The sequence below is a fragment of the Neolewinella agarilytica genome (assembly GCF_900110645.1).
GTDB classification, from domain to species: Bacteria; Bacteroidota; Bacteroidia; order Chitinophagales; family Saprospiraceae; genus Neolewinella; species Neolewinella agarilytica.
In genome coordinates this window covers 1-57,671 of sequence record NZ_FOFB01000014.1, presented here as the reverse complement: position 1 = coordinate 57,671, position 57,671 = coordinate 1, and the positions used below count along the sequence as shown (strand labels likewise).

Sequence of the window (57,671 nt, the reverse complement as noted above, 5' to 3'; positions counted from 1 at the left end):
AATATTCCGCCGGCCACCATAATCTTAGTCTCACTCATATCCCCTTGAAAGTGAAGACTTCCGTCATCAAGTATTTTGAGCAGCTCAGGAATTATTCCACCCTGCCCATTAAAGTCTTTTTTGTTCTTCACGGCTTGGTCGACATTCCAGAAACGGTTAGCCACCGTAAAGCCGTTTGCGATGGAGCCGACAGGGAAGGTTATCGTCGTACTCCCACCACCTTCGTACTCCTCGTAAGTAAGCGTCATTCCATTGGGGAATAGATACATATGTCGACTCCCCATCATTTTCCCGGTGTCATCCTCAAACAAAATTGTGTCTGGCAACCCGATAACTGAAGTCATCCAGGTTTCAAAGTCTTCTGAACGACTTCCTTTATCTTCAGGTGGACAGTAAAATAGGTAACCGTTAAAAACGTATCCCGTTTTACCACCATATTCCACACGTTCATATTCCCCCTCCATTAAATAGGGTTCGCCGATGGACGTCCCGTTCTCCGTCTCGTAACGGACACCGTCCATTGCTTTTACCTTCAGGTACTCCCCACACTCTCCCGTCATTTTCACTTCCGCTCCAAAAGGAATAACCATCATTTTTTCTCCTTCAGCATTCCCTTCTGCCCGCATCGTCAGCCCGGACTCCGCCCAGACGTATTGGGTGGAGAGGTCAATGCGCTTTTGGGCGGATAATATGGCTGTGAAAAGGAAGCAGATGAGCAGGAATCGCATAGTTGATGTATTTGATATTCCAAAGGTCAGGTGAGCAGAGTCGTCAATTGGTCTGATCCCGTAAGTGCAAAGAGAATTCAAGAATTCGTCCTGCTTATTCCAGTAATTGTGCTAATAGCTCTCCGGCAATAAGTTGACGAAAATCCTCCTCGTAATCACAGTTACCTAACACGACAATACCGATTTCTTCCTCCGGCAATAGTAACAGGTAGGAGCGGAAGCCGCGATCTCCACCGAAATGGCCGATACCGGTTCTGCCCTTCACCTTGAACCGTTGGAAGCCGAGACCGATCCAATCGGCTAACGCAGTCGACGGGCGGGTCATTTCCATCAGGGAGGCTTCTTTGGGTAAACGCCGGAGGAAACCAGCCATCCAGTAAGTCATCTCTTCCGCAGAGGCATTGAGCGTGCTGCTCGGCGCGTGCTCCCGGTTGTATGGATAGACCTTTTGTGGCACGACGGCTCCCAGTAGGTTTTTAGTGTAAGGCCGGGCTGTATTTTCGGAATCAAGTCTGAAATAACGGAAATCGCTAACGCTCATCCCGGCGGGTCGGAGAATGTCTTGCGCTACGTAGTCTTCAAAGCTTTGCCCACTCACTTTTGCTACGACCAGTCCCAGCAGGTCGTAGCCAAGGTTGGAGTACTGGATTTTTGTTCCCGGGCTTGATCCAGTTTCCAGGGAGGTGGATTTGAAGTAATTTTCTAAGGCCATGTCATCGCTTTTGCCCGAAGACCAGTCATATCCCTTTACGTCGGGTAATCCTGAGGTATGATTAAGCAGCTGGCGAAGCGTAATATTCCCGGCATCCTCATTAGCATAAGTCAGGTCCGGCAGTGTTTCAATCAGCGTCTGCTCGAGGTGAAGTTTCCCCGCATCCCGTAAACGCATAATGGCCAGCGCCGTAAAGACTTTGCTTATGGAAGCCGTATGAAAGGTGGTCGAAGCTGTAACCCGTTTTTTGTCTTTCAGCGATGCCCAGCCATATCCCCTGGCATAGTACGGCATTCCATCTTTTACGATTCCGATAGCCATCCCTGGCAGATCCAGTTCTTTCATATTCTTTATAACGACTTCGTCCAGGCCTTGCATCGAGACATCCGTAAATACAGGAACGGACTCCACAACTGGCAGATGTGGCGTTCCACAGCTGGCCAGAGAAAAGAGGGGCAAAATCATCATTAATAAAGTTCTTTGATGAGCTCTTGGCATAACTACGAATTTGGGAAAAGACCAGTCGGATGAGGACTAAGCGAAAAACTATGGTTTCAATGGCGTCTACAAATTCGGTAAGACTGGGCAATGCACAAAAAATATCGGACGAGCGAAGGGTAAATTCGACGGACAACCAGATCGGATTGCCATCAACTAAGCTATCACCCGCTTGTTCCCTAGCAAAACTACCACCATATGGCCGCCAAAAAAGATGCCCGCTTCGCTACCCAATGTATTCACGGTGGTCTGAGCCCCGACCCCTTGACCGGAGCAGTTATGACGCCTATCTACCAAACCTCCACCTACGCTCAGGAGGAGCCCGGCAAAAACAAGGGCTACGAATACGCCCGTACGGCTAACCCTACCCGGGATGCACTACAGCGCAACCTGGCGGCCATCGAGCAAGGTAAGCACGGTATTTGCTTCAGTTCCGGCCTCGCGGCGATGGACAATGTGCTACGGTTACTTCAGCCCGGAGACGAAGTACTTGCCTCCGACGATCTCTACGGCGGGAGCTACCGGCTGCTCACGGCCGTCTTCGGCCCCTTCGGCATCAAGAGTCGATTCATCGATATGCGCGACCCCGCTAAGGTAGAACAGGAAATCTCCGCCGAAACCAGGATGCTATGGATCGAGACGCCCACTAACCCAATGCTAAACATCGTAGACATTGAGGCCCTGACCAACATAGCTAGCGCTCATAATATTCTAAGTGTCGTAGACAACACCTTCGCCAGCCCCTACCTCCAGCAACCACTGACGATGGGGGCCGATCTGGTGCTTCATTCCGCCACCAAATACCTCGGTGGCCATTCCGACATCGTGATGGGCGCCATCATCACCTCCGACGATGCGCTCGCCAAGCGGCTTTACTACCTGCAAAATGCTGCCGGAGCCATCCCCGGTCCGCAGGATTGCTTTCTCGTGCTCCGGGGCATCAAGACCCTTCACCTACGCGTACAGCGGGCCTGTGAAAATGCCCGCCACATCGTTCGGGTACTACAGGACAATGACCTGGTCGCCAACGTCTACTATCCTGGAATAGAAAGCCACCCACGCCACGAAGTGGCAAAAAAGCAAATGAAGGATTTCGGAGCCATGATTTCTTTCGACCTGAAGGAAGACACCCTCGAAGCCGCCGCCCGGGTGATGAGAAACACGCATTACTTCACCCTGGCCGAGTCCCTCGGCGGCGTAGAGTCCCTTATCGGCCATCCGGCCAGTATGACGCACGCCAGCGTTCCCCGCGAACAACGCCTGAGCGTTGGGCTGACGGACAGCCTCATCCGGCTTTCAGTCGGGGTAGAAGATGCTGAGGACCTGGTGAAAGACTTGGAGAAAGCTATGTCCAATTAGCCCGCCAAGAAGCCGTCGGCTCCTACTCCTCATTCTCCTCCACTTCCGCGCTGATCATCGCCGCCTGATTCGGCGCTACCCGATTCTGTGGCAGGCAATTTCGGTAGTTTTCCTGTATCCAGTGGATGAGGTGTTCCCGGGTGCGGCAGCGCAGATCGAAAGTGGTACCGGCGTCTTTGGCGGAGACCAGCACACGGATGGTCATAGCCCGGTCGCTGTTCTCCGTTACCATCACGGACTTAACGCGCTCGTCCCATATATCCTGAAGCGGAAGCCAACGGTCTACCTCTTCTCGCAGAGCATCCACGGGGAAAGTGTAGTCTACGTATAGCAGGACGGTTCCCGTTAATTCAGAGTTGGTCCTTGTCCAGTTTTGAAAAGTATTATCAATAAAATACTGAAGTGGAACGATCTGCCGTCGCTGGTCCCACAGCCGCATAGTCACATAGGTGAGGGTAATCTCTTCCACCCAGCCATACTCTCCGTTAACGATCAGGGCGTCATCCAGCCGGATCGGCTGGGTGAAAGCGATCTGAAAACCGGCCAGGAGGTTAGCGATGGACTTCTGCGCAGCCAGACCGATGATGATTCCCCCCACCCCGGCAGAAGTAATTAAGCCGGTGCCGAAAGTTCGCATGCTGTCGAATTGCATCAGGATCATCGCCAGAATAACAATGAAAATGATGATGGCTGCAATCCGCTGTATATACTGTAGTTGGGTAAGAATTTTCCGTTCCCGCAGGTTATTCTTGTCATCAGCGTTGTAAAGAAACCGGATGGTATCCGCAGCTACGTTAGTAGACTTTACCAATAAAACACCAAGGAAGATGTACAGCAGCGTGCGAACAATCTGACGAAAAGTGGTGAGGTAAAAGACAGGATCTTCTTCGCTGTCGGTTAGAAAATTCGCCCAAAAGGAAAGCGTCAGGAAAAACGTCAGTAACCAGAAGACACTACTTCGGGTACGTTTCACGAATGCTTCGAGGGTAAAACTTTTGGTTCGTTTTGCAGTAGCGCTCAAAATGGGAAAAACAATCATGACTACCAGAGTCGCCAGCAGCAGGGAAACCCCGAACAGGATGGCCATTTGTACGAAAAGCGGAGTAGACTCTATCAGGGAGCTTAATTCATTCATAGCTGGAAGTTGTGGATAATCTTTAAGGCTACCCCTAAGTCAAAAGGGCGTAGAGAGATTCGGGGCCGGGTACTGGTCCGATTCAAGAACAGGGAAGGACCTTTGCAGGCTCGGCTATCCATAGCAGAAAACGGAAGTATCCGGCTCATGTTCGCCCTGCACTGCCTTCATCCTGTTACTATGCACCTGCGTCAGCGCCTCTTTAGCTGAACGAAGGGCTTAACTAATCTGCTTCGGTTTCTGATTCCTGCTTAAGGTGGATAACCTCAATTCGTGTATTGGACACTTCCAACATCCGGAGGCGGAAGCCCTTTAATACGAGGCTTTCATCCTGCTCCGGCACTCGTTCGGCTTCGGTAACGACAAAACCAGACAGGGTGTGATATTCTCCTTCGGGCAGGCCCAGGTCATACTTTTCGTTAAGGTAGTCGATCTCCAGACGGCCGCTGAATTTGAAGCAATCATCTTCCAGCACTTCTTCCACGTATTCGTCCTCGTCGTATTCGTCTTCGATCTCTCCGAAAATTTCTTCCAGCAGATCTTCCATCGTTACCACACCGGCGATGCCGCCGAACTCATCCACCACACAGGCAATACTGAGTTGCTCTTTAACGGATCGGTCCAGTAAGTCTGTCACCCGCGCCACTTCAGGAATGAACGTGAGCTCCAGCACGATGTCCTTGATTTCCGTGGGCAGGTCGAGTAATTGTTGATGATGAACGTAGCCCAGCACCTCATCCATATCTCCGTCGACAACTAACAGACGACTCAGGTGAGTTTCCAGAAAGCGGGCTTCCAAATCATCGATACTGGCACTGACGTCTACGCTTTCGATCTCCGTGCGCGGCACCATACAATCTTTTACTTTTACCTCACCCAGGTTCAGGGCGTTGCCGAAGAGTTTGGTGTCAATACCACTAACTTCTTCATCCGACGAGGACTGGCTTTCATTGACAAAGTTTTCCAGATCAAGCCGGGTAAGTACCGTATCAAGCTCTTCACTGGGCCGCTTAAAAAAGAAGCGTAACAGCATATCACTGGTGCTGGTCATGATCCGGCTGGGCAGATACAACAGCCACTGTAAAGCGCGCAACGGAACGGCCATGAAGTATAGCGCATCGTCTGCGTACAAACGAAAAAGAGTCTTCGGTAAATACTCCCCGAATACCAGTATAATTGGTAGTATCAAAAAGGAATTGACCAGCAAAAGCCAAAGGCTATCGTCTCCCAACCCCAGGCGTGGGGCTACCATCAGGGTCAGAGGAACCGTAATGAGGGAGGTAAAAGCCACCAGGGCGATATTGTTACCCACCAGCATGGTGCTGAGAAAATCCGCCGGCTTATCAAACCAACCTGCCAGGATTTTACTCCGGCGGGTTCCCCGCTTTTTCTTTAGCTCCACCCGTAACTTATTAGCAGAAACGTAAGCGATTTCTGAACCACTGAAGAGAGCGGACAACAACAAAAAGAAGATGATGGCGACGGTTAGCACGTAGTAAAGTTACTGTTCCGGTCGGTTAATGGGGATACGGCCGTCAACTTGCAGCACTTTCGCATTGCTGAAACTCTGGTCTGCTTCAAGTCCGTAGCCCGTAATGACGTAGTCCGGCTGCGTCAATACCACAAATTTATTCGTGTAGATCCGTTCTGTTTTTTCTTCCCAGTTGAGCTCTTCTGTCTCGAGCCGCTGCAGATCAACGGACTGCCAAACGACGCTGTCCCGAACCGTAATCTCATTATTCCGGCGACGGTACACTCCCCAGTTAGCAATCAGGGTGCTGCTGGTGTCCTGCAACTCATCCAGAAAAGTAACGTGCAGTCCATCGGGGAATTCCTGCCGTTGATCCGCTACTTCCAGATAACTCAGCATCCGGGGCGCGGTAACGATGACGCGAATTTTGGCAGAGTCGCTGTACAGGATCTGCACCCCTTCGGCTACTTCTATTTTATCGCTCAGTTGCTCCCGCAATTTTGCCACCTCCGCCGGATCATTGATGCAGGAAGAGAGCAATAAGGCCAATAGGCCAACTATCGGCAGCAGCCAAAAAGAAAAGATAGCGCGACCTGAGGGTTCGGTCATTAGGACAGGCATTAAGTGAGCAGAACATCCCGCATAAGATGGATAAGGATTCCGGAAGAATCGTGGCCCGACGGATAAACAATCTGCAGTAGCAGGGAGCACCCTGGGGCACACCCTGAAGCAACAGTTATCACCTTCGGCGAACTGTCATCATTTACGGAAGCGTTCTCCTGTTAGGAGAGCGTCTAAGCCCGCAGGCCACTGACGAAAGTCGTCAGCAGGTCACTGTAAAGCTGGGGTTCTTCGGGTACACCGTTGTTGTTGTACTTGTAGAGGTACACGACCAGAAAAACGAAAAGGAGGAAGGCGATGAAGGCGCCGAGGATGGCGTAGCCTTTGATGCCGGCTGATTTGATTTCAGACATAATTGGGCAAATTTCTTTTGCGGTGCAAAGGTAAGGCGTGGTGGGTTAATAACCATCCTGATTGAGAGGTAGATGTAGGGCAATCGGCTATTCACTGACGGCCTCTCCCTCTGTGTTCTTTGTGCCTCTGTGCTCTTTGTGTCATTAGCGCCTAGCGCATCTTTCATGATCAAGCGTATTACGCTGTTAAAGGCTTCTCCAAAAACAAAATCAGCGACCAGGCACATCGCCTGATCGCTGATTATTAAAAGTCAAAAACTTGACTTCTGTTCTTACTGTCGGCAGTCTACCTCAGCGCGATCATCTTCAATATCTGCGCCTACCCGAAGTGCGGGCAGCAGACTGTTAGCAGCCTGAAGGCGGATCGTAGTGTTGATCTGCTGGCGGGCACCGGGCAGGTTACCACTCGTAGAGCTGGTAGGCTCGGTGATGCCCTGAATGACGTAAACACCGGTGTTACCAACAACGGGCTTGCTTACGGCACCCGTAGCTACTGCAGCAGCAGCGGCAATAACCTTTGGCTCATTACCAATGCCTGCGGAGAGGCTGGAAAGCGTTGGGTTACTGGTAACCGTATCCACCTTCAGGTCATACTGGCTGGCGAGGTCAGAAAGGCTCTTGCCTCCAATCATACCGGAGATCTTTTCGCCTTTCTTAAGGTCACGTACGATGGGTTCGAGATTTTCCTTAACGGCAGCAACGGTAGCTACTCCGGCAGGAAGAACATCTTCCAGACCAACGAGAACGTAGTTGTTTTCGTAGAAAAGTTGTGGGTCGGTGAAGGTGTAAACGATACCGCTTACGTCTCCTTCGTCAGCGCTGAACGCCCAGCACATCATGTCCTTTACTTCCTGGCCACTACCCAAACCCGGGAGGTTGTAAGCACTCAGGGGCATAGGCGTTGTTTGAGACACTTCCATACCGGCAGCTTCAGCCGCCGCCTTCAGTTCCGTCAGGTTACCCTTACCGTTCAGGAATACCTGAGCTTCGGCCAGTACGGCGTCTTCAGTATCGCTGGAAGGGATGATGGGCTCAACGATGTAAGCTACTTTAGCACGGGTGGAAGTGGTGCGGCTACGACCCAGAATTTCTACGAGGTGAACACCGTAGCTGGTACGGATCTTGTAGAGCTGGCCAACGCTTCCGGTGCGGAAGAGGACGTTATCAAAAGGACGAACGAACTGGCCGGGAGTTACTTTTTCGTACTCGCCGCCGTTGGAGGCAGATCCGGGATCCTGGCTGAAGGTTTCAGCCAGAGAAGCAAACTTGCCGCGGTTACGCTGTACGACGTTCATCAGACTGTCAATAACGCGGTTAGCCTCCTTGAACTGATCAGGGGTCGTGGCATTACGGAGGATGTGGCGGGTGCTGGCACTGTCAGCGATCACTTTACGGTCGATAAGTTTCGCCAGCTTCATGGCGTTGCCCTCTACGTAGGGTCCGTAGACGGAGCCAATGGCTACGTCGTTCATGATGGCATCAGCGATTACCGGGCTGAGGTTGTCAGCCGTCAGGTAGTTCGGTGCGTAAGAGCCACGGTTGGCGAGGGCGAAGAGGCTGTCTCCACTCTCGGTGGTTTCTTTGTTCCAGTCAGTGGCAACTTCCCCGAGCAGTGTCCGGATCTTAGCGGAATCCGCTGCCGTTGCTTCTACCTTGAAGGATACGTAAGACAGTTGGCGGCTTTCCACGCGGTTAACGAACACGCTGCGGTTCTCATCGATGTAAGCCTGCATATCGGCATCGCTTACTTCTACGTCGCTGTTATCCACCTCGTCGAATGGAATTTTCACGACGGCCACCTTGCGGCTGGCAATCTGGTTGTTGGCAAACTCCTGTGCCTGCCAGCTTGGGGCGTACATAGCCTTAGAAACCAATGCTCCCATCTTTTCCTGAAGGCGGGTCGCCACGATTTCACGGCGCTGGTACTTCCAGATAGTCTCGATGTTGGGGTTCAGTTCCCCATTGGCTACGGCGTCCTTAAGGGTACCGTTATCAATATGGCCCTGAATCTGGCTCAGAAGCGTACGGTTAAGCTGCCCGGTGTTAGGGTCGGTCAGGTTACGGGTAATGATGGGGCTGGGCGTTGGACCAAACTCCAGGTCATTCAGCTCAAACTCGGAGACAGAAAGGCCGAGGTTTTCGGCTTCTTCTTTCACCAGGCCTTCGTTGACGTAGAACTGCCACAATTGGTCGCGGTTCTGGTAAGCGTCGCCGCCGGAGAAAGCACCACTGAGGGTACGCTCGAAGTCAGCGCGGTCAATTTCCTGATGACCTACGCGGCCCATAGCCTGCTCAACGGGGCCGAGGGGGCCGTTAGCGCCACTGGACATCTCCTGAAAGACGAACAGACAGATAGCGCCACCAATGACGAAGAGGATGAGGGCTGTATTATCTCTAATTTTTCCAATCAGTGCCATACTGCAAACTTGCTTTAGCGATTCGCCCGAAAGTGCGGGCCTTTGTTCGTGGTAATTATAGTTTCCCAACCAAAAAAATGGCCGGACCAAATGCTTTTAGGTCCCGGCCAGTGCTCGTTGGACGTGCGAAGATACTACTTTTTAAAATAGTTGGCAGAAGCCAGGCGGACAAGCAAAGATTTTTACGAGAAATGAAGCCACAATGGGCGCCGGAGCGCGGGTGCAGGAGAAAGCTTGTGAGAGCAAGGAACAGGCTTCGCTACTTTTGTCGACTTTCCATCCAGCGTCGTCGTTTGCCAACAAGCTTTTTCCGGGGGACAGCCTTATATTAACTGCACAAACACCAACCCAACGATGCTTACCCTGCAAGGTAAAAGGACGAACAACATCCTCTCCGGGATTGACTTCAAGCTTAGCTTAACGGGGCTGACACATGACAGCCACTATGTAATCGGAGATCAACTTACCGGCCAGCTCAACGTTGTGGCGAATCGTGAACTGCTCAATACAAACATCATCCTTGTTTTATCGTACGTTCTGGCCAGTGAGCTGAAACAGGAAGAAACTGTAGCTTACACCTATTATCTTACGCAAGGAATAAGACTACAAAAAAACCTTCCGACCGACTACGATGTACCCATCCCGTTCCATCTTGGCCGGGCTAATTTTTCTGGACAAAAGCTAAACGCTTTCTGGCAGCTCAAAGTATGGTTAAGCCATGACGTCCCGGCCACTGAGCGGACGCTTTTAAACAAGGTCTTTGGTTCTGAGACACAAAAGATCACCTCTACCTTCCTCATCCCCGTTCGCTATGGCAAGGGCAACTACCGCGTCCAGGCTCGGGAACTACCTATTCCTTTTTTTAACAACCTGATGATCGGCGGTACAACCTTTGTTACTGCGGGCTTAATTTTCTTCTTGTCTCTTCAGCTAGGCTTAGAGCAATCATTTCAGCCTTACTTTTTCACTTTCATTCTTGCACTGCTAGTCATTACTTTCTACCACGTGATTCGTTTGGCCAGTTTTAAAATGACACCGATGGAGATCAATCCATTGCGGGATGGCAAGCTCCGTATTCAATACCTGAACCGCGGAGAAGGTCATCTTGAGGGTGCAGAAATCGGACTCCGTCTCAAAGAAAAACGGCAGGCAAAGAATGGCAATGGTCAACTTGATCTTGGAGAAGGCTTACTGTTTGAGAAAAAAACACCCCTTAAAGGCTCCTCCCGCCCACTGGGCCACCTCAATGAGATAATTATCCCTTTTACGGACAGGATCGATGAATTCCCTACCAGCTACCTTCTTGGCAGTCCCAAGCACCCTCATGGATATGAGTGGGAAGTTTTCCTAAAGACCCCCATCCCGATTCTGGGTGGCACCAAAGAAATCCGCTGGCCCATTCAGGTCGACTGGGAGCCTCTCCGCACCACCCCACCCTCCCCCCAAGAACTCGAAGAAGAAAAACTGAAACTCCGGGAGCTGGCGGAGAACCGGCAGATAAAACAGCTTACAAGACGATAGTCTGGCAGCAACTGTTTTACTCCCTTTCCCCCCTTAATCCCTTTCCCCCCTTACTCCTCCCCCTCCATGCTCAGGCTCACCCAGAATCATTCTTCGTTCACCGCCATTCTCGAATTGGAAGGCTTATCAGCGGATAAGACCTACGTCATTGGTGATCGATTAAAGGGTAAGCTAACCTTTACCCCCAAGCGCAACCTGACCATTTTAAGCATGAGGGGCGAGCTATCCTACGTCGTGAAGGGAAATGCACAAACCGATAAGATACTCGCGCACCGGGAAAAGCTACTTCCTTACCGGGAACTGAAAGCGGGAGAAACCTGCGAAATTGATCTCCTTATCCCCTTCCACTTTGGCCGGCCGAACTTTAAGGGGGGAAGGTTGGACAACTTCTGGAGCTTTACCGTACTCATCATTCGCGAAATCCCCAAAGATGAGCGCACTATCCTGCAACTCATACCGGGTATGGACAAAAAAATGATGGAGGCTAACTTCATCATCCCCGTTGCTGCCGGCAAGGGTAGCTTTAAGGTGAAGGCCCAGCCCCTCCCGATTCAACTTATCAGTGGGGAAGTTATCGGTATCGGTAGTTTTCTGACCCTGGGTCTAATGGTAGCCCTTGGCTTTATAATGCCTGAACCCGGCGTAAGTAATGGACTATTCTTTGTCCTGGCCCTGATGGGCTTACTGGGCATCATCCTCTATCATTTCCTCCACCTCAGCAATTTCAAGATGACGCCCATGGAGATTAAGCCCCTGCGGGATGGGAAGATCCGAATCCGCTACCTGAACCGGGGCAAAAACCACTTAAACAGGGCCTACATCGGGATCCGGCTGAAGGAACATTACATCGTAGAGGATAGCAATAACAACTATTCGCGTAAGTCTTCCGTCCTGCACGAAAACCGGTACAAACTCGGCGAGATCGCCCGCCCCCTGGATCACCTGAATGAAGCAACCATTCCCTGGCCGGAACTCCCCAACGGTACCTTCCCCACAAGCTACGGTTATCAGGATCAGGGCTACGAATGGGAGGTCTTCCTGGCGGCCTCCGGGCTGGTTATTGGTGGCCTCAACGAAATTAGCTGGCCCATCCGGGTAGACTGGGAGCGGATGCGGCTTACGGTACCCACCACCCAGGAGTTAGCAGAAGAAAAGCTCGAGCTTAAAGAACTGGCGGATAACAAGGTAGTGCGGTAGTCGGTAGAATTGTAGATGGTAAAGGCAGAACGGGTAAACTATCTCTACAATTCTACCGTCTACCGTCTACAGTTCCACCGTCTACCAAACTCCCAAAGACCATGTCCGAAGCCCGACTCGCCCTGCGCCCTCAACTTGACCTTGCCCCTGCGTCCGCGCCCGAAGAATCGTTTCAGAATGAGACCCTTCGCCCCATTATGAAAATGCAGCACGATCTGCTGTTGGCCGCCTTCCGGCTCTATCTGCAAAAACGGAAGGTCCGGCTGGAGCAAGTGCCCGCCAAACAGCGTTTCGATAAAATCAAGCAAATTATTACCCGGGACAATCGTCTTCGCGGCCTGCTACTGGGTATCGCCATCGGGCAGTTCACCCATGAAGAGATGACCTACTTCGTGGAAAACGAAAGCAGCGTCAATCGGCGCATGACGAATTTATTGGTAGAACGATTGGCTTCTGCAGTATGATAGTAGCAGATCAATGGCAGTAGCTACCTACTATCATACTACCCCCTACTGCCATTACTAATTCACTGTCCCAGGCAAAGAATCTCAATCGGGTCCGTCCGTATCTCATTGCTGAGATTTCCCGCCCGGTCTTTAATCTGGATCGCGTAGGAGAAAGTGTCAACGGGGAAGCTTTCGTCCGCAATGCACAAGCGGTTATTGAAGATACAGCAGATGCCGGTGGTATTAACCACCGTGATGAAGATGTCTCCGCTGATGCCGTTACCCGTTCCTTCCGTCGGAATGAGCGGAATGCTGAAGGGCGTCTGGATCCCCAGCCGGCTATCCGTCAGGAAAATATCGATGCTATCGCTGTCGATCTGGCTCAGGTCGCCATCGCCGTCGGTAAAGGAGAACTGAATCCGAATACTATCCAGCGGGCCATTCGTAAACTGGTAGATCTGGCTTTTATTCATCCCCTCGTAGGTAATCACCGGTTCACTCGGAAAATCCGGTGGATTGACGCAAGCGGCCAGGCAGAGCAAAGGCAGTAAGTAAAGCAGCGTACGCATATTGGTATTTTGGTTCTTGGTTCTTTGGTATTTTGGGCTACTGCATGTTGGAGGCGGTGGAGGCGACCAGACATCGCAGGGTATCCATTTTCGCACTTGAGTTGTTCATCGGAGAAGATAGTAGTCAAACAAAAGGATAATCCCTTCCTATGGGATGTTATACTACTCTAAAAATACACAATTCAGGTGACTAGAGCACAGCTACTGGAACAGATTAGAACGGTAACGACAGAAACATTCGATGATCTGGCGCTGGACATTTTCCGTTATCAGGCAATGCACAACAATATTTACGCCAGATACCTGGAATTGTTGCGTGTGGAAGTAAGCTCGGTCACCCAAACGACGGACATTCCTTACTTACCCATTGCTCTGTTCAAGCAATATCGGCTAAAAAGTGGTCACTGGCCTGAGGTGAGAACCTTCACCAGCAGCGGCACTACCGGCGCTGTCACGAGCCACCATCCGCTCCGCCAGGAAGACTGGTACCGGGAGAATGCCCGCCGTGCATTTGAGCGGCAGTATGGCCCGCTGGCCGGCCGGCCGGTGCTGGCGCTCCTTCCCGCCTATCTGGAGCGGACGGGCTCCAGCCTCGTCTTCATGGCAGAAGATTTTATTCAACGGTCCGGCCACCCCGACTCGGGTTTCTTTCTGGATGACCTGCCAATGCTTTCGGAGAAACTCCGTCGGCTGAAGGGCGGTCCTGCCCCGCCGCTACTCATCGGCGTCAGTTTTGCGCTGCTGGATCTGGCCGAACAACATTCGCAGGATTTAGGGCAGACCATCGTGATGGAAACCGGCGGCATGAAGGGGCGACGGAAAGAAATGACCCGACAGGAATTACACGCTACGCTTTCTGCAGCCTTCGGCCTGGAGCAGATCCACTCGGAGTATGGCATGACGGAATTACTCAGCCAGGCTTACGCGCCGCGGGAGGGGGTTTTCCTGCCGGCGCCTACACTACGGGCGAGTACACGAGAGATTACGGACCCACTCTCTCCTACTCCGGTAGGGCGCAACGGGGCGCTCAATTTAATCGACCTGGCAAATGTGGATACGATCTCTTTCATCGCTACGGATGACCTGGGGCGGGTTCAGGCAAATGGCTCCTTTGAGGTGCTGGGGCGGATGGATGCGAGTGATGTGAGAGGGTGTAATTTGTTGGTGGTGTAGGTCGCTTCGCGACTAGTTTCACGCAGATGGACGCAGAGAATGGGGAGGACGCAGAGGCTACCCTACGGAGCGTATGTTTATCCTAAAAATCCAACTCTCCCGGCCTCATTCTACAATTCTCTCATTCTACCATTCTAATCTCCGCTTGTGTTTATCTTTTTGGCCCAGCGATAAATTGATCGATTAGTGGGCGAAGCGGGTGCCCACTGAACATCCAACGGCCGCTATCGAGGTGGGTCCCGTTCGGGATATGGTGGAGATTGGCGGCAGCACCCCGATTCAGCAGTTCCTGGTGAAAGGTATTGGAGTGGCGCACGTCAACCGTTGCGTCAGCGGTGCCGTGGAGGAGTTGCCAGCGGCAGTCGGGGTTAGGGAGTACCTCGGAGAGCCGTTGAATGGGATCGAGGAGAGTGTAACGGGGCAGAAATAGGCGGCGCGGACGCAGGAATGCAAAGTTTAGCGGCCCGGCACAGCAGAGTGCGGCCGTGGGAGCGGCCGGCCATCCGGCCCGGCGCCAGCCGGCAGGGTCTAAAGCCAGAAGTGCCGCCAGATGAGCGCCGGCGCTGATCCCCGCTATTTGAAACTCCGCAACCGTCTCCGCCGGCGCGCAGGCCCTCACCGCTGACCAGCAGTCAGCCACTACCTCGTTGAGCCCCACCGCCGGTGGCCGGCGGTAGCTCGGCAGGATGACCCGGTAGCCGGCGGCAAGCCAGGGAATGGCCGCAGCGACGAATTTCTCCGGGCTGCCGAAGGTCCACGCTCCGCCGTGGAGGTAAACGACGTATTTAGCGGGGGATACCGGAGGGATGTCCCGCGAGGTAACCACCAGGGCATACTGCCGGTCTGATGAGCCGTAGGAGACCTTCTCCTCCCGGACGTTCATACGGGCATACTCCTCCCTACAGGCACGCCAGTAGGCGGGTAATCCGAGGGTATTGAAGAGGAGCGTTTTACGGTAGTTCATTTGTAGTCAGGCAGTAATGCAGTCAAGTAGTCAAGCAGTCAAATAGTCAAATAGTCAAACAGTATACTCGGCGGGTGGTTCGCCAAAAGCCTGCTCCTGGGAATCTCCCCCCTGCACCCGCACGTCGTCGCCCGAACCCTTCCCCATCCACTCGCGGAGCGAGCCTGTCCCTTGCGGCAGCTACTGCTTGACTACTTGACTCTCTGACTGCTTGACTTCCTCTCTCTCCCCAACCTCCATTCCAACACCCGCCGATCATCCCCCGCTGTCAGCAGCGTATGCTCATCCAGCCACAAGAGCGTATTGACGGAATTGACATGGCCACGATCACGGACGACCTCACAGACTTTGAGCAGCTTCCAGCTCTCTGCGTCCCATAGTTTGACCGTTTTGTCGCGGCTGGCGGTAGCCAGAAACCGTCCTGACGGATCGAACGCCAGCTTATTAATGGTAGCCAGGTGAGCGGAGATGGGAGCCGGGACATTCTTCGAAAAAGAGACGTCGAAAAAGCGCAGATGGGCGTCCCGTCCGCCGGAGACCAGCCGGGGAAAGTCAGGCATAAAGGCAAGGCAAAAGACCGAAGGCTCGTTAGCAGCGTGGCTCCCGATCAGGCTCATTTCTTCCCGGTTGACCAGGTACACCCGTCCATCACTGGCGCCAACGGCAATGGCTCCGCCATCAGGATGTAAGGCCAGGCTTCTCAGACTGTTTCCACTCAGGGGCAAGCTTTCCATCGTTCGCCCCGTCTTTGCGTTCCAGCGGATGAGCACGCCGTCTCCGCCGGCGGTATAAATTTCTTCCCCGACGCGGAGAACGGAATAAACCCCTTTAGTATGCGCCGCAACGTGCTTGTTTCGCTCCTCGTTTTCCGGGTATAACCAGTGTACACCACCATCTACGGCACCAGCTACCAGCCCGCCGCCTTCCAGCGTCTCCAGGCAGAAAAATTTCCCGCCATCTACCTTGGCAACCACGCGCCCGAAGTCGACATCATCCCGGTGCCAATGCACAATGAAGCCATCCGCGGCGGCGGAGTAGAATCCGTCTTCAGCGGGCTTCAAATCGTAAATAGCAGCACGGTGGCCGCTGCGTTCGCTAACTCTTTCTAACATCATGGTTACGAACATTGTCTTAGTAACTCCGGTTCTAAATTATACAGATTGCTTTAACCACCGTCAGACTTTTACCCCAAATGAAATATATTTTCCTGGCTACCGTATATTTTACGGTCGGCTTCATCCTCCCCACCTTCTCTCCCGTTTTACAGATCATCACGGGTCTTTTGGCCATCCTTTTTGCCGCGACCATCATGACCTACTTTTTTCAAAGGCATCTAAGCCGTTGGGAGTTGAACGCAGGCCTTCTTTAGAAGATAAGAGAAGGGCTCAACAGTAAATTAGAATCTTGTAGCACTTACCTTTAGCCCCCAAAGTTCAGTCCTTGTCCATTATTCTCCACGAAAATTTACGCCTCCCCGGTGAATGGGGCCTTTGGCACATTACCGAATCCGAAGCTTGGCTTCGGGAGAACGTTGAGTTGCACCCGGCAGAATTGGAAAATCTGGCGCTGATTAAGGGAGAAGGCCGTCGGCGGGAGTTTCTCGCCGCCCGCATTCTACTGCACTTCATGAGCGGCCGTGCCGAACGGGGTGCTCTGCTTAAGGATGAATGTGGCAAGCCCCATCTGCAGGACTCAACCTTCCACGTATCCATCAGTCATACCGTCAACTACGCAGCGGCTATTGCCCACCCGAATCTTTGTGGCATTGACGTGCAGCGGTTTGTGCCGCGCATCCGCAGACTGGCCGATAAGTACATCGGAGCAGAGGAAAAGCAGCAGCTTTTGCCCGATCATGAGCTAATACAGCACCACATTATCTGGGCGGCCAAAGAAGCCGTTTATAAAGCCTACGGCCGACGGCAACTGGATTTCCGGGAGCATATATTTATTGACTTCGAAGGGTATAAGCCGAACAAGACCACAGCTTCTGCCCTGCTCAAAAAAGACGACTGGGAAATATTCTTCGACCTTGATTTTCGGGTCTACGAAGACTTTGTGTTGGTAGGCGCAGTGGAGCGTACTTTCCCGGTGCCTCCCTTATCCTGATGCTGCCGGTTGCCGGCAGGGCTGGCCGCGGGCATTTTATTGCGGCTTGAACCAACTGGCATATTTCAGATAAGCACCCGCAATTCGCTCAATCGTATCCGCTCGTTGAGCGGGGTCCAGGTCTTTAATCTTTTTGGCCGGTACACCAGCATAAACGGAGTTGGCCTCACAGCGCATTCCGGCGGGAACAACCGCGCCCGCGCCAATGATGACGTTGGACTCTACCACCGCATCGTCCATCACGATGGCCCCCATGCCAATCAGTACGGAATCATGGATCACACAACCATGCACGATCGCACGGTGACCGATGCTGACGTCATTGCCAATCGTGGTGGCTGCCCGCTCGTAGGTGCAGTGAATGCAAGCGCCATCCTGAATATTGACCCGATCACCGATGGTAATGGCGTTCACATCCGCACGGATGACGGCGGTGAACCAAACGGAGCAATCGTTGCCCATCGTCAGCTCTCCGATGAGGGTAGCATTTTCGGCGATAAAACAGTTCTCCCCATAAGTTGGGGTATGACCACGGACGGGAATAAGGAGCATAAGGAAAAAGGTTAATGGTATACGTCAGGCTACTTCATGACCGCGGCCTGCTTCCAGAATGATGAACCAATCCTGGCGGTCTAACTGTAAATTCAGGGCGAGTCTGGCCTTTTCTAAACGTTTGGGTTTGGTCGTTCCCAAAACGGGATGGCAGCCAACCGGGTGCTGCAGTAGCCAGGCGAGAAGAATCACATCTTCGCCAACATCATCGTACTTGGCGGAGAGGGTTTGAACGGCATCCCGCAGGCGCAGGACGGCGGTGCCTTCGCCATTAAAGTACTTGGCTCCGCCAATCGGGCTCCAGATCATGGGTCGGATATCTGCCGTGAGCAACTGATCAAAAGTGCCGTCAAAGAGGCAGTCAGTATGCAGCGCATTACACTCTACCTGATTGGTCACAAGGGAAGTACAATCCGCCAGCAGCTCAAACTGGCTGGGGGTAAAGTTGCTAACCCCAAAGTGACGAACCTTCCCTGATTCCTTCAGGTGCTGGAAGGCTTCAGCAACTTCAGCCGGGTGCATGAGTGGATCGGGGCGGTGAATAAGCAGCAGGTCGAGGTAGTCCGTCTGCAGGTTTTTCAGGCTTCGTTCGGCAGACGCAATGATGTGCGCACGGCTACTGTCGTAGCTCTTTACGCGGATGTCCGGCCGGCGATGAGTCTTCAGGTTGATGCCACACTTGGTTACTAACTGCATTTGGGCGCGGACGCTGGTGCCCAGTTGGTTCAGGGCTTCACCGAAAGTCTCCTCCGTTGAGTAATGCCCGTAGATGTCAGCATGGTCGAAGGTCGTTATACCCAAACCAAGGCAATGCTGAATAAGGTCCGCCATTTTATTGGCGGAATAGTCTACTCCCCATTCTCCCCAGGTCATTGTCCCGGCCACCAGTCTGGATAATGAAGGACCGGAAGGAGATATTTTAACTTGTTCGATGCTCATGCCCGTAAAGGTAATCGGAGCCACTCAATCCGGTAGGGTTATTAAAGAGTAATCCTCAGGCACGGCGAGTAAATGTCTAAACATTTTGCTGTAGCAAATCTATTTCCGGAGCAGTGTGGCACACAAATTTGACAGTAATTGTCTTTGAAAGGCAAAAAAAGCCGCCTTAAAAAAAGCTGTTGCCCGTACGGCGAGAATGCCCGGTGCCCCTACGCTCACCCTGTAATTTCCGAACTTATTCCTTAGCGCAAAAAGCAGGAACCACGGCAAAAATGGTTGCTGATGATTGTATATTGCGTAATCTGTGTATATTGGACACGGAATTGAGCCACAGCTCCCCTTTTTTGGTGCTTCAGTCGTGGCCTGAGTCTGATTTCCGGCCGTGCCAACTGCGGATATATTTCTTTTCTAAAAAAATCATGCTACATGAAAATCCACCAGCTTATTCTTCCCTTGCTCTTTATTGCTCTCCTTGCATCCTGCGGCAGCGCCCCTAAAACCGGTAGTTCAGGAGACATTGAATCCGCTATGGTAAAAGCACTGCAATGGCAGGAAGCCAACCCGATCTACGCAAAAGATCCGACGGACTGGACGAACGGCGCCTACTACACGGGGGTGGCCCGAGCTTATGAATCCACCAAAAACCCTGTCTTTTTGCAGGCCATCGAAGATATGGGCGAGCGCACGGAATGGAAAACCTGGGAGCGCTACTACCACGCTGACGACGTGGCCATCTCTTACTCCTACCTGACGCTGGATGAGTATAAGCCGGGGGTTGTGGATAAAGCCCCGACCGCCAAATGGATCGAAGATCACCTCTACAAAGACCACGAATGGAAGCAGGGCACCCGCAAGGACGATAAGATCATCAACTGGTGGTGGTGCGATGCACTTTTTATGGCTCCTCCAGTACTGGTCAAGTGGTCTAACCTGAAAAACGACCGCCGTTACCTGCAGCAGATGCATAAATACTACATGGAAACCTATGACCTGCTCTACGATCAGGAAGAGCATTTATTTGCCCGGGACACCCGATTCGTATGGACCGGCTCCCCCGACGACCGTAAGGGCGATAACGGCAAAAAAATCTTCTGGAGCCGGGGCAACGGCTGGGTGATTGGCGGACTGGCGCTGATGCTGGAGGAGATGCCTAAAAACTATGAGCACTACAATTGGTACCTGAACCTTTACAAAGAGATGGCGGCAAAGATCAAAGAGATCCAGCCAAAAGACGGCATGTGGCGGGTCAGCCTGCTGGAGCCTGAAGCCTGGCCTCACGGGGAGACCAGTGGCACTGGCTTCTACACCTTTGCCCTGGCCTGGGGAATCAATAACGGCATCCTTGACAAGGGAGAATACGGTGGCGCGGTCAAGAAAGCCTGGAAGGCCCTGACCGAGGTTCAGCAGGCCGACGGCAAAGTAACCTGGGTACAGAACATCGGCTATGACCCCAAACCCGCTTCCGCTGACAGCTGGCAGAACTTCGGCACGGGAGCTTTCCTCATGGCGGGAAGCGAGGTGCGGAAAATGAAGTAAGCCCCGGAAGATGGTGGAAAAAAATCATCACCGTCATCCTAAGAGACCCGTCATGGAATTCGCCACGACGGTGAGATCAGGCCGAAAAGAAGATTGAAAGCACTGTTGAATTTGACCGTAAACCAACCATGCTCAGCTTTTCTGTGTATATTTGACGCAATAAAAAAACAACCACTTATGACTACCCGCTACGGTGTCCACTTTGATCACTTCAAAACCTTTACTACCGATGAAACCCGCCAGGAGTTTCTCGCGGATGATATTTATCAGGAGGGCAAAGTGGAATTGATCTACTCGCACTACGACCGATTCATTTTCGGGATGGCCGTCCCGACCGTCAAGTCACTGGATCTGCCCAATGATGATGACCTGCGGGCGGCGTATTTTCTGGAACGCCGGGAACTCGGCGTGCTTAACCTCGGTGGTGCCGGTTCGGTGACCGTTGACGGTACGACCTACGAACTCGGCCGGTTTGACTGCCTCTACGTGAGCCGGGGCAGCCAATCGGTCAGCTTCAGCAGTGTTGCCGCCGGTGAGCCGGCGAAATTCTACCTCAACTCTGCTCCTGCCCACCGGGAATACCCCACCACGAAGTACACCCAAAGCCAGGCCAACAAGGTGGAGCTCGGTGATGAGGAACACGCCAACAAACGGGTCCTCTTTCAGTACATCCACGAAGATGGCATCAAAAGCTGTCAGCTGGTGATGGGCTTCACGGAATTGATTCCCGGGAACATCTGGAATACCTTCCCACCACACACCCACGAGCGGAGAATGGAGGTCTACCTCTACTTTGACATCCCCGGTGACAACCTGGTGATGCACTTCATGGGTAAACCCGATGAAACCCGCCACATCGCCGTGCGCAACTTCGAGGCCGTCATCTCTCCGCCCTGGAGTATCCACAGTGGTGCCGGCACGGCTGCTTACCGCTTCGTGTGGGGAATGGCCGGTGAGAACCAATCGTTTACGGATATGGACGGAGCGCCGTTGGGGACGGTGAGGTAAGGGGGGCCAAGTTGCAGGTTGCGGGTTGCGGGTTGTGGGTTGCAAGTTGTGGGTTGCAGGTTGCGGGTTGCGGGTTGCAGGTTGCGGGTTGCCAATTAAAAATCAGGGAGTGGATACTCCTTTAAAACAAGAGTACAAAGAATGATCTTAGATCAATTTAATCTGGCCGGAAAGACGGCAATAGTTACGGGTTGCAAACGCGGCATTGGTTTTGCCATGGCCGTTGGGCTGGCGGAAGCCGGTGCGAACATCATCGGTGTATCGGCCAGCCTGGAGGCTTCGGGCTCCGAAATTGAAAAAGCAGTGACTGCTTTGGGGAGAACCTTCAAAGCCTACCAGTGTGATTTCAGCGATCGGGAGGCGCTTTACGCCTTCATCGAAAAGACTAAATCAGCGGACGGCACGCCTGACATACTGGTCAACAACGCCGGCACCATCCTCCGGGAACCCGCCGCGACGCACTCCGACGAATACTGGGACAAAGTGATTGAGGTAAACCAGTCTGCCCAGTTTATCCTTGCGCGGGAATTTGGCCGCGACATGGTGGCCCGTGGCAGCGGGAAGATCATCTTCACGGCTTCCCTGCTCACCTTCCAGGGCGGGATCACCGTACCTGGGTATGCTGCCTCCAAAGGAGCTATCGGACAACTGACGATGGCCCTCTCCAACGAGTGGGCCGGAAAGGGTGTACAGGTAAATGCCCTCGCACCGGGTTATATTGCGACCGATAATACCCAGGCACTCCGTGACAATCCCGAAAGAAGTGCCTCCATCCTCGGCCGGATACCGGCCGGGCGCTGGGGGGACCCACAGGATTTCAAGGGGCCAACTGTCTTCCTGGCCAGCTCCGCCGCCGACTACGTCAGTGGCGCCGTACTGCTCGTGGATGGCGGTTGGATGGGTCGATAATAACCCGTAAACGCTTCCGCATGAATCCTCCCAGCACTACTCAGGTAACCACCCGTAGCCATTCCGTAGCCCTAACGGCAGATTGTGCCATCTTCGGATATTCTGATGATTCCCTGCGGGTGCTGCTCGTAAGGCGGGCAGTAGAGCCCTTCAAGGGGTTCTGGGTATTGCCGGGAGGAGCCATGCAACAAGACGAAACGCTTAGAGGAACGGCCGACCGACTGCTGCGGGACCTCGTAAACGTAGAGAATATTCCCATCCGTCAGGTAGGGACTTACAGCGCCTTGAAGCGCCACCCCATCCGCCGGGTAGTAACAACCTCTTACTATGCTCTGGTGAGCCCGGACGATCACGACCCCATCGCCCGTGAACACCTGGATCAGGTGATGTGGTGCTCGATGGACAAACTCCCGGAGCTTGGCTTCGACCACCGGGAAATTCTGGACGATGCCTACGAAAAGCTGAAGGACGAACTGCGCCAACAGCCCCTGGCCTTCCATCTGTTGCCCGAAAGCTTTACCCTGAAAGAAGCCCAGGAGGTGTATGAATCCATTCTGGGTGAAGATCTTGACCGGCGAAACTTCCGCCGGAAGATTCTTGCTTATGACTTCCTGATTAATACGGAGGAGAAAAAACCTGGTATTAAGGGAGGTCCGGAGCTTTATCGAATTGATGACAGTAAACTAGAAAATCATTTGCAATGAACCGCTTTGCTTCCTTAGCCCTCCTTTGCACCTGCGGCCTCGCCCTCTTGTTCTTCTCCTGCGAAAGCTCCCCCGATGCTTCTGCTACAGAATCGGAAACCGACACGGAAGCAATCGTTCAACGTACTAACATTCGCCTGGCTAAACGCAATGCGAATGACGAATTCGTGGAGGGAACCTCCTTCACCCGGGCGCCCGATCATATTGAGCAAATCATGCCCGCCATCTACCAGAACGAAGGACCGGCCTGGGAGAACGAGAACATTGCTTTTCGGATGTACTGGGACCGGCGCAACGGCATCGACATCCACGGCAAAAAAGTCCGGGACATGGTGCTGGACACCGTCGGGCTGGACCGGAACAATTACCACAAAATGTCTGACTGGGGTATGGATGTGCTCAAGGCTGGCAACTCCCTTGGTGCGGGCACCATCGCCCTGATGATTGACGGGGAGGTGCACCGCATCGGTGATGCCCGGGAGGAAAAAGTGCGCATTACCGAGGAGACTGCTGAGCGATCCGGTTTCCTGCTGGAATACCGCGGCTTGGAGATTGCGGGACGAACCCTCGATCTTGACTGGGCCATCAGTATTGAAGCCGGCACCCACCACTATGAATCTGAGGTAACCTTCCGTGGCCTGACCGGTGGAGAAAGCCTCCTCATTGGCATCGTCAATTTGCACTCTGACACCCTGTACACCCTGGAAAAAGAGGATCGCTTCATCGCCTACACCCACGGCCCCCAGGCCGAAGGGGAATATTTCCTCGGCATGGCCGCTTCGGTGGATAAAAGCCTGTACCTGAACACCGGCGAACTGGCTCCTGACGCCCAGCCGGTATCTTCCACCTACTACCTGGAAGCAAAACTGGCCGAAGGCAAGACGACGAGCTATCGCTTTACGGCGGGCTGGGCGCCGGGCCACCCGGCGTTTAAAGACCGGGAGGCTTTTAGTCAGGTCATCCGGTAAAACAAACAACTGCCCCCCTGTTTCCGTAAGAGCAGAAAGTAAACTATTCTGCTTAATGACCTTCCTGTTCCGTTCCTTTATCGATTTTATTAAACGTGACGAGCGCTGGCTGCTGCATACGGTTCTGTTTTTAGTCCTTTGCTACGTCGTTCTGTCCGTATTGGTCGTGATGATGTCAACGACCAGTCTGGATACCGGCATCACTCTCGAACTACAAGAAGACCATTCGCCAGGGCTGGATCGCCTGATGAACATCATCAGTTGGTTTGCCAGTATTCCCGGCGCCCTGTTTACCATGGGCCTGGCAGCACTGGGTTTTCTGTGGCTAAAGAAAAAAACGGAAGCTGTATTCATATTTGCGCCGGTTCTGGTGGTCCCCATTGTTTCCGTGATTAAGCGGATCGTCGACCGGGCTCGTCCGACAGCAGACCTTGTCCGCGTCGTACAGGACTTTAATCATGAGAGTTTTCCCAGCGGACACGTCGTTTTTTATACCGTCCTGTTCGGCACCCTCACTTACCTGATGTATCGCCACAAAGACATCCCCAACGTAGTCAGAGGTCTCGTTTCGCTGCTGAGTATTACCCTCATTCTCAGCGTTCCTTTTTCCAGGATGTACCTGGGGGCGCATTGGTTTACGGACGTTATGGCCGGCTTCTTTCTGGGCTGCATATTACTCATTGGCCTGATCCTGTGGTACGACCGGATCAAGGCAAACAGGGGCATTTCGTGGTATTGACAGGGCTCAATGATGGCGTGACCGCAGCTGCTGGTTGTTTTTTTCAAAGCAGGGTGGCCCAGGATTCATTACTTTCGCCAGGCTACCTGCTTAAGCAACAGAAAAATGAAATACCTCCACCTCGCCGTTACTGCCCTCTTCCTACTTTGTGCCTACTGGCAACTGAATGACCCGGACTGGAACCAATGGGTGGCGGCCTATGGCATTGTTGCCTTCATCTCCGTACGGGCTTTTTTCGGTGGCCTGCGGCCAATTGTGGCCGCTCTACCGGCCATAGCACTCTTTGCCTGGTGGTGCAGCTACATCCCGGAATTTGCGCAGTGGCTCAGCGATGGCATGCCCACCATTACCGGCTCCATGAAAGCCGAGTCTCCCCACGTTGAACTAACGCGGGAATTTTTCGGACTGCTCATCTGCTGGGGAACACTGGCGTATTATGTTTGGTGGAGCTGGCGGCAGGAGCGGCTGGCAGAATGATTGAGGTTTTGGGGGCGCGGGCCCGCAGGTGCGGGGGAAGGATGGAGAGCAGGGCAATGATTTTCCCGGCTGACCGCCGAAGGCAGACGCGAAGCGCACCCAGGGCTGTGTTACGAAGTTCTGCGAACTATTTCTTAGCCGCCTACAGCTTGAACGCTTTCTCAATCATGCCTAAGCAACTGTTTCACCCTTTTACGAAGTCTTTTAGTGTGGTTGGAATTTCCCGCTCAATCTTTCGACTAATCTCAGCCTGCCCCTTTCTAGGATGAATGGTAGTATACCCATCGAACGCCATACCCACAATGCGCCGCTTAGCGGTAATGAAATAGTGCATTGGGTTGCCGAGCAGGCCCAGGAGGCGGCTGTCTTTTTCGAAGTCGGCTGATTTTCGGGGTTGGTCGTCAAACAGGATAACGACATTGTCGTTAAAGCCTTCCAGTAATTCGGTAGTGTGAGGCTTAGTCGGTGTGGGGAGTAAAACGAAGGAGATGACCTCGTCGGCAAATTCACGCGCAACGGTATTGATGGCGTCCATATACCTGGCACAGAGCCTGCACTCATAAGAGAAGGTGTAAATCACGAAGGGGAGTTCCATTACGCCCAGATTCCAGACGTTCCCGTCACGATCAACGAGGTAGGAGGCCGTTACCTCTTGGCCAACAACGGATAGAGTTATAGAGTCCCTTAGTAGAGTCGCAGCCTCTGTATATCCTTTTCCGCTTTTCTCCAGATCAAAGTACCTTTTCTGCATGGCACTTTTGATCGGCCCAATGTCTTCAACCGTGCGGATGGGATCGGTTTGGGGCTGGGCGTTGAGGATTAGTATTGGCCACAATGAAAATAATAGGAGGGTTAGTGTTTTCATAGGTATTTTGGGGTAGGCATTTTTGGCACCTGAGCAACTGGAAGCAAAACATTGGTATATTAGGGTGCCTTCACAAATTTAAGGAATTTCACTCCCCAGGGCAATTGCAAGCTCTCCGCCGGGACGCTTGAGGTCCCTTGAGCAAAACTAAGCGGTCCTCGAAGCGTCCTGAAAGGACCTTCGAGCGTCCGCGATAGGCTATTGCAATTGCCCGAGACCCCTCCCGCTAGAAGTAACCAAACTATGTTCCTCAAACACTTCGTCCTTGCCCTTTTCTTTCTTACAAGCCCCACCCTCTCCGCCCAGTTCAACGCCAACTGGGTAACCCACCCACAACTTAAGGGCAGCGAGCAGGCCGTAGTGCTCTTCCGCACCACCTTTGAGCTGGAAGGAATGCCCGATAGCTTCCCGATTGATATTTCAGCCGACGCGCACTTCCGCCTCCACGTAAACGGCGAATGGGTAAGTTGGGGCCCACAGCTTGGCGATATCCAGCACTGGCGATACGACCATCATGATTTGTTACCTCACCTGAAACCCGGAGAAAACACCATCGGCATCGAGGTTTTCAACTGGGGCCATTACCGCCTTTTTGGCATGGAGAGTGTGCGGACGGCGCTCATCGTTCAGGGCTACGGTCCTTCGGCTTTCCTCACCACCCAGCGGGGCAAAAAAAACTACCAGTGCACGCTGGACACCGGCATCCGGGGGAAGCAGATTCGCTGGCGATACGACGACCGCGACATCATCGGCGGGCTCTACGCCAACAACCCAACCGACAGCCTGATGGCCAGTGGCCATCACTGGAGCTGGCTCGAAGACGGTTTTCCCGAGGGCAGCTGGTATTACCCCGAATTTGTGGAATGGGGCCACCTGCGGAAAAACGGCGGAGCCTTCCTCTGGATGCTCGAACCCCGAACAACCCCAGCACAACAACGAAGGCCCCAGGCATTCAAAGCGCTGCGCTATTCTCCCGCCGGAGTCGGCTTACCCAAAGGCTGGTTCCTCGGCCGGCAGAGCGTGGAGCTGCCCGCTAATGGCAGCTATCGCTTCCTGCTCGACATGGGAGAAGTAACCCTCGGCTTCCCTACCCTCCGCTGGAGTGGTGGAAAGGGTAGTATCATTACCTATACCTGGGCCGAAAATCTCTTTAACCCCGATAAAACCAAACCGCAACGCGACGAAGTAGAGGGCAAAATCGTGAAGGGCTACTTCGATACCGTCCTGCCCGACGGTGGCCAGAACCGTAGCTACATCCCCAGTTGGTACCGGACGCTGCGTTACCTCGAAATCCGGGTAGAGGTAAAAGACGAACCGTTGCTACTTCGTGCCCCGACTTTCGAACGTGTCACCAGCAGCATCCCACTGACCGCCAGCTGGCAGAGCGACGATCAGGACCTGGACGAAATCGTGGACATGAGCATTCGCACCGTTGAGATCTGCACTCAGGATTATTACCTCAGTGATGCCTACTACGAAACGATGCAATACATCGGCGACACCAAAATTCAGGCCCCCGTCTGGGAACTATACACCGGTGACCAGCGACACACCCGCAATGCTCTGATGGATTTCCATCGCGGCCGTAACGAAAACGGCGTACTCAAATCCGCCTACCCCAACCGCTACCAATTTTACCATTCGACCTATTCGCTGGTGTGGGTGGATATGGTTTACGACTATTTCCAACGCTCGGGGGACACGACCTTTGTGCGGCAATTTTTGCCGGGCATTGCCCATACGCTGAGCTACTTCGATGGCCATTTCAACCGGGAGACCGGCTACCTTGAAGGTATACCCTACTGGCCCTTCATCGATTGGTACGTGGGGGCGGAGCAGATGGGGATGGCTCCCGGGGCCAATGCAGACCGGTCCACCCCGGTCAGCCTGCACTACGCCCAGGCACTGGGTAGTGCGGCGGCCTTGTCTGACGCGCTAAACGTTGACAACAGCTCCGCCGCCTACTGGCGCGGGCAGCGGGAGCGTATGATTAAGACCCTGCGCGAACGCTGCTACAACCCCGAGCGCAAGCTCCTCGCCGAACGGCCCGACCAAAGCTACTACGATCAGCACAGCAGCATACTCGGCATCCTGCTCGACGTTATTCCGGAGGAAGACCAGGAGCAGGCCCTCGAAAAATTACTACGGGAAGAAGGTCTGGGGCAGGCCACCTACTACTATCGCTACTATCTGTTCGCTGCGCTGGAAAAGCTGGATCGCGCCGATCTGTTCCGCGAAGTGCTGCAGCCCTGGCTTATTCTTCGGGATCAGGGGGCAACGACGCTGGTAGAACGGTTTGAAGACGACCGTAAGCCAACTCGTTCCGAGGCGCACCCCTGGGGGGCGTCGCCGGCACTGTTCACCTACCGCCTGCTGGCGGGTATCAGCCCGGACAAACACCAGGACGGCATTCACATGTCTCCAGCTTTCGGCCACCTCAAACAGATGAAGGGCTATTGCCCGGTGCAGGGACCGGACGCTGGCGTTGGCTTTGACTTACGGCTGGAAGATGGGGGGCTGCGGGGTAGCATCCGGGCCGACCGGGTTCCGGTCAGGTTCAGTTGGGGCGGGCATGAGTTGGTGGCGCGGCCGGGAGGGACGCTAAGGATTGATTTAAAACGGCGGGAATAACCCATTTCCTCCACAACACCTTGCCTCCAAAATTTCCATTGCACCTGCGGCCGCGCCCAAAAACGGGTACATCTGTACTTGTACCCGAAAAGCCGGTGAACGCGTCCTCAACAGTACGCCAAAAGTCAAAACTCCAACAATCGCCCCACCCCTTTCCGAAGCCGTTTCTCCACATCAGGCTCCCTTTTTTTCAGGATTATTTTCGCTCCCTTTCGGGGATGAATATATGCCTGTCCTCCTCCTCGGTTAAGGCCGACGATTCGTCGCTTGCCCGTAATGTAATGCGTGATGGGGTAACCAATGAGCCCCAGTAAGCGGGGATCGTCGGGCATGGAATAGGGGTCCCGGAAGTGATCGTCAAAAAGGATGACAACATCATCATTAAACCGTTCCATCATTGCCAGACCATCCGCTTCCGGCGTAGGCATCAGGACAAAGGTGACCACCTCATCCGCGAAAGCCGTAGCGACGGAATTGATGGCGTCGACGTAATGCTCGCAGTGTCCACAATTCAGAAAGAATGTATGAATAATAAAGGGTTGGTCCATCACGCCCAGGTTCCAGACAGCGCCCTTACGGTCTACCAGATAGGAAGGCGTCACCTCCTGCCCGAGCAGGGCAAGCAGCAGGGAATCCCGGTTGTAATCGGTGGCAGCAGCATTTTCGCCAGCCTGCATCAATTCCCTGGCCTTCTGCGCGTAGGCATTGGTTTGTGGCGTGATGTTTTCGACCGTACGGATGGGATCCGTTTGTGGCTGGCCAAAAAGGGGAGGCACCAGCAAAAAGAGCAGGCAGATCAGTTGGGCGCGGACGCGGGTGCAGAGAAAAAACGCGGAAGCAAAGAATGGCTGAAGCATAGTTGTTAAAGGGTTAGGGCAGTTGTAAAACGATGAACACAAAGAAATGCTTTCGGCACAAGGATGCCAAATGATTGCTGCGCAACAGCCGCAAAACACGAAAGTCGCCTGCCGACAACGCGTAACTCTTGCTTCCCAGGCAAGAACATCTTACGGAGGCCTGCCGTACAACTAAATGCACCAACACCGCAAACTATGTCTGCACCAGATTTTTCCCGGCTGAAAGCCATTTACGTAAACTGTACGCTGAAGCCCTCACCCACTAAGAGTCATACGGAGGGCCTGATGCGGGTCTCCAGCAACATCATGAAGAATGAAGGTGTGGACGTTGAGTTCATCCGACTGGTCGACCACGACGTAGCCCCCGGCGTTCAGCCCGACATGACGGAACACGGCGCAGAAAAGGACGAATGGCCAGCGCTGTTTGAGCGCATTTTTGCCGCAGACATACTGGTTATCGGCACGCCCATCTGGCTGGGCGAAAAGTCATCCATTGCCACCAGGCTGGTGGAGCGGATTTATGCGCAATCCGGTCAACGAAATGATAAGGGACAGTACCTTTTCTACGGCAAGGTTGGAGGCTGCATCATCACCGGCAACGAAGACGGTGTGAAGCACTGTGCCATGGGCTTGCTGTATTCTCTACAGCACGTTGGTTACAGCATTCCGCCGCAGGCAGATTGTGGCTGGATCGGGGAAGTAGGCCCCGGCCCCAGCTACCTGGATGAGGAATCCAACGCCCAGGAAAACGACTTCACCAACCGGAACACGACCTTCATGACCTATAACCTCCTGCACCTGGCTAATATGCTGAAGCAGCAAGGAGGCTACCCTGCTTACGGCAACTCTAAGGAAGACTGGGATGGGGGAAGCCGCTGGGGCTTCAGCAACCCGGAGTACCGGTAATCAAGGATCATTAACATCCAATAGTATTGCGGATTTCAACGGTAACAGGTAGGTAGTCCGCAGCAGGGAATGAGGTGGCTTTACCACTGATTTTGCAGCGGCTTTGTGTGTCCAAAGCAGGTTTTTGCCTCTTACGAACTTCTCTCCTCCAACTCCTCCACTCCTCCGGCTCCTTTGGAGAAAGGTCACGTTAATACCTCGCCATCAGCCACTGAGCAACCTGTTTTTCCGGAGGAGCGGGAGGAGAAGAGGAGATGGAGGAGAGACTTTCAAATGGGCTTTAATCAGGCTTTGGGGTAGAACTACCTGGAACTACTTTCGGGTACAAGTACAGATGTACCCAAAACACTATCTTTGCGCCTTCATTCAGGGATCATCCCAGAGCAGCTTCCCAATAAGCACCTCACTGTCGGCAAGACTGTTTGACTCTCTGACTATTTGACTCATTGACTTTTCCAGCATGACCTCCGCTCAGATCCGCCAAGCTTACCTCGACTTTTTCCGTTCCAAGGACCACAAAATCGTGCCCTCCGCACCAATTGTGAATAAGGACGACCCGAGCCTGATGTTCACCAACGCGGGCATGAACCAGTTCAAGGATTTTTTCCTGGGCGACAAGACCCCGGACCGCCGCCGCATCGCCGATACCCAAAAGTGTATGCGCGTAAGCGGTAAGCACAACGACCTCGAAGACGTAGGCCGCGACGGCACCCACCACACCATGTTCGAGATGCTCGGCAACTGGTCCATTGGCGATTACTTCAAAGAAGAAGCCATCGCCTGGAGCTGGGAGTTCCTCACTAAAACCATGGGCCTCGACCCCGAATGCCTCTACGCCACCATCTTTGAAGGTGCCCCGGACGAAGGCGTGCCGCGTGACGATGAAGCCTACGCCGAATGGCTCAAGGTCCTGCCCGCCGAGCGCATCCTCGAAGGCAACAAAAAAGATAACTTCTGGGAGATGGGTGACACTGGCCCCTGCGGCCCCTGTACCGAAATTCATTTCGACACCCGCAGCCCCGAAGAACGCGCTAAAGTAAATGGTCGCGATCTGGTGAACATTGACGACTCCGGCGTCGTAGAAATCTGGAACAACGTTTTTATCCAGTTCAACCGTAAAGCGGACGGCAAGCTCGAGAACCTACCCGAGCAGCACGTCGATACCGGAATGGGTTTCGAGCGCCTCTGTATGATCATGCAGGGCAAGGAAGCGACTTATGACACGGATGTGTTCACTCCCTTACTCCGGGAAATCGAACGCCTCACGGGCAAGACTTACGGCGGTTCTTATGCCGATGACGCCAAAGCCGACATGGCCATGCGCGTTATCGTAGACCACCTCCGCGCCGTGGCCTTTACCATTGCCGACGGGCAGCTGCCCGGTTCCGGCGGAGCTGGCTACGTCGTCCGCCGCATCCTGCGTCGCGCCGTCCGCTATGCTTATTCCTTCCTCGATCAGAAAGCACCCTTCATCAATAAACTGATGAAAACGCTGGTGCAGGAGATGGGCGACGCCTTCCCCGAGCTGAAGCAGCAGGAAGAGCAGATTACCCGGATTATCGAAAGTGAGGAAAAGTCGTTCCTGAACACATTGGAAAATGGGCTAACCCGCTTTGCGGACCTTGACTCTAAAGGAGGTGTCATCAGCGGACCGGATGTCTTCGAGCTCTACGACACCTTCGGTTTCCCGATCGACCTTACCCGCCTGCTCGCCACCGAGCAGGGCCTGACCATCGACGAGGCCGGCTTCGAAAAAGCCCTCGCCGAACAAAAAGCCCGCTCCCGCAAAGACGCCGCTAAGGAAGTTGGTGATTGGACTGTTCTCTCCGACGAAGACAGCGTCTTCATCGGTTACGACTACCTCTCCGACGCTGGCGCAAAAATCACGAAGTATCGCACCGTCAAGGTGAAAGACAAGCCCCAGTACCACGTCGTGCTGGATCGCACCCCCTTCTATGGCGAAAGTGGCGGACAGGCCGGTGACACCGGCTCCCTGCAAATTGCCGGAGAGACGATCTACGTCACCGACACCATCAAGGAGAATGACCTGACGGTCCACATCGTCAACAAGCTTCCGGCCAGCCCGGACGCGGACATCATCGCCGCCGTCAACGCTGACAAGCGGCAGGCCACCAGCCAGAACCACACGGCTGCTCACCTTATCCATGCGGCCCTGCACGAAATCCTGGGTGACCACGCCATCCAGAAAGGACAAGACGTGCGCGACAAACGGATGCGCTTCGACTTCAGCCACTACGAAGCGATGACGGATGAGCAAATCAAGCAGGTGGAAACGCTGGTCAACGAAAAAATCCGCCAGAACATTCCGTTGCTGGAACGACGCGATGTCCCCATTGCCGAAGCCAAAAACTCCGGCGCGATGATGCTCTTCGGCGAGAAGTATGGCGATGCGGTCCGCATTATTACCTTCGACCCCGACTTCAGCTCAGAACTCTGTGGCGGCACCCACGTGAAGCACACCGGGGAGTTGGGCTACTGCAAAATCACGGCCGAGGGCGGCGTTGCCGCGGGCATTCGCCGTATTGAAGCCGTCACTGGCGCGGCCGCTATGGCCTACGTCGATGAACGCCTGGCAACCCTGGCGGAAATCCGCACCCTCGTGAAGGGTAGTAGCAATCCGGTAAAATCCGTTGCTGACCTTCAGGACGAAAACCGCGCCCTGAAGAAAGAAATCGAGAAAATGCAGGCCGCTGCCGCTGGCAACGTTAAGGGAGACCTTGAAAAAGCCTTCGAAGACATCAACGGCGTCAACTTCCTGGCGGCCAAAGTTCCGCTTAGCGACGCCGCGGCCATCAAAACCCTTGCCTTCCAGCTTACGGGCGAGAACGAAAATGCTTTCGTGCTCCTCGGCAGCGAGAACGACGGTAAGGCACTGCTCACACTGGCCATCTCCAAAGGCATGGCCGGAGAGAAACTCAATGCTGGCACCATCATCCGTGAAATCGCCAAAAACATCAAAGGCGGCGGCGGTGGCCAACCCTTCTTTGCTACCGCAGGCGGCAAAGATCCGGGTGGTTTGGAAGCTGCCCTGGCCCAGGCAAAGCTTATCGTCGCAGGATAACTACCATCCGTAACGCAGGCCAAGCCCGGCCGACCAGGCTCTGTCTTCCGTTTCTGGAGAGATAAAGCCCTGCACGTTCAGTGTAAGGGTTAAGCGATCACTCACCGCCCGCTCCAAACCGGCGGAGACCGGAATAAATACTGCCGACTTCTTCTCCGTCGTAAAACGTTCGTCCACGCTTTGTGCTATACGGTCCGCACCAAAGTCAACGTCCATTTCATGACGGTAAAAATGGCTGCGGGTAGCGTAGGCCAGGCCAGTGCCGAAATACAGGTGACTACCGACAAGACTGATTAACCGATACCGTACGTTAACCCCGGCCGTAAGTACCTCAATTTCATTGTCAGCAGGGGCCTCAAAGATTTGCTCCACGGGATTGACATCGCTTACCCCAAAGATTACAAAGTCGTTTTCGTAGAGCGTCCCCTTCCCAAAAAGGTAATGGACAAAGGGCGCCAATTGTAGCCGTTCCGTCAACTGATAATTCAGTCCAAGAGACAGGTAGGGGACAATGTCGCTTTCGGTCACGTTTCCATTGGAGCGGTTATAATTCTGTCCCTCAATCGTATAAACAATCTCTTGAAAATCGGAGAAAGTCGTATAGGAACCAATACTTCCCTGAACCTCTACCGATAATCGATTATCCGTCTGGCCGCTCACGTAGGCACTGATCAACAATAAAAAAAGCAAAGAAACAACTGACTTAGACATGGGTATGGGTTTTTCGTTCTAATAGTGGAGAATTATCTCCTGATGAATACCGTAACTCTTTCCATAGTTAGGCTGGACTAATAACTCCACCAAAGCTTTAGCACTTTTTAACGGCACTCAATAATGACAATAATTATTTTTTAAGGATAGGGTTTCTGAGTATGCCCCGTAAAGCCAGCGCCAGCATCAAAATTCCTCAACATTACCAATGGGATCCTATCCATACAAACCTTATTACCCTAACGCTGCGAAGCAGCCTCCGCCCTTCTCCTCCATTCTGTGTGCTCTACGTGAAAAATCCCCCCTGCGAAGCAGCCCCTCCTTCTCTAATAGCGAAAATTCGCTACCTTGCCAAAAATTCCCAACAACATGACTTTCGAAGAATTCAACACCGGTGTCGTTAAAGCTGCCGAAAAAGCCCCTAATCTGGGCAAAAGCCTCCTGCTCAACCTCGATGAAGGTTTCATCCACATCGACATGACGCAAGAGCCTGCAGTGGTCACCAACGAGGAAAAAGAGGCTGACACCATCGTAACGACCAGCGTCGAGACCCTCGATGCCCTCCGCAAAGGGGACCTCAACCCCATGATGGCCATGATGGGCGGCAAGGTTAAAATCAAGGGCGACATGGGCCTCGCGATGAAGCTACAGGGCCTCCTGGGCTAATGCCACAAAGATTGCTTCAGCAATCATGCCACAAAACCTTAAAAGCGTGCCTGAATGTGGACACGCTTTAAGCGATCAGGGATCCGTTTTCGGGCAGCGATGCTTTGAGGACGAATCACTGATCGCTTTTTTTGCGCGGACGCAGGTGCCAAAAGCGGGTTTAAAAGCAGGGTTTCTGCAAAAAAACCGGGCTTCCGCCCGGTCTCCGACATTTTTTTCAAAAGCAAAAGTGCTTTTTATGCGTTAGGTTAGCGAAGTGCATCTACAGTGTACTACCTTTTACTGCTCCTGAGGCAACCTTTTCACAAAAAAACGCAGGGCGTTTTTCAAAGTCCCTCTCCCACACTACTGCGGGAAGGGCTTGGGGAGGGGGTTTCCGAAGCAAACCTGCCTTTTTATGCGCCTATTCTTACTCTTCCTGCTCGCCGCTCCACTTACTCTCCTGGCCACCCACAACCGGGCCGGCGAAATCATCGTTCGCTCCGCAGGTGATTGTGGTGACATCAACAACCAGTTACGGGCTTGCGCTACCATCATTACTTACACGGAGACCATCCAGACGGAGGTAGACCGGGACAGCCTCGTTATCTCCTGGGGAGACGGATCAACGGAAACCATTGCCAGAACCCGGGAGGTAAACCTTGGCGACGGTATTAAGCGAAACGAATACGAGATGTGCCACCGCTACTCCGGTTTCGGGCGGTATTTCATCAGCTTTCAGGACCAGAACCGGGTAGCGCAGGTCCTCAACATTGATGGCGGATCTTCCGTCAACATCCCCTTCAGCGTCTATACCGTCTACACCCTGTCTAACCCACTGCTCAATGGCTGTAACAGTACACCAGAGCTAACGCAGACCCCCATCGAGAATGCCTGTATCGGATCCGTCTGGACACACAACCCCGGTGCATTCGATGTGGACGGCGACAGTCTCGCCTTCGAGTTTACCGTTCCGCAGCGGGCACCTCAGGTTCCTATCCGTAATTATGTGCTACCGAATCAATTCGGCGGCAGCACCGGCTCCCTGACCATCAACCCTGAAACCGGCCAGATTACCTGGGATGCTCCGGCTATCTCCGGAGAATACAACCTGGCTTTTTTCATCAAGTCATTCCGAAATGGTATCCCGCTGGACACTGTGGTCAGAGACATGCAAATTTTCGTGGAAGAATGTGCTAACGACCCTCCGGAACTAGACATCCCTTTTGAAGAAATCTGTGTCATTGCCGGTGAGACCGTAGAATTCAACGTAACGGCTACGGCTCCCCTTACCGATACCGACCAGCGGGTCCGGCTGGAGGCCAGTGGCCGACCGTTTGATTTCCCACAGGATAGTGCGACCTTCCTCCCTAATCAGGATATCTACGTTACCGATCCGTTTACCAGAACCTTCCGGTGGGAGACCAACTGCTCCCACATCAGCAACCAACCCTATTTTGTCGTATTTCGGGCCGAAGATGACTTCTTTCAGGTCAGCGGTGTCGGCAGTCGGGAAGGAGGTCTGGCGACCCTCAGGACCGTTTCCATTAAAGTCGTCGCTCCGCCCCCCACCGGGCTTACCACTTTGGCCGATGACGAGTCTATCACCATCAGTTGGGATAAACCCTACGCCTGCGAAGATGAAGCTGATCCACTGTTCCTGGGTTTCACCGTCTGGCGCAGAGTAGGCAGTAATCCGTTCGTAGTTGACACTTGTGAAACCGGCCTCTCCGGCCGGGGATATACGAAGCTGACCCCAACAGAGACTATGGAAATGGAAGACGGCCGCTTCGTCTATATCGACGATGACATCGAACGGGGGCAAACTTATTGCTACCGCGTAGTGGCTCTGCTTGGCCGCCCCATTGCCAACCTGGGACTGATCTTTGAAGAGATCGAATCAATCCCTTCCGAAGAGGTCTGTGTTCAGCTGGCCAGGGATATACCCTTGCTGACTAAAGTGGACGTTACGGCTACCGGAGTAACCGATGGGGCTATCGACATCTGCTGGATATTACCCAACGCAGACGCCCTGGACACCTTGCTCAATACTGGCCCTTACCGCTACGTATTAAGTCGTGCAGAAGGGCAAACGGTTGATCCTTCCCAGTTCAGCGAGATAGCCTCCTTCAGTCGTCCTTTCTTTGGTTCAGCCGTTGACACCTGTTTATCCGATCTGAACATCAATACGGAAGCTCTTCCTTACTCCTACCGCATTGAGTTATTCGTAGAAAACGAGACAGAGCCCGTCGGGGAGGCACGCCCAGCCAGCAGCCTTCGTCTTAGCGGTTCGCCTACTGATGAGGCTAATGAGCTAAGCTGGAGCGCTAATGTCCCCTGGACGAATACCACCTACGATGTCTTCCGTCAGCTCCCCGGTGGAAGCACCTTTGAGTTCCTTGCCACGGTAACTGATCCTGCTTACCGGGACGAAGGCCTCACCAACGGCCTCGAGTACTGCTACTATATCCTTGCCTCCGGCACTTACAATATCGACAACATCCCCGCTCCCCTGCTCAACCGGAGTCAGGAGCTGTGCCTTATTCCAACGGATAACGTTCCCCCCTGCCCACCTGAGTTAACCGTCGTCAGTGTGTGTGACCGTGGGGTAGATTGCACCGTCACGGAAAACCTCTTCAACACCCTGAATTGGATATCCCCAATGGAAGTTTGCGGAGATATGGATGTTGCCGGATACCGCATTTATTTCAGCACAGACTCCTCCGCCACACCACAGTTCGTTGACGAAGTAAGTGGTAGTGATCAACTCACCTTTGATCACATCCCCGAAAATGGCATCACCGGTTGTTATACCCTGACGGCTTTTGATAATAATGGCAATGAGAGTAGCCCCAGTAACATCGTCTGTGTTTCCAACTGTCCTATTTACGAGCTGCCTAATGTCTTCACGCCCAACGCTGACAACCAAAACGACCTCTTTATACCCCGAAGTCGTTGCTTTATTGAAAGGGTAGAATTCAAAGTTTATAACCGTTGGGGCCAGCTCGTATTTGAAACCGAAGACCCCGCCATCAATTGGGACGGAACTAATCTGAACGGAGACATCCTGCCTTCAGGCTCCTACTACTACGTCGGTCAGATTTTTGAACAACGACTGGAAGGGGTTACGGCTTCACCAGACCCCATCAGCGGTTACATCGAACTGATTACCGGGGAGTAATTGTAGTGAGAGGCTGGTAACACGAATCAAGGGCCGAAATGCCCTTCAGCGCGCACTCCGACTCGCTCAGGGACCGGACCTGGTGAAACGGAGCCAGGGTCAACGTTCGGCAAGCTCAATGAGGGCAGCACTGAAGGGGAAGTAGTAGCCTTTAATTCGCATTGATAGCAGAATACGGCTACTAATCTATCCTGCTACTTCCCTTTCTCCCCATCCGGAAAAAACGTCATATTCTTCCATTCCTGTCTGATCACTTTCAACATACCAGGCTTCAGCCATAGCCCGTAGAGCAAGGCCGTAAAGAAGGTAAACATAGCGTAGACCAGGCTCGGCTTCAGCATCTGCTCGTTTTGTAGCAGCACGGAGGTGATCAGGAAAGCCAGGCTCGTATTTTGAATCCCTGCCTCTACCCCTAATGTAAGTTGGGCGTTCCGGCCAAAACCCAATGCACGGCCAAAAGCAAAGCCGGAGAGCAGGGCGGCTGCGTTTACCAGCAGCGATGCCGGTAAAATCTGATAGAGCTCAGGGAGTGTCAGGTTACTTCCTCCGGCGCTGGTGGGCGCAAGAAGTTTCAGGGTAAAAAGTGCCGCTAAAAGGAAAATGCTCAGCCACCGCAATCTCGGCTGCAAAAACGCAGCTTGCACCTGCCACCGGGCCCTGAAAAACATGCCCATGAAAACGGGAACCAAAACGATCAGGAATATGCTACCCGCTGTTGGCAAAACCGGCAATTGGCCTAATTCTCCGCCCGTTGAGAATTGATAAAGGCCCATGTTTACGATAACGGGAATCGTTATCATCGACAAAAATGTGTTGCAGATCGTCAGACTTACCGCTAAAGTTGTGTTCGCCCGCAATAAAAAACTGATAAAATTACTGGTGAGCCCTCCGGGGCAAGCGGCCAGCACAATCACCCCTACGGCGAAGTCTGACGGCAAGTCCAACAAAAAACAAACTACGAACGCAATTGCCGGTAAAACAAGCAATTGCAGGGCTAAACCGAGAAAAAGTACTCGTGGATTGCTGAACAATCGGCGAAAATTAACCGTTTGCAAACTCAGTCCAATGCTAAACATTACGAGGGCAAGAATCGTACCGATCAGCACATCTAGCATATTTTAAGTCTTTTTTCTTTGGTGTATCAGAATTAGCCGCTATTTTCGCAACTATAACTTTGTGTCTAAGGGGTCTTGTGACTTCCATCCGATACTAAGTTCAACACAAACACCATCTTTGGTGTTTCAAGATACTGAACGTTGGTACTTCCATCGTTGTAAAGATGTTAATAGGGTTTTAGGTGTTTATTTCTGGACCGGCTGCGCTTGCGCGACCGGTCTTTTTTTCATGTACCTACCAGATATGGTCCACCACGCATTTTTTCTTATAGTGTGTTAATCGCCTGTTTTTCGTCGTTTAAAAGCTGAAATAACGAGTGTAACGCTATAATTCCATCACCGCTGCTTCCAGTTCTTCGTACCAGGCCTCACCATATTTACGAATCAGGGCCGGGCGGGCAAACTCGAACACCCTGATTTTTTCCTTTGCTCCTTTTGTACAGGCGGCGGAACAAATATCCCAGCGGTCATAGTTCAATGCTTCAAAGCCAGCCTGCTTGTTTGCCTTAACCCGAATCGGATAGAGATGACAGCTAATGGGCTTCTTCCAGTCAATCTTTCCCGCCCGATGTGCCAGTTCAATGCCACATTGTGCCGTACCGAGCTCATCATAAGTCATATAAGCGCAGGCGGCATTATCGATCAAAGGGGTATCATGACCATCAGCCGTTTCGTTCTCGGTGTACAGCCCTTGTTCAGCAATGGCCGCCCGGCCGGCTGCTGAGAGCAGAGGTGCAACTTCAGGGTAGACCTCTTCCAGCCTGGCCAGCTCATCAGCTTCCAGCGGAGCGCCAAAATCACCCTCCCAGCAGCAAGCCCCTTTACAGGCGTTTAGGTCACAGGCAAATTGTTCCTCAACCACATCGTCGCTAACCAATACAGATCCAACCAGATACATACTATTACTTCTTGAACTGTTCACGAACGACGGGGGGAACCAACAGGTCCATCAACGCAGCATTTTCCGGACGATACTCCACAAAATACCAAAGTGACGAAGCACCGCGCTGTATGGCAAACATTGATTTCTTCACCACAACTTTAATGGTGGAGGTGTTGGGATCAACCGTTACCGAACCATAGTTCTTCTCCAGCATTCGTTGCATTCTGAGGATAAAATCTTCCGTTTTATACTCAGGGCTTAGCATTTTAAAGGAAATCCGGTGGTGGATATTTACGGGTGCATAGGCATCGTCATAATCCTTAACGATACGCCCGATATGATCAACGGTAAAATCAGAAAAAGAAACCTCCATATTATGGTCGGATCGAAGGCCCGCCAGTTGTTCGGCCATCATTTCCCGATCAACAATCTCAAATAATTGAGGGTCCGTCAGATCCAACAAAGCTTCCGTGTTCCAGCTCATGGTTTGACGGCCGTATTCGGCCAGTCTTTCCGCCAGCGGCGTATAGTCTGTTTCGGCCTGTCCCCACAGTCCGGAAGTAGTTAGTAAGAGCAACAGACAGAACAGATACTTTCCCAAATCAAAGATTTAATGTTCACAGTGTCAACTAAATATAAGCTGGGTGGCAAAGATAAGGAGTTCACGGGGCCAAAAGAGTAAGATTCAGGCTGAATTAGCTAATTTTCCGTTCATGTCCAGTCCCATTTCCAAAAATCCTCCCTGGCAGAATTTAGCGGAGTCCATTCAGGGTGAACTTCACCTTGACGAAGCCCATCGCATCCTGTATGCCACGGACGCCAGCGTCTATCGGCAACGCCCATTGGGCGTTGTCTTTCCACGTTCCGAAGAGGACATCGCGGCCTGCGTTCGTTTTGCGGGGGAGAACGCGCTGTCCATCACGCCAAGAGCCGGAGGTACGAGCCTGGCGGGACAGGCAATTGGCGGTGGCTTAGTGATCGACGTGAGCCGGTACCTGACCCGGATTCTGGAGATAAATACGGCCGAAGGTTACGCCATCGTGGAGCCCGGTGTTATCCGGGATCAGCTCAACGGTGCCCTCGCGCCCTTAGGCTACTGGTTCGGGCCCAACACCAGCACGGCCAACCGCTGCACTTTGGGCGGCATGTTCGGAAATAACAGCTGTGGCAGCACCAGCATTACGGTAGGCTCCACCCGGGAGCACGTGCTGGAGGCCCGGGCGGTACTGGCTGACGGAAGTGTGCATGATTTCGGGGCACTTCAGCAGGGGGCGCAAACGCAGGTGCAGGGTGAGGTAACTGAGCAAAGTGAAACCCTCCGGGCCGTTTATCAATTTCTCGAAACGACGCTGAAGGATCCAAACAGGCGACAGCAGATCGTCAAAGCCTTTCCGAAGGCCGCCGTCAGCCGCCGCAACACGGGCTACGCCCTCGATCTGCTGGCCCGGCAGGCTCCCTTCACGCCCGGTGGCCCTGCCTTTAACCTCTGTACGTTACTGGCCGGCTCGGAGGGAACTCTGGCCTTCACCACCCGGCTTAAGGTCAGGATACTGCCGTTGCCGCCGGCAGGAACTGCCGTCGCTGCCGTCCACTTCAGCAGCATCAACGGTGCCATGCGCGCTACCCAGGCCGCCATGCGGCATCAGCCCTTTATGTGTGAGCTGATGGATGACACCATCCTCCGCCTTGCCCGCACGAACCCCGATCAGGCGAAAAACGCGAACTTCGTCCAGGGAGACCCGCGTGCCATTTTACTCGTCGAGTTCAGAGCAAACACCGATGCCGAAGCGCTTCGCCTGGCCAAAGTCATGGAAGAAGACCTCGACACGGTTCAGGAGCTTCAGGGTAGCCTGATCACTACCGGCTACGTAAGTGGGGCCAGGAACGTCGCCAAAGCCTGGGCCCTCCGCTCCGCCGGCCTGGGCATTCTGGGGAATATGGTCGGCGATGCCAAAGCAGTAGCCTGCATCGAAGACACGGCCGTTGCGCTGCCGGACCTGGCGGACTACATCGACGATGTCGCCGAACTCATGAAGTTCTACGGGCAAAATGCCATTTACTACGCCCACGCCGGCGCGGGGGAAATCCACCTGCGTCCCGTGCTCAACCTGAAGACGACGAAAGGACGACAAGACTTTTACGCCATCACCCGTGACGTAGCCCGTCTGGTCAAAAAATACGGCGGCAGCCTGAGCGGTGAGCACGGCGACGGGCGGGTACGCGCGCCCTTCCTGCCGGAGATGCTCGGCCCGGAGGTATACCAACTCCTCCTGGAGCTCAAGCGGGCCTGGGACCCCGCCGGCATCTTCAACCCCGGCAAGATCGTAGAGGCCCCGCCGATGAACGAAGACCTGCGCTACGAAGCCGATGTCGCTACTCCGGACTACCCCACCCTACTCGATTTCAGCGCTGATGGCGGCCTGCTCCCTGCTATTGAAAAATGTAATGGCTCCGGAGACTGCCGTAAGCTATCCGGAGGAGCTATGTGCCCTTCCTACCGGGCCCTGCGTTCAGAACAACACAGCACCCGCGGCCGCGCCAACACCCTGCGCGAAGTATTAACCCGTAATCAGCACGATGATCCTTTCGCTCACCCCGCCCTCCAGGAGGCCCTCGACCTCTGCCTGAGTTGCAAAGCCTGCACCAGCGAATGCCCCAGCTCGGTGGACATGACCAACCTCAAGGCGGAATACCTCCACCAGAAAGGAAAGACCTCCCTCCGCACCCGCCTCATTGCGGCCAATGAAACGCTTTACACCCTGGGGGGAAAAGTACCCAGGCTGGCTAATTTTGGGCTGAAGCTCTTTAGCCCCGTCCTCAAAAAAGTGGCGGGGATTGCGCCAGCACGGTCTTTACCCGCTTTCCCTAAAAAAAGCCTGAGAGGATGGTTCAATGACCAAACAAGGAACGCCATGCGGTCCACTAATCCCCTCTCCTCCGGAGAGGGGTTGGGAAGAGGTGTCTATCTCTTCGGCGACGAATTCACCAACCTCCAGGACGTCCACGTCGGCCAGGCCACCGTCACCCTGCTGGAGCGACTCGGCTACCGGGTGCAATGGCCGGAGCACGCGACCAGCGGTCGCGCTCAGCTCAGCAAGGGCCTGCTACCCGCAGCACGCCAGCGGGCGAAAGCCAACGTAGCCCTTTTTTCGGGGCTGGTAAGCGAGGAGGCTCCACTGGTAGGCATCGAGCCCAGCGCCATCCTGGGTTTCCGCGATGAATACCCCAAACTACTGCGCGGAGAGCTGGCCGCTAAAGCCAAAGAACTTGCCCGCAACGTCTACACCCTCGATGAATTCCTCTTCCGGGAGTTCTCCGCCGGCCAGCTCGGGCCGGAAGATTTCGGGCCGGAAGCCGTCGACCTCGTCCTCCACGTCCACTGCCACGAAAAGGCCCTCGGCGACGCGGGCAAATGCGCGGCGGCCTTATCCCTGCCCACTAATTTTAACGTTCGGTTACTGGACAGTGGCTGCTGCGGCATGGCCGGCTCCTTCGGCTACGAAGCGGAACACTACGAGCTAAGCAAAACCATTGCGGAACAATCGCTGCTACGCCACTTGCGCGAATTGCCCCCGGAGACCGTCGTCGTTGCCTCCGGCACCAGCTGCCGGCATCAGGTAAAGGACTTGTTGGGGGTAAAGGCGGTGAGTACGGCGGAGGGCTTGTTGCGGAGTTGGGGATGATGATGGCCATCTTGATTTTCAGTTTGGCACTCCGCCATTCCTCACAACTATTCTGAAACTGAAATTACCGTTTTAATTTTCGTAAATTTGGAATAGGTATTTAAAAACTGTGTCAAATAATTTCACTTGAGTGAGAAGGTAAAATTCAGCTTTGATGTTCGCGGCTATCTAGTCCCTGAAGGCGAGAACGAATCTGATATCAACTCAATAAAAGAAGGCTTTGTAGACCCTTTTGACAACCACTCAACAAGGAAAGAGCTTTTTAAAGGACATGTCAGGTACAATGAAGATCTAAAAGATTTGCTTGAAAATCAATCCTACGAACAATGGATAGATGGCAGCTTTATCAGCCAGAAGGTTAATCCCAAAGACATAGACCTAGTAAGTTTCATAGATTACAACTTGGTGGACAAACTAGAAAGAGATCTTGAGAAATTCATTAAGTCAGCGGGAAGGAGCAACTATGGGGTTGACGGTTACGTTGTAAGGATATACCCTAAAGGTCATCCTCATTTTGTCAGAACAAAGTCTGATAAAATTTATTGGAGACACTGGTTCAGTACAACAAAGCCGGACCAAAAAAAACGGCGATATGGTAAAGGCTTCGTCAAGATAAAATTTTAATCATGGAAGGATTAGTTTCTGAAAAAGCGATTAGAGTTGCTGATGTTCTAGAACAGATTGACTCCGTCAACAGGATGATTTCAATTCATACTGATGACGAATTCATGAAGAGTCAATATGAGTTTAGAAGGAGGAATTTCATGGAGGAATTGAAAACGTATCTTGGCGAATTTGATGTTCAGCTGAAAGATGTTGCAGCATAGTACGATTGAAACAAGGCTAATGAGATTTATCCTACTGCTACTTTCGTTATGTTCTATCCCGTTCGTTTTCGCCCAATCATCCGGGAAACTTACTGACATGGCTTTCGACCAGGTAGTTTTCTACGATTACAACGACGGATTCCACGGAGAGCCAAGGCGGCTCTTTGATCGAGCAGGTAACCTTTCTGAGTTGGTCACTAAATCCGTTGAGCCCGAAGCGGAAGATGTAAAAGCCTTGCTTGCTGCATTAACTGAAAAATCGTCTTTTGGGCAAGCAGTTGTCTATTGCTTTGACCCTCATTTCGCCATAGTCTTTTACGAAAAAGGATGTAACGTACAGACCATTGAGGTCTGTCTTGACTGTAATCGAGTTGAGGCAGGATACCTACTGCCTGCGCAAAAGCAACATCCACAAGGAGAGGGAGATCGCTTATACTATGCCGGTAGCGGAATGAGTGAGAGCTTCCAGCTTTTCATCAATGATCTATTGATCAAATACGGGTTTTCTAACCAGTTATAGGCTCTAAATTTGACAATGCAACAGATGTAAGGAAGACAAGCTTATTCACTGTTGAGTTGCTTCCACCTGTTTAAGTCGGTGAAAAGCTCTTCGGATAAAGCATTAGTGGTCGTCCGACCAATTCTTTCAGCCTGACGAAGTCGGATGAAAGTTGGTCTGACGACTAAGGTGTATCCTAACATCCGGTATACCGCCCTAAATTTAGTTTCGATTGAGTGTAGCGAATCCTTTCTTCGACCTAAACAAGCAAGATGTTTTTCGCGCTGCGATTGCCATCCAGCTACTGAAGCCGCTGCTACAGTAGCGACGGCTTCAGCCGTCAGTTGGCACAACAAGGTTAGGAGTAGTAAACCTCACTCCCTAATCACCTTTATCACTGCCCCTTCTCCCGTAATGGGTTCTTTTAGCTGCAAGAGATACAGGCCCGCCGGAAGAGCGCTGAGGTCCAGCTGGTGATTTTGCCGAAACCGGAACGCCTGTAATTTAGCTCCCGTTGCGCTGAAAAGGGTTCCATTGAGTAACGTGCCACCAGAGTAAGACAATCTCAATTCCCCCGTTGTGGGGTTAGGAAATGCTTGCAGATTGCCCGTTAAAGCAGTGTAAGTACTGACGGGAAAGTCCGAATCGTCACAGTTTTCGTCAATGCCGTTTCCGGGGATTTCTTCGGCAGCGGGGTTGATGTCGAAGTTTTGGTCGTTGCAGTCTTCGTAGAAGAGGAAGCCATCCTGGTCTTCGTCGAGGAACTCGACGAGGGTGGAGGTGACGGTGTTGGTGATGACGGGCTGATTGAAGTCGAAGTAGATGCCGGCGGTGTTATCGATGGTGGAGAAGTCGTCGAGGTCGGAGAAGGGCTGGATCTCGAAGGTGACGAAGCCCTGGCTGCCGGGGAGGTTAGTGGTGCTGTCGGGCAGGAGAATGTCTTCGAAGAGGAAGAAGACGGTCCGATCGTTGCGCACCGAGACGCTATAGGGATGGCTGGCAGCTAGTGGCTTTAGGGTTTCCAGATTGAGGGATTCCGATATCTTATCCTGAATGCGGACGGTGAAGGCTGTGTCATTGCCTGTGTTCTGGAAGCGGATAGTGTAGCGGAGTGTTTCGTCAAGCTGGGTGTAGTTGCTGCCGGAGGGTTCGGGTCTGCTGGGGCTTACCTGCTTGTCGTTGGGGTCGATGGCGCAGCGGAGGATTTGGGAATAGGCGAAGGTATCCGCCTCCACCATTGCTCCATCAACCGTCATGGCACCTGCGACTGCGCCCAGCTCCACCGGCAGCCCGGCAAAATTCTCGTCTGGCATCCGGAAGCGAATCCGGAAACGCTGGGAGGCATTCGGCTGCAGGGTATCAAAGGCAAAGGTGAGGGTATTCTCCTCCTGGCTCAGCGGCACGGCGTCGGAATCGAGAAACTCCATCTCCTCCGGGAAAGTAACCCTCCCCTCCCCCGCCAGCGGTTGGCAGCCGTCGTTGAGGATAGTGAGCCAGAAGTCGTGCTCGAAGCCGCAGCGGATGGTGGAGGAATTGAACGTAACGCTTAATCCAGGATTATCATTAGTAGGAACGATACCGAAAACGGCTTGATACTCCGTGCCAGAATTGTAATTAAAACTGTAGTTAGAAGGTGTAGAGAAAAACTCAGAGCATGGCTGGCTTGACAGAGAGAACTGATAGCTCTCTCCCTCAGCAGCTCCTAAGATAAAAGTTCCATCCTGGCGCGTAAAAACACCGGTGATATTCCCTCCCGCGACCTCAACACGGACATTTGGAATCCCCCCTTCTCCAACATCCCGAAACCCATTACCATTATCATCCTTAAACACCTCTCCGGAGATATAATTGTTCCCGGAGAGGGTCAGGTAATGCAACTCAGTGCCAAACACCGGATGATTAGCGACGAAGTAGAGCCGGTTACCAATGGGCACTAAGCCATCCGAAAGGCCGGGCAGCTCAACGTCGACCGTTTCCAACTGTCTGGTCGCCGGGTTATAAAGTTGTAGTTCTCCGTAATCAGGAATAATGGCCACCAGATCTCCCCACCGCTGTACGTTTATTGGTCCGTTGAAGGGAAGATCATTAAGCTCAAGGATCATTTTGGTTCCTGCCTCTGAACCATCCGTTTCCCATAACTCCCATTCATTGGTAACAAAGTTATCATAGAAGAAAATGGCCTCCTCATTGCCTATATCCGTCACCCAGGCAGCAGCAACAGATAACTGTATTGCTTCTCCGGTGGATTTATCTACTGAAAAAAGATCACCGCTTTCATTTTTCAGGAATAGGAAATGATCCGGGTAATTATATGTTTTCCCACTCCCAACCCCGACGTTAAGTTCCTGGCCTACGCCCCGGGGACTCAGCCAATAAGATGGTCCGGTATTGAAGTAGCTGTCTACTTCCAGGGCAACATTATCTCCGATCCGCCGATAGCGCAATGTCTCGTTAGTATCTACTCCTTCCAGATTCGTGATAATTCCGGTGGAGGGGTTATAGTAGGCAGGCCCTGAGTATGAAGACGTGCGATAAGTAAAATAAACCATCTCTCCATCGGTAGCCATTTCCAGGTTTTCAAAGGGCTCATCGTCTACCGTATCGACCTGAATGACGGCTAAGGTTTCCGTTAGCAGATCAAATTCAACCAGAGCATAAATGTTCATATTCAGATCAAGGTCGTATTCTCTGGTCATTCTGTAGAGCCTCTGGTTAATTGCTGTCCAAAAGAAGGAAGAATAGTCTCCCGGAAGATTAATGTTAACCTCCCGAATTTGCCCTGACGACAGGTCTATCTCATATACATCTCTTCCCCGCTGAAAGAAGTGCCGGTCATCAACGGTAAGTATGGACTGGTCAGGTTCCCCGATAATGTCACTTCCGGAGACGGTCGTTACATCGGTCGAGGTACCGCCATATAAAAGCCGGTCCTCTCCCCTCAAATCATCATACCAAACCACCAGTTTTCCACCAATAGCGAAAATGCCTTTGGGAGATCGCCCTACGGAATTGTCGTATAGGTTAACCATTAATTCCGGAGAAGAATCATCAGGGCGAGCGCTGTACAGAGCTTCTCCGTACAATTCGTCAAAGAAGTAGAAATAGAGAATATCCCCAATAGTAAATGGTTGCACCAGGTCCCAGTCAAATCCCCTTCCAACCCGTCGAAAAAGGTTGAAATCATTGACTCCTCCTCTGGTATACAAGAGATCAAAAGCATCTTCCCCATCATTGCCCTTGAAGAAAAGAGCATCTGGAGTTGCTAAAACAATCTCATTATCATTTGGCAAATAGCCAATGGTATAGACGTCTTCAGGAGTCGTTCCATAAGATTTTAGTGAAGGTGGGTTATCAAACCCATTCTCATACTCTTCTACCAAAACTCGGTTGTTCAGCATTAATATTTCATCATCAAAGGTTGATTTTCCCGCGTCGGTTAATTCGACAAGCGTGTCTGTGTACAGATATAACTGCTGATTTGACGACGTCCCAAATCTCTCCTGGACCGACAGGATATTGCCCCCATCTGGGTGCCTTTTGCTGATAATTGAGGTCCTGTTGATTTGATCAAAACCTGTTAGCTTCAGCAGTGGCAAAGCACCGCCCGTTGCACCATTCGTTATCCATAGCTGTTGCGTATTATCCTGCGAAATACTCCCGAAGACAAGTTGATTACCAATGCCCTCGCTTGTACCAACAAAATCAAAATAACTCACCCCGTCTTCTGGCCCCGGAACCATTTCTATCAATAAAGAAGTGCCTGTTTTTGTTCCATCAGTAATAAAAAGCTCTCTGCCGGTTGTGGGAGATTGGCCAACAAAAAGGACTCCCTGATCAGAAGCAACTGCAAAATTGAACACATTGATTCCTTCCGGCAGGTTTGGCAAATTTTCGGTCAGGTCAGTCACTTGACCTGTCTCCGGATCATACACGTCTAAATCGAAAGGCAGATTTCCGTAGAACAACAAATTATTATAGGTGAGTAAGTCCCCTCTGGAGTCAGGAAATATCTCCTTCGTGCCGAAGCGTGTACCGTTTGTAATGTATACTCCGGAGCCTGAATCGTATACCAGTTGATCCCCGAATTCAAAGACCAGATCACTGGTAAAAGTCGTTGAGAACTCATCGGATAAAAGAGTTGACACATTATTACTCCCAAAAACGCGGACGCCATCTACCTGACTAAAGTGATAGAGGCGATTCTGGAAAACATAAGACTTAGTCGTATGAATTGGTGTTCTGCTTATTTGATTTACCTGCCCGCCAGGCTTCAAAAAATAAAGGTCGTACTTCCATGTTTGGTTGGGAATTGGCAGCGAGAAAAACAAGCCGTTATCCGTTACACCATGAAGGTGCGGCTCTTCTTCATGGCGGTAGAGCTCAGTTAATGAATTACCATCAAAAAAAGAGATTACGAAATCACCACGAGGTATTTCTTCAACGATAAAAGCTCCAATTGAGTCTGACTTTATATCAATTAGCCCCCTCGAAGGCGCTGGCTCGGTATTGAAATCCACTATCTCTAAAGTGTAGGGAATTTCCTGAGCGACAATTGCGGTAGCAAACAGGAAAAATGCTAATAAGGTCAGGGAATTTTTCATATTAGGTGGTTAGAATTCTAAAAAGATAGCAACCAAAGATAGCAACTTACCATGTACTCTTTTATTCCAACCCTATGTGTTTGCTTGCGCTGCGATTGCCAGCCAGCGACTGAAGCCGCGGCTACCGCCGCCCCAACCCATAATCCACCCCTAACTGATTGATCCCGCCGCCGATGTGATAGGTTGTGCGGCCGTAAGCCAGGGAGAATCGCTTAGTGCGGAAGGCGAAGCCAAAGGAATAGCCGGCACCGGTTCGGAAATCCGTCAGGCGGAGCTCCCGGCGGAGGCCGTGGTTATAGCCGAAGCGGAGGCGGAAGTTTCGGTTCGTACCGATTAGAATCTCGCCGTTGAAGACGAGGTGGCGGGCGAGATTATCCAGCAGGATCGCCCCGGCTCCCCGGCCGGTTTCCTCCTCACCAATGGCCAGGAAGATGGATTCGTTTTCGGCGTCCGGATCATCGAAGAGGATGTTCCAACGATCGAGGTAGCGATAGATCAGGGAAAAGCGGAAAGGGAGATAGCGGAGCTCGCGGTTGATCCCGATTTGCAGTTCGAAGGGTAAGGGTTCCCGGCTGCCATCGGCGTCGTATTTGCTGGCTTGAATGCCGGCGTTCTTAGCCAAGAGGGTAATGCCAAAAAGGCCGGAAGTGTCTTGATAATGGACTGCCAGGTCCGTCGCGATACCGAAGCTGCCAAAGCCGGCCAGCTGAGAGGAGATGACCTTTAAATTAGCGCCAACGGAGAGCCGGCCGTCAAATTGGCGCGCAGCGCCAAGGGTGAGGGCAAAGTCGGAGGCGGAGAAAGTGCCAAGGTCCTGTCCGGTATTATCCCGCCGAACCAGATCGCTGCCATAGCTCGTGTACTGCAGCCCGCCCTGAAAAGTGAGTTTCAGCTTCTCCTGATAGTGCCCGTAGCCCAAATAGCTATTGCTGATTCCCGCAGGATGAAACGCATGACTTAGCGCAAAACGCTGGTGCATGGAGGGGTTAAGCAAGCTGGGGTTCCTGGCTGCCAGGCTCAGATCATCATCCATCAGAGCGATGTGATGCCCGCCCATGGCGGCAACGGTAGCAGAGTTGGGAAGGTTCAGAAATTCGTAGACGGAAATCCCACCCACCTGGGCAAAAGTGACCGAAGAGAAAGACAACAAGAAGATAAAAAGCAGGTTCCGCATCGTGAAGGGCAAGGTACGGAGGATAGATAAGAGGAAGACCGGAAATGTGGCTTTTGTCGGGAGAGAAGATGCTACAAGCAGATTCAGAATACGACTACGACTCCGGCTGCGTCATGTCCGGAGCGGGGGGAGCTGCGGTCGTACTGTCCGTAGTCCATACGGTACTGCAAATGCCCTGATCACACTCCATTACCCGCTCTAACCCTCCGTTTTCGGCGAAGAGGTGGAGGGTACCATGTTCGTTATCGCCCCGGAGATAGGCGCCGCTGGCTTTAGGGTTTCCGTTAGCGTACCATTCTTTAAATGGTCCGTTTTCGGCGTTATCCGCAAAAGTAACGACTTCGCTAATGCTTCCGTCTGGATAATAGGACGTCCACTCGTCGGCCATAACGCCATTGACGTATTGCCCCCGGATGGTCATATTCCCTTCCTGGTCATAGTTGAGGTATTCACCCTGGAATTTTCCGTGCTCGTAGTTTTCTTCTACTACTATTTGTCCGTTAGGCGCATACAGCAGGCGATTACCGTGCAGCTCTCCGTCAACGTAAAACTCTTCAGTGGTTAGTTTTCCTTCAGGGTCGTATTCACGGGCAGCTCCTTGTTTCAGTCCTGATTCAGGATCCTGCCGGTATTCTACCCGGTATCCCTCATCATCGGTTTCTTCCTTTAAAACTAAACCGTCTCCGCAAGCATACAAAAGGAGGCTAAAAAACGTTAATAAGAACAGGGAGGGGCGCATACCATAAATTTACAAGATGAAACAACCTAATACTATTACTTCCAGAACGCTATTTTTCATCTTTTTGGTATCTGTTTGCGGAGCGCTCCTGGGGCAAAATACCGAGGTGGAAATGGCCCGGCAGATGGAGAAAACAGCGAAAGAAAATCAACAGCGCCCCTATGGTCCGGATGCTGAAGCTCCATCGGCTTTTTTAGACGAGGATGCCAAAGGGTACTTAATGGAAACCAGCAGGGCTGTAGATCTTAAAAGATACACCGAAGTAAGAGGTACGCCCTTCCGTTACAAAGCCTTTGGCCCCGGCTACCTCTACGACGTGACCCTTAACGAATACTACATTGACTCCCTGAACTATAACGGATTCACCAGCCAGTTTGAGTTTTATACTGACGGACAACTCCGGGAGCTGAACCCCAACAATTTCCTGCGGGTGGAAATGGTCGTTTCCAAAGAGGATCGCCACGTCTACGGGCGGGGGATCAATCCTAAATTCCGGGACCGCTACGCAGAAATCATCTATAAAGGAGACTACATCACCGGCACGATGGTATACGATGTAAAGAACGAAGAAAAGGTCGTTCAGGACGTAGGCAAGACTCTAAAACTACGCCGGTTTACGGCCAAATCTTTACACTATGCGATGGTAGATGGTGACTTCGTGACACTAAAATTGACCCCAAAGAACGTAGCGGAGGACCTCGGCTTCAAATCAGACTTGCTAAAGTTCATGAAAGCCAATAAACTGAAGCCCGGTAAGCGGGAAGACCTGGTTAAGATTTACGCTAAGGCGGATGAGCTGTATGAGTAAAAGGGGGTGGTCTTTTGGTTTTTTGGTCTTTTGGTTTTTTGGTTTTTTGGGCTACCGCGTGTTGGAGGCGGGACAGGGGCGCTGCGCGACAGCAAGGTTTCACGCTGAAGGACGCGGAGGGAGGGGAGGACGCAAGAGGGCTACCTCACGTTGGAGGCGGGACAGGGTCGCTGCGCGACAGCAAGGTTTCACGCTGAAGGACGCGGAGGGAGGGGAGGACGCAGAGGGCTACCTCACGTTGGAGGCGGGACAGGGTCGCTGCGCGACGGCAAGGTTTCACGCAGAAGGACGCGGAGGGAGGGGAGGACGCAGAGGGCTACCTCACGTTGGAGGCGGGACAGGGTCGCTGTGCGACGGTGGGGGATAAGCAGGTTGCGGATAGAACATCCTATAAATCCTGTCTTAAATCCAATAAATCTTACTCTCCCGGCCACATGGTAAAGTCGCTGCGCGACAGCAAGGTTTCACGTTGAAGGACGCGGTGGGAGGGGAGGACGCAGAGGGCTCCGAACGGTGAAGTCTGGTGATATCTGACGAGAAATGATAGTACTTTTGTCATGAAGAAGATCCCTTCAACTATGCTCCATCCTCGTCTTACTACTTTCCTACTGGCAACCATACTGGTCTTCGCCCTCCCCTGCTGTTCGGGTTCTTCCCCTGCACCTGCGTCCGCGCCCGAAAAAGATGAAGCCACCAGAGGGGCCATTGAAGAGCGGCTCATAACGGAGCTTTCTCCTTCTGACGACCGCGCCGGCCGCCAACGCAACGCCATCATCAACCGGGCTATTGACCAGAATTATGACGTTTATGCCGCCCCGGAAGGATATTTCTACGAAATCCTTGAGCCCGGAGACTACAGCCCGCTGGCTGAAGGTGACATTGTCCACGCCCACTATCAGGGAACTTTCCTGGATGGAAAAGTCTTTGACGACAGTCGCAAACGCGGCAAAAAGTTACGTTTTATCATTGGCCAGTTAATCCCTGCCTGGAACCTGGCCCTGCAACGCCTGAAACCAGGCGGCGCCATCCGGATTCTCACCCCCAGCGAGCTGGCCTACGGTGCTGATGGGCTGACGGGGCCCCGTGGAGACACCTTAGTGCCCGCTCATAGCGTTCTGGAATTCCTGATCGATGAAGTAGAGATCGTTGAGGAATAATCAGGCCTCCTCGTCCCGTAAGGCCAAGGCCACAAAATCTTCCAGGCTCACCTGCTCGGGCCGCCGCTGGAAAAACTCATCCGAAGCAAGTACTTCTGAAGAGAAAGCCGATTTCAGGCTATTACGCAGCATCTTGCGTCGCATCCCGAAGGCCGACTTGACGATGTGCTTGAACCGCCCCCACTTCTCGTCGGGCACCAAGGGCACCTCCCGGCGAACGAGACGAATCACCGCACTTTCCACCCGGGGTGGCGGGTTAAAGTTGCCCCGGCTGACGTTGAGCACCAGTTCCCCGGTATACCGTGCCTGAACGAGGACACCGACCACACCATAGGTTTTTGAGCCGTTGCTGGCAATTACCCGATCGGCGACTTCCTTCTGGAACATGCCGCTCATTTCGGGGATGAGGTCGTAGTTGTCCAGCATTTTGAAGAGGATCTGGCTACTGATGTTGTAAGGGTAGTTTCCGATGAGGCCGAAGGGCCTTCCGTCGAACTGTTCCCGCAGTTTGCTCTTGAGAAAGTCTCCGGCAACGATCCGGTCGCTGAGCTCCGGATAGTGCGTCTCAATGTAGGTGACCATGTCCTTATCGGCCTCGCTGACCGTCAGGGTAAAATCGTCTTTCCGTTCCAGCAGGTGCTTGGTGAGCATCCCCTGGCCGGGGCCAACTTCAAGTACGTCATCGTACATATCCGTTAACTGCAGGGAGTGAGCAATCTGCCGAGCATAATGCTCATTAGTGAGAAAGTGTTGGCCGTAGGATTTTTTAGCGCGCATAGGGCAAAGGTAGGGAGGTAGTCTGGTAGTTGGGTAGTCTGGTAGGCTGCCGCACGTCGGAAGCGAGACAGGCGGCATAAACTACATAAATTCACAGCTGCCGCACATTGCCGCCTACAAAATGCGGTAGCCTACAAGAGCACAAGCCTACTAGACTACAAGACTCCGCACCGCCAACCAGGCCATCAACCCTCCCCCCGTTTGCAGGCAGGCTTCGTCGACGTCGAAAGTATCGGTGTGCACGGGGCGTTCGGCTTCTCCCGGGCGGCCAACGCCGAGGCGATAGAAACAGGCGGGCAGGTGATGAGTGTAGAAAGCGAAGTCTTCGCCCGTCATCCGGATGGGAAGCTCCACCACCTGCTCTTCGCCCAGGAAGTGCCGGGCTTCCTGCATGGCCCAATGGGTGAGCTTTTCGTCGTTCTTGAGGAAAGGATAGCCGTGGGCGATGGTGAGCTCAGCCTGCCCGCCCATGGCGGCGGCGATGCCGGTCACCAGCTTGTCCATCCGAAGGTGCAGCTCTTTGCGCCAGGCTTCGTCGAGAGTACGGAGCGTGCCCTGCAAGCGGACGGCATTGGGGATTACGTTCGTTGCCCCGCCATCACTTTCGATGCGACCGAAGGTGATGACCGCCGGCAATGTCGGGTCCGTGTTCCGGCTGATGAGCTGCTGGATAGCCGTGATGATCTGTGCCGTAATGACGATAGGATCAACGGCATTGTGCGGCATCGCGCCGTGGCCACCCCGGCCCGTAACGGTGAGGTAAAGCTCATCCGTGCTGGCCATGTAGATGCCCGGCCGGAAGCCTACTTTCCCCGCCGCCAGCGGCGGATGGACGTGCTGACCAAAAATCCCCGCCGGCGCCGGTTTTTCCAGTGCACCATCCTTGATCATCAGGGTAGCACCACCGGGAAGCTTCTCCTCCCCGGGCTGAAACAACAGGCGAACGCTGCCCGAAAAATGGTCTTTGACCGAGGCTAAAATCCCCGCCGTTGACAGCAAACTGGCCGTATGAACGTCGTGCCCGCAAGCATGCATGACACCTTTGTTCTGCGATGTATAGTCGGTAGTATTTGCCTCCAAAATGGGCAGGGCATCAATATCTGCCCGGAGGGCAATCACCGGACCAGCGCCCTTTCCACCACTGATTTCGGCCAACAGGCCCGTATCGGCAATTTTTCGGTAGGGAATTTTCAGCTCGTCCAACTGACCGGCGATGTAAGCCTGCGTCTCCCGCTCCTCGAAGCTCAACTCGGGATGCTGGTGGAGATAGCGACGGTTGGAAACGGCTGCGGGGTGAAGCTCTTGAGCCAGGTCGGTAATGCGTTGACGGAGGTCGGGGGTGGGCAAAGGGATGGGGGTTGGATTAGGGGGCAAAGGTAGTGAAGGTTTCAGCGGACAGCGGACAGCGGACAGCGGACAGCGGACAGCGGACAGCGGACAGCGGACAGCGGACAGCGGACAGCGGACAGCGGACAGCGGACAGCGGAAGAAAAATAGTAGGGGTTAAACAACCAAATTTTACGCTAAAATCAATTCGATTTATCCGTATTTAAACGTTTATAAACGTAAGTATTCGTTTAAAATACGAATAAAAGAGGTTGGCCGCCTAATCATTGCAGAAACAAAAAAGAGATGAAACCTCCACATTTTTTCCGCTGGATAGCTTTTATAAAGGGAGAGAAACTCGCACAGCGAATTTTTGAACTATCCCGGCAATTCCCTCCAGAAGAGAAGTATAGCATGACAGATCAAATCCGGAGATCTTCACGTTCCGTGACGGCCAATCTTGCCGAGTCTTATGCCAAGAGACGGTATCCGAAGCACTTCACCTCCAAAATAACCGATGCTCAAGGTGAAAACTACGAAACAATGGGCTGGCTGCGGCACGCAAGAATCTGTAAGTACATCAACAATGAGGAGTTTACTACTCATTACAACGAAACACTGGAGGTCGAAAAACTCCTTTCCTTCATGCTTCGCAACCCTGACAAATTCAGAGGAAGCTTCGCCAATTAGCCCTCCCGCCTGAATGCTGAATGCTGAATGCTGAATGCTGAAAATTACTCCGTAGCAAACAAACTCAGCCCAAGGGTAAAACTTTCCTATACCCTCTCAATCCCGCTTCACCTTCTCCCGCAGCATATTACGCGCCGTCCAGACGCGGCTCTTGGCCGTGCCGATGGGGACGTTCGTGATGGTGGCGATGTCCTTATACTTCATCCCGTTAAAATGTAGCAGGAAAGACCGGCGATATATTTCGGGGAGTTCTTCGATGCGAGACATAATTTCTTCCGCGCCCAGATCACTTTCAGCGGGGTTGAGCTCCGTCGTTTGGTTAGACCAATTGCTGGCCGGCGGCTGCTCTTCCGTAATTTCCCGACGACGCTTCTTTTTTCGGTACCCCGTAATAAATACGTTGCGAATAATGGTTTTCACCCACGCCTGCAGGTTAGTACCGTTCGTAAAGCGCTCGTGGTTTTTGATCACCAGGTAGATCGCTTCCTGCAACAGATCAGCCGCTTTATCTTCATCCCGGGTAAGGGTAAGGGCGTAGGGCCTGAATTCGGGATAGAACCGGTTGCTGATTTGCTGAATTTCCTGCGGCGTCATGATTTTAAATTTCGGTAGGAAAGAAATAATTCCACAAGACTAGTGCAGGCGCGGACGCAGGTGCAAACACTTTTCGGCCAACGGTCGTTTTTCACCGATGAACTGTCATTGAGCGAAAGCCATATGACGCTCCCATGACGAAGTTAGCAGAGCAATGGCGGTCAGACCGCTCGTCTTTCCCAACGGGAAAAGCGGTACGCCAGCTCGTTTTTCTCATCGGGGCGGTGGGCTTCACTCCAGACTTCTTCCCATTCAGCGGGGTCCAGTTTGGGGAAGAAAGCGTCTCCACCTTCAATCTCCGCGTCTACGATCGTAAGGAATACGGTCGACACCAGATCGAGGCTCTGCTTATACAATTCCCCTCCGCCAATGATGAAGGCTTCCTCGGCCAAAGTAACCGCCTCCTGCGCCAGCGCTTCGCGCAGGCTGTGGCATACAATGACGCCCGAAGCCGTAAAAAAGGCATCGCGCGTCAGCACAATGTTCGTTCGCTTCGGTAGCGGCCGGCCGATACTCCGGAAGGTCTTACGACCCATAATGACGGGATGGCCCAGCGTAGTACGCTTGAAAAATTTCAGGTCAGCGGGCAGGTACCAGGGGATGTCCCCGTCTTTGCCGATGGTCCCCTTGCGGTCGGTGGCTACGATGGCGCTTAGTTTCATGGGGGCGAAGATAGGGGAGGCGATGGATTTGACGTCTCCCTTAAAAATTAGCTGATTTTTCGGCGGTGTATCAAATGTAAGGGTGAAGTATTACTCAAAATGGCAGTGAAGCAGAGTTGCTAACTTGTTAGCGACCAAACTTCCAAATCATGCTCA

51 protein-coding genes (1 of these 51 running past the window's edge) are annotated in these 57,671 nt (G+C 52.8%); 26 read left to right on the top strand and 25 right to left on the bottom strand.

Features of this window, described 5'->3' with window-relative positions:
* Both BM123_RS13355 and BM123_RS13350 read right to left on the bottom strand, forming a co-directional pair.
* Nucleotides 1-728: the 5' portion of an SH3 domain-containing protein gene (locus BM123_RS13355; protein ID WP_090169315.1), read on the bottom strand. The gene continues 28 nt to the left of window position 1, outside the view; the window shows 728 of its 756 coding nt (coding positions 1-728); it begins with the start codon at nt 726-728; the stop codon falls past the left edge of the window.
* 94 nt (nt 729-822) lie between these two features.
* Nucleotides 823-1,908, bottom strand: a complete 1,086-nt coding sequence (locus BM123_RS13350; RefSeq protein WP_175489378.1) for a serine hydrolase domain-containing protein — start codon at nt 1,906-1,908, stop codon at nt 823-825.
* Between the two features lie 228 nt (nt 1,909-2,136).
* Between BM123_RS13350 and BM123_RS13345 the strand changes: the two genes are divergently transcribed.
* A complete protein-coding gene (locus tag BM123_RS13345) occupies nt 2,137-3,297 on the top strand; it encodes a cystathionine gamma-synthase (RefSeq protein WP_090169311.1) in 1,161 nt (386 codons plus the stop codon).
* Between the two features lie 22 nt (nt 3,298-3,319).
* Here the strand turns inward: BM123_RS13345 and BM123_RS13340 are convergent, their stop codons facing one another.
* The 5 genes from BM123_RS13340 to BM123_RS13320 form a co-directional block, all read right to left on the bottom strand.
* Nucleotides 3,320-4,432, bottom strand: a complete 1,113-nt coding sequence (locus tag BM123_RS13340) for a mechanosensitive ion channel family protein (RefSeq protein WP_090169309.1) — start codon at nt 4,430-4,432, stop codon at nt 3,320-3,322.
* 223 nt (nt 4,433-4,655) lie between these two features.
* Complete coding sequence (locus BM123_RS13335) at nt 4,656-5,924, bottom strand: hemolysin family protein (protein WP_090169307.1); 1,269 nt, start codon at nt 5,922-5,924, stop codon at nt 4,656-4,658.
* Nucleotides 5,925-5,933: 9 nt separating this feature from the next.
* On the bottom strand, nt 5,934-6,512 hold the full coding sequence (gene lptC / locus BM123_RS13330) for an LPS export ABC transporter periplasmic protein LptC (RefSeq protein ID WP_175489377.1): 579 nt from the start codon (nt 6,510-6,512) through the stop codon (nt 5,934-5,936).
* A gap of 185 nt (nt 6,513-6,697) precedes the next feature.
* Nucleotides 6,698-6,877, bottom strand: coding sequence for a hypothetical protein (locus BM123_RS13325; RefSeq protein ID WP_090169303.1), 180 nt, complete (start codon nt 6,875-6,877; stop codon nt 6,698-6,700).
* Between the two features lie 272 nt (nt 6,878-7,149).
* Nucleotides 7,150-9,294, bottom strand: coding sequence for a peptidylprolyl isomerase (locus BM123_RS13320; protein ID WP_090169301.1), 2,145 nt, complete (start codon nt 9,292-9,294; stop codon nt 7,150-7,152).
* Nucleotides 9,295-9,648: 354 nt separating this feature from the next.
* Here BM123_RS13320 and BM123_RS13315 point away from each other — a divergent pair, with 354 nt between their 5' ends.
* The 3 genes from BM123_RS13315 to BM123_RS13305 all read left to right on the top strand — a co-directional run bounded on the left by BM123_RS13315 (nt 9,649) and on the right by BM123_RS13305 (nt 12,476).
* Complete coding sequence (locus BM123_RS13315) at nt 9,649-10,815, top strand: hypothetical protein (protein WP_090169299.1); 1,167 nt, start codon at nt 9,649-9,651, stop codon at nt 10,813-10,815.
* Between the two features lie 66 nt (nt 10,816-10,881).
* Complete coding sequence (locus BM123_RS13310) at nt 10,882-12,012, top strand: hypothetical protein (protein WP_090169296.1); 1,131 nt, start codon at nt 10,882-10,884, stop codon at nt 12,010-12,012.
* A gap of 101 nt (nt 12,013-12,113) precedes the next feature.
* Entirely contained in the window at nt 12,114-12,476 is a 363-nt protein-coding gene (locus BM123_RS13305; RefSeq protein WP_090169295.1) for a hypothetical protein, read from the top strand.
* A 62-nt stretch (nt 12,477-12,538) separates the two neighbouring features.
* Here the strand turns inward: BM123_RS13305 and BM123_RS13300 are convergent, their stop codons facing one another.
* Entirely contained in the window at nt 12,539-13,027 is a 489-nt protein-coding gene (locus tag BM123_RS13300; RefSeq protein WP_090169293.1) for a hypothetical protein, read from the bottom strand.
* A gap of 186 nt (nt 13,028-13,213) precedes the next feature.
* On the opposite strand from BM123_RS13300, the gene BM123_RS13295 reads away from it, so the two are divergent.
* A complete protein-coding gene (locus BM123_RS13295; protein WP_090169291.1) occupies nt 13,214-14,200 on the top strand; it encodes an acyl transferase in 987 nt (328 codons plus the stop codon).
* Between the two features lie 151 nt (nt 14,201-14,351).
* Here BM123_RS13295 and BM123_RS13290 read toward each other — a convergent pair whose 3' ends face one another.
* A complete protein-coding gene (locus BM123_RS13290; RefSeq protein ID WP_090169289.1) occupies nt 14,352-15,164 on the bottom strand; it encodes an alpha/beta hydrolase in 813 nt (270 codons plus the stop codon).
* A gap of 191 nt (nt 15,165-15,355) precedes the next feature.
* Nucleotides 15,356-16,279 carry a WD40 repeat domain-containing protein gene (locus BM123_RS13285; protein WP_175489376.1) on the bottom strand — a complete coding sequence of 308 codons (924 nt, stop codon included), beginning with the start codon at nt 16,277-16,279 and terminating at the stop codon, nt 15,356-15,358.
* A 77-nt stretch (nt 16,280-16,356) separates the two neighbouring features.
* On the opposite strand from BM123_RS13285, the gene BM123_RS24245 reads away from it, so the two are divergent.
* Together BM123_RS24245 and BM123_RS13280 are read left to right on the top strand one after the other, a co-directional pair.
* Nucleotides 16,357-16,533, top strand: coding sequence for a hypothetical protein (locus tag BM123_RS24245; RefSeq protein WP_175489375.1), 177 nt, complete (start codon nt 16,357-16,359; stop codon nt 16,531-16,533).
* A 71-nt stretch (nt 16,534-16,604) separates the two neighbouring features.
* On the top strand, nt 16,605-17,270 hold the full coding sequence (locus tag BM123_RS13280) for a 4'-phosphopantetheinyl transferase family protein (RefSeq protein WP_090169286.1): 666 nt from the start codon (nt 16,605-16,607) through the stop codon (nt 17,268-17,270).
* Between the two features lie 36 nt (nt 17,271-17,306).
* Here BM123_RS13280 and BM123_RS13275 read toward each other — a convergent pair whose 3' ends face one another.
* Nucleotides 17,307-17,822 carry a gamma carbonic anhydrase family protein gene (locus BM123_RS13275; protein ID WP_090169284.1) on the bottom strand — a complete coding sequence of 172 codons (516 nt, stop codon included), beginning with the start codon at nt 17,820-17,822 and terminating at the stop codon, nt 17,307-17,309.
* Between the two features lie 24 nt (nt 17,823-17,846).
* Nucleotides 17,847-18,761, bottom strand: a complete 915-nt coding sequence (locus BM123_RS13270; RefSeq protein WP_090169282.1) for an aldo/keto reductase — start codon at nt 18,759-18,761, stop codon at nt 17,847-17,849.
* A gap of 426 nt (nt 18,762-19,187) precedes the next feature.
* Here BM123_RS13270 and BM123_RS13265 point away from each other — a divergent pair, with 426 nt between their 5' ends.
* The 7 genes from BM123_RS13265 (at nt 19,188) to BM123_RS13235 (ending at nt 25,102) form a co-directional block, all read left to right on the top strand.
* A complete protein-coding gene (locus tag BM123_RS13265; protein WP_090169280.1) occupies nt 19,188-20,297 on the top strand; it encodes a glycoside hydrolase family 88/105 protein in 1,110 nt (369 codons plus the stop codon).
* Nucleotides 20,298-20,474: 177 nt separating this feature from the next.
* Complete coding sequence (gene kduI, locus BM123_RS13260) at nt 20,475-21,305, top strand: 5-dehydro-4-deoxy-D-glucuronate isomerase (protein ID WP_090169278.1); 831 nt, start codon at nt 20,475-20,477, stop codon at nt 21,303-21,305.
* Nucleotides 21,306-21,449: 144 nt separating this feature from the next.
* Nucleotides 21,450-22,214, top strand: a complete 765-nt coding sequence (locus BM123_RS13255) for an SDR family oxidoreductase (protein WP_175489388.1) — start codon at nt 21,450-21,452, stop codon at nt 22,212-22,214.
* A gap of 20 nt (nt 22,215-22,234) precedes the next feature.
* Nucleotides 22,235-22,918: an NUDIX hydrolase gene (locus BM123_RS13250; protein WP_090169275.1), complete on the top strand. Its 684-nt coding sequence runs from the start codon at nt 22,235-22,237 to the stop codon at nt 22,916-22,918.
* Nucleotides 22,915-23,886, top strand: a complete 972-nt coding sequence (locus BM123_RS13245) for a DUF4861 family protein (RefSeq protein WP_090169273.1) — start codon at nt 22,915-22,917, stop codon at nt 23,884-23,886. The genes BM123_RS13250 and BM123_RS13245 overlap by 4 nt, the downstream gene beginning before the upstream one ends.
* A 55-nt stretch (nt 23,887-23,941) precedes the next feature.
* Entirely contained in the window at nt 23,942-24,625 is a 684-nt protein-coding gene (locus tag BM123_RS13240) for a phosphatase PAP2 family protein (protein ID WP_090169272.1), read from the top strand.
* A gap of 105 nt (nt 24,626-24,730) precedes the next feature.
* Nucleotides 24,731-25,102, top strand: coding sequence for a transmembrane 220 family protein (locus BM123_RS13235; RefSeq protein WP_090169270.1), 372 nt, complete (start codon nt 24,731-24,733; stop codon nt 25,100-25,102).
* A 184-nt stretch (nt 25,103-25,286) separates the two neighbouring features.
* Here the strand turns inward: BM123_RS13235 and BM123_RS13230 are convergent, their stop codons facing one another.
* Nucleotides 25,287-25,967 carry a hypothetical protein gene (locus tag BM123_RS13230; RefSeq protein ID WP_090169268.1) on the bottom strand — a complete coding sequence of 227 codons (681 nt, stop codon included), beginning with the start codon at nt 25,965-25,967 and terminating at the stop codon, nt 25,287-25,289.
* Between the two features lie 243 nt (nt 25,968-26,210).
* On the opposite strand from BM123_RS13230, the gene BM123_RS13225 reads away from it, so the two are divergent.
* On the top strand, nt 26,211-28,598 hold the full coding sequence (locus BM123_RS13225) for an alpha-L-rhamnosidase-related protein (RefSeq protein WP_090169267.1): 2,388 nt from the start codon (nt 26,211-26,213) through the stop codon (nt 28,596-28,598).
* Nucleotides 28,599-28,723: 125 nt separating this feature from the next.
* Here BM123_RS13225 and BM123_RS13220 read toward each other — a convergent pair whose 3' ends face one another.
* Nucleotides 28,724-29,455, bottom strand: coding sequence for a hypothetical protein (locus tag BM123_RS13220; RefSeq protein WP_090169265.1), 732 nt, complete (start codon nt 29,453-29,455; stop codon nt 28,724-28,726).
* A gap of 195 nt (nt 29,456-29,650) precedes the next feature.
* Between BM123_RS13220 and BM123_RS13215 the strand changes: the two genes are divergently transcribed.
* Nucleotides 29,651-30,361 carry a flavodoxin family protein gene (locus tag BM123_RS13215; RefSeq protein ID WP_090169263.1) on the top strand — a complete coding sequence of 237 codons (711 nt, stop codon included), beginning with the start codon at nt 29,651-29,653 and terminating at the stop codon, nt 30,359-30,361.
* A gap of 460 nt (nt 30,362-30,821) precedes the next feature.
* Nucleotides 30,822-33,443 carry an alanine--tRNA ligase gene (alaS, locus tag BM123_RS13210; protein WP_090169261.1) on the top strand — a complete coding sequence of 874 codons (2,622 nt, stop codon included), beginning with the start codon at nt 30,822-30,824 and terminating at the stop codon, nt 33,441-33,443.
* Here alaS and BM123_RS13205 read toward each other — a convergent pair whose 3' ends face one another.
* Complete coding sequence (locus BM123_RS13205; protein ID WP_090169259.1) at nt 33,444-34,154, bottom strand: hypothetical protein; 711 nt, start codon at nt 34,152-34,154, stop codon at nt 33,444-33,446.
* 348 nt (nt 34,155-34,502) lie between these two features.
* Here BM123_RS13205 and BM123_RS13200 point away from each other — a divergent pair, with 348 nt between their 5' ends.
* Nucleotides 34,503-34,820 carry an SCP2 sterol-binding domain-containing protein gene (locus BM123_RS13200; RefSeq protein ID WP_245748552.1) on the top strand — a complete coding sequence of 106 codons (318 nt, stop codon included), beginning with the start codon at nt 34,503-34,505 and terminating at the stop codon, nt 34,818-34,820.
* Nucleotides 34,821-35,217: 397 nt separating this feature from the next.
* The gene (locus BM123_RS13190) at nt 35,218-37,980 is read left to right on the top strand and encodes a gliding motility-associated C-terminal domain-containing protein (protein WP_090169255.1); all 2,763 of its coding nucleotides are present in this window, start codon (nt 35,218-35,220) and stop codon (nt 37,978-37,980) included.
* Nucleotides 37,981-38,174: 194 nt separating this feature from the next.
* Here BM123_RS13190 and BM123_RS13185 read toward each other — a convergent pair whose 3' ends face one another.
* The 3 genes from BM123_RS13185 to BM123_RS13175 form a co-directional block, all read right to left on the bottom strand.
* Nucleotides 38,175-39,095, bottom strand: coding sequence for a bile acid:sodium symporter family protein (locus BM123_RS13185; RefSeq protein WP_090169252.1), 921 nt, complete (start codon nt 39,093-39,095; stop codon nt 38,175-38,177).
* Between the two features lie 325 nt (nt 39,096-39,420).
* Nucleotides 39,421-39,993 (bottom strand): DUF3109 family protein, encoded by a 573-nt coding sequence (locus BM123_RS13180; RefSeq protein ID WP_090169249.1) that lies wholly within the window; start codon nt 39,991-39,993, stop codon nt 39,421-39,423.
* 4 nt (nt 39,994-39,997) lie between these two features.
* Complete coding sequence (locus BM123_RS13175) at nt 39,998-40,579, bottom strand: hypothetical protein (RefSeq protein ID WP_090169247.1); 582 nt, start codon at nt 40,577-40,579, stop codon at nt 39,998-40,000.
* Between the two features lie 112 nt (nt 40,580-40,691).
* On the opposite strand from BM123_RS13175, the gene BM123_RS13170 reads away from it, so the two are divergent.
* From BM123_RS13170 to BM123_RS13155, 4 genes are all read left to right on the top strand, one after another.
* The gene (locus tag BM123_RS13170; RefSeq protein ID WP_090169245.1) at nt 40,692-43,661 is read left to right on the top strand and encodes an FAD-binding and (Fe-S)-binding domain-containing protein; all 2,970 of its coding nucleotides are present in this window, start codon (nt 40,692-40,694) and stop codon (nt 43,659-43,661) included.
* 126 nt (nt 43,662-43,787) lie between these two features.
* Nucleotides 43,788-44,285: a DUF6932 family protein gene (locus BM123_RS13165; RefSeq protein ID WP_090169243.1), complete on the top strand. Its 498-nt coding sequence runs from the start codon at nt 43,788-43,790 to the stop codon at nt 44,283-44,285.
* A 2-nt stretch (nt 44,286-44,287) separates the two neighbouring features.
* Nucleotides 44,288-44,488, top strand: coding sequence for a hypothetical protein (locus tag BM123_RS13160; protein ID WP_090169241.1), 201 nt, complete (start codon nt 44,288-44,290; stop codon nt 44,486-44,488).
* Nucleotides 44,489-44,585: 97 nt separating this feature from the next.
* A complete protein-coding gene (locus BM123_RS13155; protein WP_139211882.1) occupies nt 44,586-45,008 on the top strand; it encodes a hypothetical protein in 423 nt (140 codons plus the stop codon).
* Nucleotides 45,009-45,361: 353 nt separating this feature from the next.
* Here the strand turns inward: BM123_RS13155 and BM123_RS13150 are convergent, their stop codons facing one another.
* The 3 genes from BM123_RS13150 to BM123_RS13140 form a co-directional block, all read right to left on the bottom strand.
* A complete protein-coding gene (locus BM123_RS13150; RefSeq protein WP_090169237.1) occupies nt 45,362-49,588 on the bottom strand; it encodes a DUF7619 domain-containing protein in 4,227 nt (1,408 codons plus the stop codon).
* Nucleotides 49,589-49,709: 121 nt separating this feature from the next.
* Complete coding sequence (gene porQ / locus BM123_RS13145; RefSeq protein WP_090169235.1) at nt 49,710-50,762, bottom strand: type IX secretion system protein PorQ; 1,053 nt, start codon at nt 50,760-50,762, stop codon at nt 49,710-49,712.
* Between the two features lie 94 nt (nt 50,763-50,856).
* Entirely contained in the window at nt 50,857-51,501 is a 645-nt protein-coding gene (locus tag BM123_RS13140; RefSeq protein WP_090169233.1) for a toxin-antitoxin system YwqK family antitoxin, read from the bottom strand.
* 16 nt (nt 51,502-51,517) lie between these two features.
* Here BM123_RS13140 and BM123_RS13135 point away from each other — a divergent pair, with 16 nt between their 5' ends.
* Nucleotides 51,518-52,309, top strand: a complete 792-nt coding sequence (locus BM123_RS13135) for a hypothetical protein (RefSeq protein WP_090169230.1) — start codon at nt 51,518-51,520, stop codon at nt 52,307-52,309.
* Between the two features lie 557 nt (nt 52,310-52,866).
* Entirely contained in the window at nt 52,867-53,466 is a 600-nt protein-coding gene (locus BM123_RS13125; RefSeq protein ID WP_090169226.1) for an FKBP-type peptidyl-prolyl cis-trans isomerase, read from the top strand.
* On the opposite strand, the gene rsmA is transcribed toward BM123_RS13125, so the two are convergent.
* Both rsmA and BM123_RS13115 read right to left on the bottom strand, forming a co-directional pair.
* Nucleotides 53,467-54,243: a 16S rRNA (adenine(1518)-N(6)/adenine(1519)-N(6))-dimethyltransferase RsmA gene (gene rsmA / locus BM123_RS13120; protein ID WP_090169225.1), complete on the bottom strand. Its 777-nt coding sequence runs from the start codon at nt 54,241-54,243 to the stop codon at nt 53,467-53,469.
* Between the two features lie 150 nt (nt 54,244-54,393).
* A complete protein-coding gene (locus BM123_RS13115; RefSeq protein ID WP_090169223.1) occupies nt 54,394-55,590 on the bottom strand; it encodes a M20 metallopeptidase family protein in 1,197 nt (398 codons plus the stop codon).
* A gap of 285 nt (nt 55,591-55,875) precedes the next feature.
* Between BM123_RS13115 and BM123_RS13110 the strand changes: the two genes are divergently transcribed.
* Nucleotides 55,876-56,259: a four helix bundle protein gene (locus BM123_RS13110; RefSeq protein ID WP_090169222.1), complete on the top strand. Its 384-nt coding sequence runs from the start codon at nt 55,876-55,878 to the stop codon at nt 56,257-56,259.
* Between the two features lie 96 nt (nt 56,260-56,355).
* Here the strand turns inward: BM123_RS13110 and BM123_RS13105 are convergent, their stop codons facing one another.
* Nucleotides 56,356-56,853 (bottom strand): RNA polymerase sigma factor, encoded by a 498-nt coding sequence (locus BM123_RS13105; protein WP_090169220.1) that lies wholly within the window; start codon nt 56,851-56,853, stop codon nt 56,356-56,358.
* Between the two features lie 161 nt (nt 56,854-57,014).
* The gene (locus tag BM123_RS13100) at nt 57,015-57,515 is read right to left on the bottom strand and encodes a dihydrofolate reductase (protein ID WP_090169218.1); all 501 of its coding nucleotides are present in this window, start codon (nt 57,513-57,515) and stop codon (nt 57,015-57,017) included.
* Nucleotides 57,516-57,671 lie beyond the last annotated feature (156 nt).

Excerpts from the sequence above, each read along its gene's own strand:
- BM123_RS13350 (WP_175489378.1), bottom strand. The coding sequence starts at position 1,908 with ATGATGATTTTGCCCCTCTTTTCTCTGGCCAGCTGTGGAACGCCACAT.
- BM123_RS13345 (WP_090169311.1), top strand. The coding sequence starts at position 2,137 with ATGGCCGCCAAAAAAGATGCCCGCTTCGCTACCCAATGTATTCACGGT.
- BM123_RS13340 (WP_090169309.1), bottom strand. The coding sequence starts at position 4,432 with ATGAATGAATTAAGCTCCCTGATAGAGTCTACTCCGCTTTTCGTACAA.
- lptC (WP_175489377.1), bottom strand. The coding sequence starts at position 6,512 with ATGACCGAACCCTCAGGTCGCGCTATCTTTTCTTTTTGGCTGCTGCCG.
- BM123_RS13325 (WP_090169303.1), bottom strand. The coding sequence starts at position 6,877 with ATGTCTGAAATCAAATCAGCCGGCATCAAAGGCTACGCCATCCTCGGC.
- BM123_RS13320 (WP_090169301.1), bottom strand. The coding sequence starts at position 9,294 with ATGGCACTGATTGGAAAAATTAGAGATAATACAGCCCTCATCCTCTTC.
- BM123_RS13315 (WP_090169299.1), top strand. The coding sequence starts at position 9,649 with ATGCTTACCCTGCAAGGTAAAAGGACGAACAACATCCTCTCCGGGATT.
- BM123_RS13310 (WP_090169296.1), top strand. The coding sequence starts at position 10,882 with ATGCTCAGGCTCACCCAGAATCATTCTTCGTTCACCGCCATTCTCGAA.
- BM123_RS13305 (WP_090169295.1), top strand. The coding sequence starts at position 12,114 with ATGTCCGAAGCCCGACTCGCCCTGCGCCCTCAACTTGACCTTGCCCCT.
- BM123_RS13300 (WP_090169293.1), bottom strand. The coding sequence starts at position 13,027 with ATGCGTACGCTGCTTTACTTACTGCCTTTGCTCTGCCTGGCCGCTTGC.
- BM123_RS13290 (WP_090169289.1), bottom strand. The coding sequence starts at position 15,164 with ATGAACTACCGTAAAACGCTCCTCTTCAATACCCTCGGATTACCCGCC.
- BM123_RS13285 (WP_175489376.1), bottom strand. The coding sequence starts at position 16,279 with ATGATGTTAGAAAGAGTTAGCGAACGCAGCGGCCACCGTGCTGCTATT.
- BM123_RS24245 (WP_175489375.1), top strand. The coding sequence starts at position 16,357 with ATGAAATATATTTTCCTGGCTACCGTATATTTTACGGTCGGCTTCATC.
- BM123_RS13275 (WP_090169284.1), bottom strand. The coding sequence starts at position 17,822 with ATGCTCCTTATTCCCGTCCGTGGTCATACCCCAACTTATGGGGAGAAC.
- BM123_RS13270 (WP_090169282.1), bottom strand. The coding sequence starts at position 18,761 with ATGAGCATCGAACAAGTTAAAATATCTCCTTCCGGTCCTTCATTATCC.
- BM123_RS13265 (WP_090169280.1), top strand. The coding sequence starts at position 19,188 with ATGAAAATCCACCAGCTTATTCTTCCCTTGCTCTTTATTGCTCTCCTT.
- kduI (WP_090169278.1), top strand. The coding sequence starts at position 20,475 with ATGACTACCCGCTACGGTGTCCACTTTGATCACTTCAAAACCTTTACT.
- BM123_RS13250 (WP_090169275.1), top strand. The coding sequence starts at position 22,235 with ATGAATCCTCCCAGCACTACTCAGGTAACCACCCGTAGCCATTCCGTA.
- BM123_RS13245 (WP_090169273.1), top strand. The coding sequence starts at position 22,915 with ATGAACCGCTTTGCTTCCTTAGCCCTCCTTTGCACCTGCGGCCTCGCC.
- BM123_RS13240 (WP_090169272.1), top strand. The coding sequence starts at position 23,942 with ATGACCTTCCTGTTCCGTTCCTTTATCGATTTTATTAAACGTGACGAG.
- BM123_RS13235 (WP_090169270.1), top strand. The coding sequence starts at position 24,731 with ATGAAATACCTCCACCTCGCCGTTACTGCCCTCTTCCTACTTTGTGCC.
- BM123_RS13230 (WP_090169268.1), bottom strand. The coding sequence starts at position 25,967 with ATGAAAACACTAACCCTCCTATTATTTTCATTGTGGCCAATACTAATC.
- BM123_RS13225 (WP_090169267.1), top strand. The coding sequence starts at position 26,211 with ATGTTCCTCAAACACTTCGTCCTTGCCCTTTTCTTTCTTACAAGCCCC.
- BM123_RS13220 (WP_090169265.1), bottom strand. The coding sequence starts at position 29,455 with ATGCTTCAGCCATTCTTTGCTTCCGCGTTTTTTCTCTGCACCCGCGTC.
- BM123_RS13215 (WP_090169263.1), top strand. The coding sequence starts at position 29,651 with ATGTCTGCACCAGATTTTTCCCGGCTGAAAGCCATTTACGTAAACTGT.
- alaS (WP_090169261.1), top strand. The coding sequence starts at position 30,822 with ATGACCTCCGCTCAGATCCGCCAAGCTTACCTCGACTTTTTCCGTTCC.
- BM123_RS13205 (WP_090169259.1), bottom strand. The coding sequence starts at position 34,154 with ATGTCTAAGTCAGTTGTTTCTTTGCTTTTTTTATTGTTGATCAGTGCC.
- BM123_RS13190 (WP_090169255.1), top strand. The coding sequence starts at position 35,218 with ATGCGCCTATTCTTACTCTTCCTGCTCGCCGCTCCACTTACTCTCCTG.
- BM123_RS13185 (WP_090169252.1), bottom strand. The coding sequence starts at position 39,095 with ATGCTAGATGTGCTGATCGGTACGATTCTTGCCCTCGTAATGTTTAGC.
- BM123_RS13180 (WP_090169249.1), bottom strand. The coding sequence starts at position 39,993 with ATGTATCTGGTTGGATCTGTATTGGTTAGCGACGATGTGGTTGAGGAA.
- BM123_RS13170 (WP_090169245.1), top strand. The coding sequence starts at position 40,692 with ATGTCCAGTCCCATTTCCAAAAATCCTCCCTGGCAGAATTTAGCGGAG.
- BM123_RS13160 (WP_090169241.1), top strand. The coding sequence starts at position 44,288 with ATGGAAGGATTAGTTTCTGAAAAAGCGATTAGAGTTGCTGATGTTCTA.
- BM123_RS13155 (WP_139211882.1), top strand. The coding sequence starts at position 44,586 with ATGGCTTTCGACCAGGTAGTTTTCTACGATTACAACGACGGATTCCAC.
- BM123_RS13150 (WP_090169237.1), bottom strand. The coding sequence starts at position 49,588 with ATGAAAAATTCCCTGACCTTATTAGCATTTTTCCTGTTTGCTACCGCA.
- porQ (WP_090169235.1), bottom strand. The coding sequence starts at position 50,762 with ATGCGGAACCTGCTTTTTATCTTCTTGTTGTCTTTCTCTTCGGTCACT.
- BM123_RS13140 (WP_090169233.1), bottom strand. The coding sequence starts at position 51,501 with ATGCGCCCCTCCCTGTTCTTATTAACGTTTTTTAGCCTCCTTTTGTAT.
- BM123_RS13135 (WP_090169230.1), top strand. The coding sequence starts at position 51,518 with ATGAAACAACCTAATACTATTACTTCCAGAACGCTATTTTTCATCTTT.
- BM123_RS13125 (WP_090169226.1), top strand. The coding sequence starts at position 52,867 with ATGAAGAAGATCCCTTCAACTATGCTCCATCCTCGTCTTACTACTTTC.
- rsmA (WP_090169225.1), bottom strand. The coding sequence starts at position 54,243 with ATGCGCGCTAAAAAATCCTACGGCCAACACTTTCTCACTAATGAGCAT.
- BM123_RS13110 (WP_090169222.1), top strand. The coding sequence starts at position 55,876 with ATGAAACCTCCACATTTTTTCCGCTGGATAGCTTTTATAAAGGGAGAG.
- BM123_RS13105 (WP_090169220.1), bottom strand. The coding sequence starts at position 56,853 with ATGACGCCGCAGGAAATTCAGCAAATCAGCAACCGGTTCTATCCCGAA.
- BM123_RS13100 (WP_090169218.1), bottom strand. The coding sequence starts at position 57,515 with ATGAAACTAAGCGCCATCGTAGCCACCGACCGCAAGGGGACCATCGGC.